Raw genomic sequence first — 57,298 nt, 5'->3', positions numbered from 1 at the left:
AGCCGGAGCGCCAGGACGCGTTCCCGGTACTTCTCCACCGCCCGCCGGATGCCGGCCAGGGTCTCGGTCCTGGTCTCCAGGTGCAGCAGACTGGGCGATTCGAGTACGGGCATGGCGAGCAGCCGGCGTCCGGTAGCCGCCTCCGCGGCGACGAGGGCCTCAAGGAACGGGACCCCGTGCTCCTCGGTGAACTTGGGCAGTACGAAACCGGACAGGGTTCGGACCGCCGGGCCGAGTCGGTCCACGAGGTCGGTGATCTGCTCCGGGCTGCGCACCCGGACGAACAGCAGGGGGCGTTCCTCCTCGCGCCGGTCGAGTTCGACCAGTTGCCGTACGAGGTTCTGCTCGGCCGCTGCCACCTCGGAGTCGTGGATGGAGTCCTCCAGGCAGAGGACCATGGAGACCAGGCCCCGTCCGGCCTGTTTGACGACGTCGTCGGCGAGTCCGGGCCGGGTGGCCGGACTGTAGAGGGTGGCTCCCAGCGCCGCTCCGAGCGTGCTGATCGGGGAGTTCTCGTCGAACTCGACCGGCTCCGAGTGGAAGAGGCTCTGTCGCACGGCCGCTGGCACGTGTCTGAAATGACGCATCCGGTTCCCCCGTGGCTCTCTTGGCCCCTACTCACTCGATCTGGCCGATAATCGTACGTGTGCGTGGGGGTGAAGGTTCCGCGAGGTCTTTCCCGGCCGGGCGGGCGTCCCCTGCGTTGTCCCGGCACCTACCTTGAGGGCAGGATTGCGGCCATGACGCACGCGATGTTGAAGGGGTCGAACATCCCGCTCGAAACCGGCGCCGTACGGGCCGTGTTGCACTGGACCCCCGGACCGGAGGTGCCGGATGTCGACGCCTCCGCCCTCCTGTTGGGGCAAGAGGGAGTCGTGCACTCCGACGAGGACTTCGTCTTCTACAACCAGCCGCGCCACCCTTCGGGACTGGTCCGCCACCTCCCCAAGATGAGCCTGGGGGAGTCGCTGACCGACACCGTCGAGGCTGACCTGGCCGGACTACCGCCCTCGGTGACCCAGGTGGTGCTCGCGGCATCAGCGGACGGAGACGCCTTCGGCGCCGTCTCGGACCTGCGTCTGGCGATCTACGACGCCGCCGTGGATGCCTCGGAGGAAGCCGACCCGATCGCGGTCTTCGAGGTCTCTCCGGAGACCGGTGAGGAGACGGCGCTGATCTGCGGTGAGCTGTACCGGCGCGGCGACGGCTGGAAGTTCCGCGCGCTGGGGCAGGGGTACACCACCGGACTGATCGGCCTGGCCACCGAGTTCGGCATCTCGGTGGACGAGGGCGAACCGCACCTGCCGGAGGCCGAGGAGACGGGCGGGGAGGCGGAGGACCCGGCCCCGCCCGAGCCGCAGCCGGTCACACCGTCCCACTTCCCGGAGCCGGAACCGGAGCCCGCCTCGCCGCCCCCCTCCTCGGAGGCCCCGACCCAGGTGCAGCAGCCGGGCTACGGCTATCCGCCGGTGCCCCCGCACATAGCCGGGCCGATACCCGCGCCGGCTACTCCGCCGGCACCGGCCCACCAACTCACCCAGCCGTCCTACGGGTACCCCCAGCACCCGGCGGCGGCCTACGGCTATCCGCAGCCGCCGGTCGGGCCGTCCCCCGCTCCCGTTCCGGAAGCGGCCTTCTCCCTTCCCCCGCAGGGGCCGCAGTTCCGGCGGAGCGGCTGAGCCGTCCGGCGGGGACCGGCCGCCACGGCGCCGGGCGCGGGGAGGGAGGACACGGAGCGGCTCAGATCTTCTCCTTGTAGCCCCTCCCCCACTGCAGCCCCCAGCCGTAGAGCCGGTCCAACTCCGCCTGGAAGCCGTAGACGTACTTCACCTCCCGGCGGACCGTCAGCTCACCCTTGACGTTCTCCAACATGACCACCGCGCAGGAGCGGGCCTGCGGGGCCCGCTCGTCGAGGCTGATCTCCACCCGGGGACCGTTGCTCGGGTAGAGCGTGACGACGGCGTGCGTCCGGTCGAAGGCCGGCGTGCCGTCGTAGATGTAGACGAAGACCAGCAGCCGTTTGAAGTCGTCCTTGTGGTCCATGTTGACGTAGATCGTCTCGCCGGACGGCGCACCGAACCGGTCGTCTCCGCTGAGCTGCATGTAGGGAGGTTCGTTGACGTCCCCCAGGAGGTTGCCGAGCGGTTGGACGACCCCCTTGCTGCCGTCCTGCAGCTCGTACATGCAGGCGAGATCGAGGTCGATCTTGACCACCGCGGGGCCCTGGGCCTGCACCACCTCCGGCTTGAACGCCTTCAACGGGTTGCGGAAGAGACCACCGCCGCCGGGCGGCCCCTGGCCGATGTCGGAGGTCCGCATCCGCCAGGAGAGGTTGACCCGCAGGTTCCCCGTGTCCGCACCCTGTTTGGTGAGCGACAGGGTCGGGCGACGCTTCGTCAGCTCGATCGCGTTCGATGCCGGACTGCCGCTGTCGAAACCATGCTGCCGCCCCTGCCGCCAGTTGTTCCAGAAAGACATACCCTGCACACCCCCAGTGTTCCATTCCGTCAGCACCGGCCACACCACGACGGGGCGGCAGGAGGACGGGCATCGCCCCGCCCCTGCCGCCCCGTTCAGAGCGTTCCGCAATCAGCGCGTGGTCACACTCCGGAGGTCACCTCGGCCTTCCGGTCGGAACCACCGCCGTCATCTTTTCCCTCTGCGTCCGCCTCGGCCTCGTCAACATGCCCCGCGCCCGCCAGGGCCCGGTTCCGACGCAGCGAGGACCAGAAGGAGAAGGCGATCAGAGCGACGCCGATGAGGCCGGTGATGACCTCCGAGACGTGGAACTTGATGGTGACGAGCAGCAGTACGGCCAGCGCGCCGATGGCGTAGTGCGCGCCGTGCTCCAGGTAGACGTAGTCGTCGAGGGTCCCCTCGCGGACCAGGTACACCGTGAGCGAGCGGACGTACATGGCGCCGATGCCGAGCCCGAGCGCCATCCAGAAGATGTGGTTGGTCACCGCGAAGGCGCCGATGACCCCGTCGAAGGAGAAGGAGGCGTCCAGCACCTCCAGGTAGAGGAACATGAAGAAGGCGGCCTTGCCGGCGAGACCGACCGCCGTGGGGCTCTTCCCGGCCTTCCTGGCGGCCTCCTCGGCCTCCTGCTCCCGCTCCTCCTCTTCCTCGAGCTTGTCCTCGAAGTGGCCGGAGAGCCCGCCGACGATCAGGTAGGTGATCAGGCCCGCGATGCCCGCGAGCATCACCGTGGCCGACTTGTCGACATAGGTGCCGCCGTGCTGCGCGGCGTCGGTGGCGATGGTGGTCGCCGTGACCAGCAGGGCGATCAGGGCCACGCAGACCGAGAGGCCGTCGACCCCGCCGAGCCGGGCCAGGGGACGCTCGATCCACTTGAGCCACTGGTGGTCACGCTCCTCGAACAGGAAGTCGAGGAAGATCATCAGCAGGAACATCCCGCCGAAGGCCGCGATCGCCGGATGGGCGTCGGTGACCAGCATCTCGTACCGGGTGGGGTCGTCCAGCGCGAGTTGCACGGCCTCGATCGGGCCGACCTTCGCCGTCAGCGCGACGATCACGACAGGGAAGACCAGCCGCATCCCGAAGACGGCGACCAGAATGCCGACGGTGAGGAAGATCTTCTGCCAGAAGGCGTTCATCTTCTTCAACACGCCGGCGTTCACGACCGCGTTGTCGAAGGAGAGCGAGATCTCCAGGACGGTCAGGATCGCCACCACGGCGAACCCCTGCCATCCCCAGAAGACAGCGGCGGCGGCCAGCCCGACGGCGGTGACGCCGAAGGACCAGCCGAAGGTTTTCAGGAGCACTGGCTACCCAATCGTTGGTAGGGGTCCCCCGCGCACCGTGCGCGGCTACGAAACGTTGACGCCGAAGTCTAGGGCGATTCCTCTCAGCCCTGATGCGTACCCCTGTCCAACTGCACGGAACTTCCACTCCCCGCCGCGGCGGTAGACCTCACCGAAGATCATCGCGGTCTCGGTGGAGGCGTCCTCGCTCAGGTCGTAGCGGGCCAGCTCCGATTCGTCGTCCTGGTTGACCACCCGGATGTAGGCGTTCTTGACCTGCCCGAAGGTCTGGTTCCTGAGGTCGGCCTCGTGGATCGAGACCGGGAAGACGATCTTGTCGACCTGGTCCGGGACCTTCGCCAGGTCGACCATGATGATCTCGTCGTCGCCGTCGCCGTCACCGGTGAGGTTGTCACCGGTGTGCTCGACGGAACCGTCCGGGCTCCTCAGATTGTTGTAGAAGACGAAGAACTCGTCGCCCAGCACCCGGCCCGACGCGCACAACAGGGCGCTGGCGTCGAGGTCGAAGGGGGCGCCGGTGGTCGACCTGGCGTCCCAGCCGAGTCCGACCATCACCCGCGTGAGGTTCGGAGCGGCCTTGGAGAGGGAGACGTTGCCTCCCTTGGCGAGCGTGACACTCATGATGCTTTCCTCCCCGACAGCGATCGCTGCTGCCCTGCTAGCGACCGGTGTCGCGGCCCACGCTCCGCGCGTGGACCGCGACACCGGTGAGTCCGCCAGGGGGGCGCCGGGGCCGGCCCCAGCGGCCCCGGCTCCACCCCGCACTTGTTCAGACGTTGACGCCGAAGTCCTGGGCGATGCCGCGCAGCCCGGAGGCGTAGCCCTGGCCGATGGCCCGGAACTTCCACTCCGCGCCGTTGCGGTACAGCTCACCGAAGACCATCGCGGTCTCGGTGGAGGCGTCCTCGCTCAGGTCGTAGCGCGCCAGCTCGTTGTCGTCGGCCTGGTTCACCACCCGGATGAAGGCGTTGCGCACCTGGCCGAAGCTCTGCTGCCGGGTCTCGGCCTCGTAGATCGAGACCGGGAAGACGATCCGGTCCACCTCGGCCGGGACGGTGGCCAGACTGACCTTGATGGCCTCGTCGTCGCCCTCTCCCTCACCGGTGAGGTTGTCACCGGTGTGCTCGACGGAGCCGTCCGGGCTCCTCAGATTGTTGAAGAAGACGAAGTGCTGGTCGGAGACGACCTTGCCACCCGCGTCCAGGAGCAGCGCGCTGGCGTCCAGGTCGAAGTCGGTACCGGTGGTGGTACGGGCGTCCCAGCCCAGTCCGACGACGACCGCGCTCAGGCCCGGCGCCTCCTTCGTCAGTGAGACGTTTCCGCCCTTGCTGAGGCTGACTCCCACGAGTCCTCCAGTGGTTCGAGAGGGGTGCCGCAGTATCCCGCGCCCCCGCCGTGCAATGACATCGGTTCCCGCGTCGATCCTAAGGGGACCCGCCGCGCCTGGAGGGGCGGCGGAGTCAGAGTTCGCCGAGGGCCTTGATGTACTCGTCCAGGTCGCGCGCGTCGGGCAGTCCGTTGACGACGCTCCAGCGGACCACACCCTCCTTGTCGATGATGAAGGTGCCGCGCAGCGCGCAACCCTTGTCCTCGTCGAAGACGCCGTAGGCCCGCGAGACGTTGCCGTGCGGCCAGAAATCGGACAGCAGCGGGTACTCGAAGCCCTCCTGCTCGGCGAAGACCCTCAGTGTGAAGGGCGAGTCGTTGGAGACGGCCAGCAGCTGCACGTCGTCGCCTACGAAGTTGGGCAGCGCGTCGCGGACGGCACAGAGTTCGCCGGTGCAGACCCCGGTGAAGGCGAAGGGGAAGAAGAGCAGCACCACGTTCTTCGAACCCCGGAAGTCGGAGAGCTTGACCAGCTCGCCGTGCTGGTTCTTCAGCTCGAAGTCCGGAGCTTTCGTGCCGATGTCGATCGCCATGGACGCGATTCCCTCTCTCGAAGACAAGCCGGCCGGCCCCCGGACGCACGGTCGCGGCAGATCGGGCCGCCGGCGCTTTCCCACTCAGTCTGTCACCAGCGTGGCGGAGTCGGACAGCCGCCTCGGGAAAGAGCGGCGGACCGGGCCGAGGGGCGGCCGACCGGCCCGGCGGGTCGCTCCGCCGCCCGGCGTGGAAGGGGACGCCACCATGCGGGGGTGGACACACCGCCGGGGCCCGGAGACGCGACCGCCCTCCCGGCCGAGCCGGGAGGGCGGTCGAACGCTTGCGGTCGGGGCGTGCTCCCGGCCGCGCGGCACCAGGGGTTTACCGCTTGCCCGTCCGGGCGGTCTTCGGCATGATCAGGCGGCTTCCGGACCAGTCCTTGCCGGCATTGACACTGCTGGTCTGGGAGAGGCCGGCGGTGGTGGCAGCCTCACCGATCTCACTCGGCTCGACGTAGCCCTCCCGGCCCGTCTTCGGCGTCATCAGCCAGACCGGCGCACCCGGGTCGATCATCGTGGTGGCGTCCACCAGCGCGTCCGTCAGGTCACCGTCGTCCTCACGGAACCACAGGACCACAGCGTCGGCGACATCGTCGTAATCCTCGTCGACGAGCTCCATGCCGATGAGTTCCTCGATGGCCTCACGCAGCTCCTGCTCGGTGTCCTCGTCGTAACCGAGCTCCTGGACCACCTGTCCGGGCTGGAAACCCAGCCTGGCGGCAGGGTTGGTCCGCTCCTCCGCGTGGTCCGCGGTCGCGCTCACGGATTGCCTCCTGTCATTTTTCGAAAAACGGTAGGACCTCGCGCGTGCGCGGGGTCTATGGCCGTAGTCCACACGGGCCGAGCGGATCTGGCAAGTACCCGACCTCCGATCCCGCCCAAACGTTGACGTCTCCTCCCAAGATGCCTCATGAGGGGTGGGGTGCGCCACATCCCCGGGCGAGTTCCGGGGGCGGCTCCGATGGTTCCGGGGGTGACCGTTTCCAGCCTCGGCACCGCCCGGCGTCCGCCCGCTTCGTCGGGCCGAGTGTGCCGCGGCGCCCCGGGGACGCGGTCGTGTCCGGGGCGCCGTTCCGCGGTCCGGCCGGGGGCTGGGCCCACCGGATCGACCGGAGCCGAACAGCCGTCCGCCGGTTCCTCCGGGAGGAGGCGTATGGTTGCGATTTGGCCGCCTGCGCCCCCGCGGTCGGCCTTCAGATCGCCTTCCCCGACAACGCGGCGGTTACCACCCAGTAGAGATGACGTATCCGCCTCAGCAGTCCACGATGGAGGCGGCGCGACACCAGTAGAGCACGAATCCAACGCGTGCACAGCACGACCGAAACAGCGAAGGAACAGCGTGGCTTCCGGATCCGATCGCAACCCGATCATCATTGGCGGCCTTCCCAGCCAGGTCCCGGACTTCGATCCCGAGGAGACCCGGGAATGGCTCGACTCGCTCGACGCGGCGGTCGACGAACGAGGCCGGGAACGTGCCCGCTACCTGATGCTCCGCCTCATCGAGCGGGCCCGCGAGAAGCGCGTGGCCGTGCCCGAGATGCGCAGCACGGACTACGTCAACACCATCGCGACCAAGGACGAGCCGTTCTTCCCGGGCAACGAGGAGATCGAGCGCAAGGTCCTGAACGCGACCCGGTGGAACGCGGCCGTCATGGTCTCCCGCGCCCAGCGCCCCGGGATCGGGGTGGGTGGCCACATCGCCACCTTCGCCTCCTCCGCCTCCCTCTATGACGTGGGCTTCAACCACTTCTTCCGGGGCAAGGACGAGGGCGACGGCGGCGACCAGGTCTTCTTCCAGGGGCACGCCTCCCCGGGCGTCTACGCTCGCGCCTACCTCCTGGACCGCCTCACCGAGGCCCAGCTGGACGGTTTCCGCCAGGAGAAGTCGAAGTTCCCCGACGGTCTGTCGAGCTACCCGCACCCGCGCTCCATGCCGGACTTCTGGGAGTTCCCCACCGTCTCCATGGGCCTGGGCCCGCTGGGAGCGATCTACCAGGCCCGGATGAACCGGTACATGGAGGCGCGCGGCATCGCGGACACCTCCAAGTCCCACGTCTGGGCCTACCTCGGCGACGGCGAGATGGACGAGCCGGAGTCGCTCGGGCAGCTGTCCATCGCCGCCCGGGAGGGGCTGGACAACCTCACCTTCGTCGTCAACTGCAACCTGCAGCGGCTGGACGGCCCGGTACGCGGCAACGGCAAGGTGATCCAGGAGCTGGAGTCGCAGTTCCGCGGTGCCGGCTGGAACGTGATCAAGCTGGTCTGGGACCGCACCTGGGACCCGCTGCTCGCCCAGGACCGCGACGGGGTCCTGGTCAACAAGCTGAACACGACACCGGACGGGCAGTTCCAGACGTACGCCACGGAGACCGGTGCCTACATCCGGGAGCACTTCTTCGGCGACGACCACCGGCTCCGCCGGATGGTCGAGGACATGACGGACGACCAGATCCTGCACCTGGGCCGCGGCGGCCACGACCACCGCAAGGTCTACGCGGCCTACGCCGCGGCGAAGGCGCACAAGGGCCAGCCGACCGTGATCCTGGCGCAGACCGTCAAGGGCTGGACCCTCGGGCCGAACTTCGAGGGCCGCAACGCGACCCACCAGATGAAGAAGCTGACGGTCGACGACCTCAAGGGCTTCCGGGACCGGCTCCACCTGCCGATCCCGGACAAGGAGCTGGAGTCCGGCGTCCCGCCCTACTACCACCCGGGCCGGGACTCCGAGGAGATCCAGTACATGCACGACCGCCGCCGGGCGCTGGGCGGCTACGTGCCCACCCGGGTCGTGCGGGCGAAGCCGCTGGAACTGCCCGAGGACAAGGTCTACGCGGCTGTGAAGAAGGGCTCCGGCCAGCAGTCCATCGCCACCACCATGGCCTTTGTCCGGCTGCTCAAGGACCTCATGCGGGACAAGGAGATCGGCCGGCGGTTCGTGCTGATCGCACCGGACGAGTACCGCACCTTCGGTATGGACTCCTTCTTCCCGTCCGCGAAGATCTACAACCCGCTCGGTCAGCAGTACGAGTCGGTCGACCGGGAGCTGCTCCTCTCCTACAAGGAGTCACCGACCGGCCAGATGCTGCACGACGGCATCTCGGAGGCGGGGTGCACGGCCTCGCTGATCGCGGCGGGCTCCGCGTACGCCACCCACGGCGAGCCGCTGATCCCGGTCTACGTCTTCTACTCGATGTTCGGCTTCCAGCGCACCGGTGACCAGTTCTGGCAGATGGCCGACCAGCTCGCGCGCGGATTCGTACTGGGCGCCACCGCCGGCCGTACGACGCTGACCGGTGAGGGGCTCCAGCACGCGGACGGTCACTCCCAGTTGCTCGCCTCCACCAACCCCGCCGCCGTCTCCTACGACCCGGCCTTCGGGTATGAGATCGCGCACATCGTCAAGGACGGTCTGCGCCGGATGTACGGCCCGGACAGTGAGGACGTCTTCTACTACCTCACCGTCTACAACGAGCCCATCCAGCACCCGGCGGAGCCGGAGAACGTGGACGCGGAGGGCATCCTCAAGGGGCTGTACCGCTACCGGGCCGGCGAGCAGGGCTCCCTCCCCGCGCAGATCCTCGCCTCCGGCGTGGCCGTCCCCTGGGCGGTCGAGGCCCAGCGGATCCTCGCCGAGGAGTGGAACGTCCGGGCCGACGTCTGGTCGGCGACCTCCTGGAACGAGCTGCGGCGCGACGCCGTGGAGGTGGAGGAGCACAACCTGCTGCACCCGGAGTCCGAGCAGCGGGTGCCGTACGTGACGACGAAGCTGGCCGACGCCGAGGGGCCGAAGGTGGCCGTCTCGGACTGGATGCGCGCGGTACCGGACCAGATCGCGCGCTGGGTGCCCGGCACCTACCAGTCGCTGGGCGCCGACGGTTTCGGTTTCGCCGACACCCGCGGTGCGGCCCGCCGCTACTTCCACATCGACGCTCAGTCGATCGTGGTCGCGGTCCTCACCGAACTCGCCCGGGAGGGGAAGATCGAGCGCTCGGTGCTGAAGCAGGCGATCGACCGCTACCAGCTGCTGGACGTCACCGCGGCCGACCCCGGCCCGGCGGGCGGCGACGCGTGACAGGGGACTTGTAGAAGGAGAGTCGCCATCGAGGAGGCCGGGGTCGAACCGTTCGGTTCGACCCCGGCCTCCTTCCGTCGAGCTCCCTGCGGAAGCGTCTTCCCCAGGGAGCTCCACCGCGCGGCGGTCAGTTCTCCCAGATCTTGAAGGCCCGGACCTGGTAAGGCGACCTGGGCACCCAGGTGCCGCCGCCCGGGTAGGTGTCGAACTCACCGGTCTCCGCGCAGTCGGCGCTCTGATAGGTGGTGACCGGGCGGCCGGTCCGGTTGGCCAGCGAGAGCGCCTTGCTTCCCTTGGGCAAGGGCTCGCAGCTCTCGATCGCGGTGCTGGACAGTTCGTGGACGGAGCGGGCACCCGAGTGATCCGCCCGCTCCCAGAGGCAGAGCTCACCGGCCGCGCAGCCGCCCTGCTGGGCGGCTGCGGCGGGCGAGACCGCCGGCAGCAGAGCGGCCGCGGCGACCATGACCAGGGCGGAAGTGGTGAGAGAAGCACGCATGTGAAAGACCCCCCGTAACGGACGAGACTGATGTCAGAGGTGAGTCTCCTGGGGCGCGCCGGCCGGGCCAAGCGGTCCCGGGCAACACCATCCGGATAGGCGACGCCTCCGCCCGAGGTACTCGGACGGAGGCGTCGTCTCCGTTTCGCGGCGCAGGGCTCTCCGCGCCGCCGGGGTCTGCTCAGATGTGCGCGGCGGAACCCTCGGCCGGGGTGTTGCTCCCCCGCTTGGTGAACACCGCGGCCAGGGCGGCGAGGACCGCGACACCGCCCGCGATGGTGAAGGCGAGACCCATGCCGCTCACGAAGGTGTCATGAGCGATGTTCGTGATCAGTTCGGCCATCTCCGGCGGCGTGCCCTTGGCCACCGGCGCGTATCCGACCTCCACCGCGGAGGAGACCTGGTCCATCTGGGCGGGCGGCAGTTGCGGGAGCCCGGCCCCGGTCCAGTTGTCCGGCAGGTCGTTGCGGACCTTGGCCGCCATCGCCGCACCGAGCACCGCGGTCCCCAGGCAGCCGCCGACCTGCATGGCCGACTGCTGGAGGCCGCCGGCGACACCGGAGAGCTCCAGCGGGGCGTTGCCCACGATGACGTCGGTGGCGCCCACCATCACCGGCGCCAGCCCGAGGCCGAGCAGGGCGAACCAGAAGGAGGTCACCAGGCTGCTGGTGTCCTGGTCGAGGCTGCTGGCCATACCGAACATGGCGGCCGCGGTGAACACCATGCCGCCGACCAGCGGAACCCGCGGCCCCACCTTGGTGATCAGCGCTCCGGCCAGCGGCGAGGAGATGATCATCATGCCGGTCAGGGGCAGCAGGTGGAGTCCACTGTCGACCGGCGACATCCCGTGGACGTTCTGCAGGTAGAAGGTGACGAAGAACAGCCCGCCCATGAAGGCGAAGGCCATCAGCACCATCACCACCGCACCGGCGGTCAGCGGTACGGAGCGGAACATCGTCAGCGGCACCAGCGGCTCGCGCACCCTGGTCTCCCAGAAGCCGAAGACCGCGAAGCTGACCACCGCCAGCGCCAGGAAGATGAGCGTCCGGCTGTCCCCCCAGCCCCAGGCGGGGGCCTTGATGAGCGCCCAGATGAGGAAGAACATCGCCCCGGAGAGCAGCACGATCCCCGGGATGTCGAAGGACTTCGGGGCGTTCTCCGCTCGGTGGTCCTTGAGGATCACCGCGCCGAGCACCAGCGCGGCGATGCCGACCGGCACGTTGATGAAGAACACCGACTGCCAGTTGACGTGCTCGACGAGCAGGCCGCCGACGATCGGACCGCCGGCGGTCGAGGCACCGATGACCATGCCCCAGATGCCGATGGCCATGTTCAGCTTCTCCGCCGGGAAGGTGGCCCGCAGCAGACCGAGCGCGGCCGGCATCAGCAGCGCCCCGAAGAGCCCCTGGAGCACCCGGAAGACGATGACCAGCGGCACCGTCTTCGACAGCCCGATGGCGCCGGAGGCCGCGGCGAAGCCGGCGATGCCTATGAGGAAGGTCTGCCGGTGTCCGAAGCGGTCACCCAGTTTGCCGGCGGTGATCAGGGTGACCGCGAGGGCGAGCAGGTAGCCGTTGGTGATCCACTGGACGTCGGCGAGCGAGGCCTTCAGGTCGTGCTGGATGGCGGGGTTGGCGATCGCCACGATCGTTCCGTCGAGCGCGACCATCATCACGCCGATGGCGACCGAGAAGAGGGTGAGCCAAGGATGGCCGCGCAGTCCCTTGCGGGGCTCCGGCGTGGAGGGCGGATACGGCGCCGGATCGGCGACGGTGCTCTGTGACGTCATGCCGGGAGATTAAAGTCAGCGACTGACATTTGACAAACGCATTCCTCAATCAGTAACTGTCATGTGGCTCACACCGCGCTGAGCTGCTGAATGACCAGGCGGACGGCGAGAGGAGAGCGGCAGGTGATCATCCGCCAACAGGCCCCCGAAGCCGCACGGACGGGTCTGCGGGAGAGGAAGAAGCAGCACACTCGGAACGCCCTGATCCGTACGGCTCTGCAACTCTTCACCACCCAGGGATACGAGCGCACCACCGTCGACGAGATCGCCGAGACGGTGGAGCTCTCGCAGCGCACCTTCTTCCGGTACTTCGCCAACAAGGAGGAGGTGGCCTTCGCCGTCCAGGCGATGGTGGAGGAGCACTTCCTGACGGCTCTCCGCAACCGGCCCCCGGACGAACCCCCGATGACCGCCCTGCGCCGGTCGGCCGCGGTCTGCTGGGCGAACATCGCCCAGGTGATCGGCGACACCGTCCCGGCCGAGCTGCACCTCCGCATGTACCGGCTGATCGAGTCGACGCCGGCGTTGCTCGCCGTCCACCTGCGACGCTGCACGGAGCTGGAGGAGCGGATCGCCCAGGAGATCGCCCGGCGTGAGGGGGTGGACCCGGAGACCGACCCCCGCCCCCGGGTGCTGGTGGCGGCCTTCGCCGGGGTGACCCGGGTGACCGGGAGGGTGTGGAACACGGCCGCCGACGGCGAGCACACCGTCGAAGCCCTCTGCGAGATCAGCGAGACCTACCTGGACCACCTCGCCCCGGCGCTCACCGAGCCCTGGCGGAGCAGCCGGAAGCAGACGACCGGCTGACATCGTGAAGTGATAAGCATCACCATCCCGTGACTGTCCGGGGACTTCTCCTAGGCTGTCCGGCAGTGTCTTCCGTCTCTGAGCTCGGCTCCTCCCCGACCCCTCCATGGCTGGGCGGCGGCTCGCCCGCCGCGCGCGCGGCGTTCGTCCTGGCCGTGGTGCTCGTCATGCTGGCCACCTCCGGCTGGACCGCGATCCAGGACCATGGGACCGGGCCCAGCCCGAGAGCCGCCGCGCTGAAGGCGTGGCGGCACGGCTCCATCGACGGCCGCCGCCTCCCGTCCGCCGAGGCCCCGCCGCAGGAAGTGAGCCGCTTCTTCCGCTCCCTCTCCGCCGACCAGCGCCACCGGCTCGCCGATCGCCACCCACTCGTGGTGGGCAACCTCGACGGCGCCCCGCTGACCCTCCGCTACGAGGCCAACCGAACCTCCCTGGAGCAGGCCCGCGCCCATGAACGCCAGCGCGCCCGCGACGACCGGCTCACCCAGCTGGGCCGGGAGGAGGCGGAGCGCCTGGTGCACCGGTACGACTCGCTTCTCGGCGAGGACCGGCAGATCCTCGCCTTCGACCCCACCGGCATCGGCCGGGCCGCCGAGGTCTTCGGCGACCTCGAGAAGGCGGACCGGGTGTCCGTCGTGGTCCCCGGGGTGGACACCAACCTGGTGAACTTCGAGCGCACCCACAAGAAGTACCGGGCGCCCGTCGGCATGGCACAGGCGCTCTACGACGCCGAGCGGACCGAGCGCCCCGAAGGCAGGACCGCCGTCATCGCCTGGGCCGACTACACCGCGCCGGCCGGGATCGGGGTGGACGCCGCGGCGGGCCGGCTCGCCGAGCGCGGCGCGGTGCGGTTGCGGGGCCTCGTCGAAGCCCTGCCCGGGTCCGCCCGATCCGTGGCGCTCTTCTGCCACAGCTACGGCTCCGTGGTCTGCGGGGTCGCGGCCTCCCAGCTGCCGGACCGGGTCACCGACATCGCGGTCGCCGGCAGTCCCGGTATGCGGGCCGCCAACACCGGCGATCTGGGCGGCAACTCCCGGATCTGGGCGATGCGGGACGCCGGGGACTGGATCGCCGACATCCCCTTCCTCGAGATCGGCCAGCTCGGGCACGGCCCCGATCCGGTCACCCCGGAGTTCGGCGCCCGGCGGCTGTCCGCCGCGGGGGCCGGCGGACACGGCGGCTACTTCGTGCCCGGCACAGTCAGTCTGGACAACTTCGCCAAGGTCGGCGTCGGTGCGCTGGCCAGCGTGAGCTGCGCCGGATCCGCCGGCGCGTGCCAGCGCTGAGCACCGCCCCCGGCGGGCGATTGACGCGCGTAGCGTCGAGTAGGGGGACGGGTCAGCCCCTGCCGCATACGATGAGTCGTATGGGTGATGTGCTGGCCGGTTTTCAGACCGTCTGGGAGTTCGACACGGACTCCGTGCTCATCCGCTTCGAACGGGGGATCCGCATACCGAAGCTTCTTCAGGTGCTCGGTGAGCGACGCATACCCTACGAGGCGCTGACCGCCGTGGAGCTCGCTCCCGGCAAGAAAGGAACGGTGGTACTGCGCATGGTGCCCCGCCGGGGCGCCGATCCGCTGATGGACGCGGCGGACGGACAGCTCAAGGACGGGAACGACCCCTACCGGCTGGTGCTCCCCGCCGAACGGGAGACCCTCGCCGCCTACTACGCCGACGAACTCCGCAGCGCGCTGGGGCCGGCCGCCACCGTTCCCTGCGAGCGCCATATGGTCGCCGCCCCATCGGCGCCACTGAGCTTCAAGGCCTACGACGGCAAAGCGTCCTTCGACGGCAGCACGGTCAGCTTCCGGTGGTTCTGGACGGGGGCGTCCTCACGGAAGTGGAAGGCCGGGGACCAGAGCTTTCCGGTCACCGAACTCGCCGACGTCGAGTGGCGCTCCCCCGAACTCTTCAACGGCTACCTGCGGCTGGTGCCGCGGACGGCCGGTTGCGGCGGACCGGAGCAGCCGGGTGAGGCCGACCAGGATCCGGCCGCGGTCGTCTTCGGCGTCGGCTACGGCCTGGTGCACGAGTCCCTGCCGCTCGCCGCGTGCGTGCTGGAGGCGATACGCGCCACCGAACCTCCGGCGGACCCCTCCCCCGCCGGCCTGGTGCCGGCCGCGCTCTCCAGCGAGGCCCGCCCCGCCCCCGCGGACATCGCGGACCGGATCCGCCACCTGGGGGCGCTGCACGACTCGGGGCTGCTCACCGATGACGAGTTCAGCGCGAAGAAGGCCCAACTGCTGGCCGAGCTTTAGACCCGTACGACGGGCCCGGTCCGGACCGACCGCCACGGCCCGGTCCGGAACCTCGGAGCAGTGGGGGCACCGCGTAGGCTCGGCCCCATGCAGAGCCTGCCGATGATCGAGAACTGGCCGGTCCCCACCGCGGCGGCCGCCGTCGTACGAGCCGACGGCACGGTCGCCGCCCACGGGCCCACCGACCGCCGCTTCCCCCTCGCCTCCGTCACCAAGCCCCTGGCCGCCTACGCCGCACTCGTGGCCTGTGAGGAAGGCGCGGTGGAGCTGGACGAGCCGGCCGGCCCCGCTGGCTCCACCATCCGCCACCTGCTCGCCCACTCCTCGGGGCTCGCCTTCGACGAGGACCGGCCGATGGCCGCGCCGGGCACCCGGCGGCTGTACTCCAACGCCGGATTCGAAGCGCTCGGCGACCACATCGCCAAGGCCGCCGAAATGCCCTTCCCGGAGTACCTCCGGCAGGCGGTGCTCGAACCGCTGGGCATGACCGCGACCGACCTCCCGGGCTCGCCCGCCAAGGACGCCGTCTCCAGCGTCGAGGACCTCGTCCGCTTCGCCGCCGAACTCCAGGCGCCACGGCTGCTGCACCCGGCGACTCTCGCCGAGGCCACCCGGCCGGTCCACCCCGGCCTCTCCGGAGTGCTGCCCGGATACGGCCAGCAGCGACCGAACGACTGGGGGCTGGGCTTCGAGATCCGCGACGGCAAGTCGCCGCACTGGACCGGCAGCATGTCCTCACCGCGCACCTTCGGCCACTTCGGACAGGCCGGCACCTTCCTCTGGATCGACCCGGACGCCGGCGCCGGATGCGTCGTGCTCACCGACCGGTCCTTCGGACCATGGGCGGTCGAAGCCTGGCCGGTGTTCACCGACGCGGTCCTGGCCGAACTACGCAACCAGCCCGCGAGCGCTAGCCGGCCCGTGACCATCTAAACTCCCGGGTGACGCCCTGTGGTCCCCGCGCATGCGGGGGTGGTCCGAGCCGGAGGACTACGCCTACCAAAATTGGGAGGCGGTCCCCGCGGCTACGGGGATGGCGACGCCGGTGCGCCCCCACTGAGGTGTTTCTGCCGCGCCCAGGAGCAGCCGGGTGCCGAGGTCCGACGCCCGGCGGGGTGACCGTGAGGCGACCGGCAGGGCCCTGTCACGGAGTCACGGAACCGGGAGTCACCAGGTCACCGAGTCACGAAGCTCTCGGTCGGCGCGGTGTGCGGGCCCCGACGCCCGCGATCGCCAGGCCGACGCCCCCCGAGGCCCGAACGACCGGCCCTACTCCTCCCCCAACTCCCAGACCAGCAACTCGCTGTCCTCCTCGGCGACCACCTCGCGCCGCCGCCCCCCGGAGAGCCGGGCGGCGTCGCCCGGGTGCAGGGTCTCACCGTCGAGGAGCGCCGTGCCGCGCACCAGGTGCAGGTAGCTGCTTGGCGCGGTGGGCAACGCGCTGCGTGCGCCGGCGCGGAGCCGCCGCGCGTGGAGGACGGCGCCGGCCCGGTCGACTTCGTACGGTGTGCCGTCGCCGAGGCCCCGTACCACCTCGTACTCCGGCTCGCCCCCGGGTCGCACCACCGGCTCCAACCACATCTGCACGAAGACCAGGGGCTGGTCCCCGTCGTTGCGCTCGGTGTGCCGCACTCCGCCGGCCGCGCTCAGCCGCTGCAGGTCGCCGGCGCGGAGCAGCGTGGTGGTTCCGGTGGAGTCGCGGTGGGTCAACTCGCCCTCCACCACCCAGGTCACGATCTCGGTGTCCCGATGCGGGTGTTCCGCGAACCCCGCCCCGAGTGCCAGCCGTTCCTCGTTGCAGGCGATGAGCGCGCCGAACCTCAGGTTGTCCGGCTCGTAGAACGATCCGAAGGAGAAGGCGTGGAACGTCTCGATCCCGGCCGCCGGGTCTCCGCCGCGGAACCGGTCCGCAGCGCGCCATACTTCACCCATCGCTCCACCGTAGTCCGAGACCGGTTCTCCATCGGCCCCAGCCGGCGGCGAGCCGGCCTGCGACCGGAGTGACCGGCCCGCTCCGCAGGGGTCCGGCGGGCGGGTTCACACCCCCGGCAACGCCCCTGGTTCCGATAAGGCAGGCTTGTCCCCGTGCCTGAATCCGATGCGAAAGACGCCCACGCTCACGCCGCGACCCTCCGCCGACTGGAGCAGTCAGCCGGTCATCTCGCCGCGAACGCCATCGCGCGCATGGACGAGACCCTCCCGTGGTACCGGGCCATGCCGCCGGAGAACCGCTCGTGGATCGGGCTGGTGGCGCAGGCGGGTATCGCGGCCTTCACCGAGTGGTTCAGGCATCCCGAGGCGTCCCAGGCCATCAGCACCGACGTGTTCGGCACCGCGCCGCGGGAACTGACCCGGGCGATCTCCCTGCGGCAGACCGTCGAGATGGTCCGCACGACCATCGAGGTCATGGAGTCGGCGATCAACGAGGTCGCCGCGCCGGGGGACGAGGCCACCCTCCGGGAGGCGTTGCTGGTCTACGCACGCGAGATCGCGTTCGCCACGGCCCAGGTGTACGCGCAGGCCGCCGAGGCCCGCGGCGCCTGGGACGCCAGGTTGGAGTCGTTGGTGGTCAACGCCGTGCTCTCGGGGGAAGCGGACGAGGGTGCGCTGTCCCGCGCCGCTGCGCTCGGTTGGAGTTCTCCGGAGCATGTCGCGGTGATCGTGGGCACCGCCCCCACCGGCGACAGCGAACTGACCGTGGAGGCGATCCGCCGGGCGGCGCGGCACGCCAAACTCCAGGTGCTCACCGGGGTGCTGGGCAAGCGGTTGGTGGTCATCGCCGGCGGCAGCGACGATCCGCTCCGGTCCGCGAAGGATCTGATCGGTCCGTTCGCCCCGGGCCCGGTCGTCGCCGGTCCGGTCGTCGGCGACCTGCTGTCGGCTACCCGTTCCGCGGCCGCCGCCAGTGCCGGGCTCAAGGCCTGCGCCGCTTGGCCGGACGCGCCTCGTCCGGTGCTCTCGGACGATCTCCTGCCGGAGCGGGCGATGGCCGGCGACTGCACGGCCCGCGACCAGCTGGTGGAGGAGATCTACAGACCGCTTGAGGAGGCCGGGTCCGCGCTGCTGGAGACCCTGAGCGTCTATCTGGAGCAGGCCAGCAGTCTGGAGGGGGCGGCGCGGATGCTCTTCGTGCACCCCAACACCGTCCGCTACCGGCTTCGACGTGTGACGGATGTCACCGGCTGGTCACCCTCCGATGTACGCTCCGCATTCACCCTGCGCATCGCGCTGATCCTCGGGCGTCTTCTCAACGGCGAGAGACAACCGTAGTTCTTTGTCGGACACCCACAATTCCCCAGACTGTTCTTGGTCCCTGTCCCCACCGGCGGCAACCGCCGTCCCCAAGAGAGAGTGTGAGAGTGCTCGTACTCGTCGCTCCCGGCCAAGGCGCTCAGACGCCTGGCTTCCTCAGCCCCTGGCTCGACCTGCCCGGCGTCCCGGAACTGCTGGCCCGCTGGTCGGCCGCCATCGACCTCGACCTGGTCCACTACGGGACCGAGGCCGACGCCGAGGCGATCCGCGACACCGCCGTCGCGCAGCCGCTGCTGGTGGCCGCCGGCCTGATCTCCGCCGGTGCTCTCTTCGACGAGCCGGACTCGGACATTCCGCGGCTGGTCGGTGCCGCCGCCGGCCACAGCGTCGGTGAGCTGACGGCCACCGCGCTGACCGGAGTGCTCTCGGAGGAGACCGCGCTCACGGTGGTGCGCCGCCGCGGGCTGGCGATGGCCGAGGCCGCCGCGGTGACCGAGACGGGCATGTCCGCCGTCCTCGGCGGTGACCCCGAGGAGGTCGTCGCCCATCTGGAGAAGCTGGGGCTGACCCCGGCGAACATGAACGGGTCGGGCCAGATCGTGGCCGCGGGCACCATGGAGCAGTTGGCCGCGCTCGCCGAGGACCGGCCGGAGAAGACCAAGGTGATGCCGCTGAAGGTGGCAGGCGCCTTCCACACCCACCACATGGCTCCGGCTGTCTCGAAGCTGGCGGAGCTGGTGCCGGGTCTCAAGGTGAGCGACCCACACACCCGTTATGTGTCGAACAAGGACGGCCAGCCCGTGGCCGACGGCGCGGAGATCGTCCGGCGCCTCGTCGACCAGGTCTCCAGCCCGGTCCGGTGGGACCTCTGCTCGGAGACGTTCCAACAGCTCGGCGTCACCGCCATGATCGAGGTCTGCCCGGCCGGCACGCTGACGGGGCTGGCGCGGCGCGGTATGCCGGGTGTGAAGAGGTTGGCGGTCAAGACGCCCGACGACATCGACGCCGCCCGCGAGCTCATCGCCGAACACGGCACCGGGCAGTCCCCGGTCACCGAGCCCGTCGACGGCTCCACAGCCGAATAGGAGCGGAGCATGACCGCGAAGATCAGGCCCAGCCAGGGTGCGCCGCACGCGCGCATCGTCGGCGTCGGCGGCTACCGCCCCAGCCGGGTGGTGCCGAACGAGGAGATCCTCAAGCACATCGACTCCTCCGACGAGTGGATCCGCTCCCGTTCCGGCATCACCACCCGGCACTGGGCGGGGCCGGACGAGACCGTGGCCGAGATGGCGCTCGACGCCGCCGGCAAGGCGATCGCGGACGCCGGGATCAGTGCGGAGCAGATCGGCGGCGTGATCGTCTCGACGGTCTCGCACTTCAAGCAGACCCCGGCGGTCGCCACCGAGATCGGCCACCGGATCGGCGCCGGCAGGCCGGCCGCCTTCGACATCTCCGCGGGCTGCGCCGGATTCACCTACGGCCTCACTCTCGCCAAGGGCCTGGTCGTCGCCGGTAGCGCGGAGTACGTGCTGGTCATCGGGGTGGAGCGGCTGTCCGACCTCACCGATCTCGAGGACCGCGCCACCGCCTTCCTGTTCGGCGACGGCGCGGGCGCCGTCGTGGTGGGCCCGGCGGCGGAGCCCGGGATCGGCCCCACTGTCTGGGGCTCGGAGGGCGACAAGTCCGAGACCATCAAGCAGACGGTTCCGTGGGACGCCTACCGCGACCGCACCGATGTGAGCGACATCCGCTACCCGGCCATCACCCAGGAGGGCCAGACGGTCTTCCGCTGGGCGGTGTTCGAGATGGCCAAGGTCGCCCAGCGGGCTCTCGACGAGGCCGGCGTCTCCCCGGAAGACCTGGACGTCTTCATCCCGCACCAGGCCAACATGCGGATCATCGACTCGATGGTGAAGACCCTCAAGCTGCCGGAGCAGGTGACCGTCGCCCGCGACGTGGAGACCACCGGCAACACCTCCGCCGCGTCGATTCCGCTCGCGATGGAGCGGCTGTTGGCGACCGGACAGGCGAAGAGCGGCGACACCGCGCTGCTCATCGGGTTCGGGGCGGGCCTCGCCTACGCCGCCACGGTCGTTAACCTCCCGTAGGCAGGATCCGCGCAGCTCCCGCAGGGCGCCGCGCGGCCGGCACAGCACAACTGCTACACCCGACAGAGCACCACCGAAACACACGAAGGAGCGCCACGATGGCCGCCACCCAGGAAGAGATCGTCGCGGGTCTCGCCGAGATCGTGAACGAGATCGCCGGTATCCCCGCCGAGGACGTCCAGTTGGAGAAGTCCTTCACCGACGACCTTGACGTCGACTCGCTGTCCATGGTCGAGGTCGTCGTCGCCGCCGAGGAGCGCTTCGACGTGAAGATCCCGGACGACGACGTCAAGAACCTCAAGACCGTCGGCGACGCCGCCAACTACATCCTCAAGCACCAGGCCTGAGCGAAGCGTTCGTCGCCACCCAACCGGTGGCGGCTCCAGCACCTCTGATACGTGGAGACAGAATTCCTGTGGACTCGACCAATCGCACCGTGGTCGTCACCGGTATCGGCGCGACCACACCGCTGGGTGGCGACAGCGCTTCGACCTGGAAGGGACTGATAGAGGGGCGTTCCGGGGTGAGCCTCCTGGAGGGGGAGCGCTTCGCGGAGCTCCCGGTACGGATCGCGGCCTCAGCGGCCGTCGACCCCTCCGAGGTCCTGCCCCGCCCGCTGGCCCGCAAGCTGGACCGCTCGGCGCAGTTCGCGCTGATCGCCGCGCGCGAGGCCTGGGCGGACGCGGGTTACACCGGCCCGGCCGGCACGGTGGCCGAGGATGCCTCGGACGCCGCGCCCGAGATCGACCCCGGGCGACTGGGCACCGTGATCGCCTCGGGGATCGGCGGTGTCACCACCCTGCTCGACCAGTACGACGTACTGAAGGAGAAGGGTGTCCGCAAGGTGTCCCCGCACACCGTGCCGATGCTCATGCCGAACAGCCCGTCGGCCAACGTCAGCCTGGAGGTGGGCGCCCAGGCCGGTGCCCACACCCCGGTCAGCGCCTGCGCCTCCGGCGCCGAGGCCATCGGCTACGCCATCGAGATGATCCGCTCCGGTCGGGCCGACGTGGTGGTGGCCGGCGGCACCGAGGCGGCCATCCACCCGCTGCCCATCGCCGCGTTCGGCAACATGATGGCGATGTCGAAGAACAACGACGACCCGCAGGGCGCCTCCCGTCCGTTCGACGTCGACCGGAACGGCTTCGTCCTGGGTGAGGGCGCCGGCGTGATCGTGCTGGAGTCCGCCGAGCACGCCGCCCGCCGGGGTGCCCGGGTCTACTGCGAGGCCCTCGGGCAGGGGATCTCCTCGGACAGCCACCACATCACCCAGCCGGAGCCGACCGGGCGCGGCATCGCCCAAGCGCTGCGGCACCTGGTGGCGACGGCCGACGTCAAGCCGGCGGAGATCGTGCACATCAACGCGCACGCCACCTCCACCCCGCAGGGGGACATCGGCGAGATCAAGGCGCTGCGCTCGGTGTTCGGCGACGACGTCGACCACATGGCGCTCTCCGCGACCAAGTCGATGACCGGCCACCTGCTCGGCGGAGCGGGCGGGGTGGAGACCGTGGCGACGGTGCTTGCGCTGCACCACCGGCTCGCCCCTCCGACGATCAACGTGGACAACCTCGACCCGGAGGCCGACGCCGACGTGGTGCGCGGTACCGCGCGAGAGCTGCCGGAGGGGGCCGCGGTGGCGGTGAACAACTCCTTCGGCTTCGGCGGCCACAACGTGGTGCTGGCCTTCGCCACCCGCTGACGCCCCCGCCGCTGACACCGGCTCGGCCCGGCCCTCCGTCTGGGGGGGGGCCGGGCCGAGCCGTCTTCGTGCTCCGCCGAGCCGGGGCCGGGCGGCTACCGCGCGCACGCGCCGGGGTGCCGGTGTCACCGGGTGGACGGGGGCTGTACGGGCCGCCGGCCGGGCGACGGAGGTCAGCTCCCGCCGAAGCTGGCGAAATAGGAGGCGGCCATGTCCTGTCCGCCGTGGCCCCGCTCGGTGGCCCGCCGGAAGCGCTCGGCACCGGCCTCGGCCAAACCCAGCCAGACCCCGGCGGCCTCGGCCGCCTCCACGATCAACCGGGCGTCCTTGGCCGCCGTGCGCACGGTGAAGTCCGGGGAGTACTCGCCGCCTCGGATGGTCGCCGCCTTGGCTCGGAGGTAGCCGCAGTCCAGCGGTCCGTCCGCGACCGCGTCGAGGAAGGCCCGCTGCTCCACGCCCAGCCCCTCGGCCAGCGCGAGCGCCTCGGCGGTGGCGTTGTTCAACGCCAGCACCCAGCTGTTGCAGACGAGTTTGAGCCGGCTGGCGGCGCCGCTCGCCCCGTCGTCCGAGGTCCAGACGGTACGGCTGCCGATGGTCTCCAGGACGGGGGCGACGGTGGGGCGGGCGCTCTGCGGTCCGGCGGCGAGGACGATCAGCTCACCGCTCTCCGCGGGCTGCCGGGTACCGAGGACCGGGGCGTCGAAGAAGGCGAGGCCCCGTTCGGCCGCGAAGCCGGCGAGTTGGCGCACCGCCTGCAGCCCGGCGGTGCTCGACTGGAGCCATGCCGCGCCGGGCCGCAGTGCGGGGGCGGCGGCGCGCATCGTCTCCAGGGTGACCGGACCGTCGAAGAGCATGGTCAGCACGACGTCGGCGTCCTCCACCGCCGTGGCGGGGGCGTCGGCGACCCGGGCGCCGTCGGCCGCCAGCGGTTCGGCTCTGGCGAGGGTCCGGTTCCACACGCGGACGTCCATCCCGGCCCGGCACAGGTTGCGGGCCATGGCCGCCCCCATGATGCCGGTGCCGAGGACTGCTACCGAGGTGTTGTTCTGCGTCATGTTGGGACGCTAGACGACTTGGTGAAGCCAGCGGACCGGAGCGCCCTCTCCGGCGTGGCGGAACGGCTCCAGCTCGTCGTCCCAGGGCTTGCCGAGGAGTTTGGCCAGCTCGCTCTCCAGCTCGCTCTCCCCCCGCCGGGAGCGGGCGAGGGCCGCGCGCAGGCGGTCTTCCGGGATCAGGATGTCCCCGTGGATTCCGGTGACGGCGTGGAAGATCCCCAGGTCGGGGGTAGAGCTGTAGCGCTCGCCCTCGGAGGTCGGGGAGGGCTCGGCGGTCACTTCGAAGCGCAGCAGGTGCCAGCCCCGCAGCGCTGACGCCATCTTGGAGGCCATGCCCGGTTCACCGCGCCAGGAGAGCTCGGTGCGCCAAGTGCCGGGAGAGGCGGGTTGTCTGATCCAGTCCAGGTTGACGCGTGCGCCGAGGACCCCGGCCACAGCCCATTCGACGTGCGGGCACAGCGCACGCGGTGCGGAGTGCACGTACAGAACTCCACATGTCGTCACCGGACCTCCAGATGTGGAACGAGGGTCACCTTCCCCAGCGGCCTCGTGCCCGTACCGGTCGTGCCCAGGACAGCATCACAGCACCCGACATTCTGCCCCAGAAAAGACTTTCCCACCAGATCCAGGAGATCCGGACCGGGCTGGTATCGGGAGTTCTTCGATGGACGGGCAGTATGGAGCGTGATGCGGTGAACCGGCACCCGGTCGGAATCCTGTGGACCGGGTCCGGGTCGACCGGCCTCCGGGCCGCCGCCCTCGCGGCGCGGCGATCCGAATGCCACGAAGGAGAAACTACCGCGCTCCGCCGCTCCCCGGGCGGCCTGGCGTCGCTCCGGAGTGGATATCACGGAAGCTTCACTCTCCGGGGCGTCCCGGGACCTCCGTACAGGGGAACTCCAGGGCGGTTCCACTCGTCAAAAACAAATGAAGCAGGGCATGCCGGACCAGTCGGATCAGGCGGGCCAGGCAGGACAGACGGACCAGCGGCGACAATGGACGCCGGAATACCACAGAACCCACATGAACCACGCCGCGAGGAAGTCGGCGAGCACAGAGCACGTTCCGGCCGGGAAGGCGGCGGCCGGGCCAACCGGAGGGAGAAGGGCGATGCGGCGGAACCTGGAGCGCTCGCGGACGGTCTCCCCACGCACCGGTTCCGACGCCGCTCCGGCCCGGGGCGGTCGCAGGCGCCGCACCGCCGCCCTGGCCCTGGTCACCGCGGTCACCGTGCTCACCGGCTGCGGCTCCGGGGGCAGCTCCGACGAGCACGGAGCGCAGCAGGCGCCGGCGGAGAAACCCCGCCACGAGCCCTCCGAGGCGCCGACGACCGAACCGCCCACCGAGGATCCCGAGCCGCAGAACCCCGCCCCGAGGGAACCGGCCCCCGAGCACTTCACCTCTCCGCCGACGGAGTGGGACCCAGAGCCGGAGTCGATCGCCGCCGTGGGGGACTCGATCACCCGCGGATTCGACGCCTGCGATGTGCTCGTCGACTGCCCGGAGGTCTCCTGGTCGACCGGTACGGACAAGAACGTCCGGTCGCTGGCCCAGCGGCTGCTCACCTCCCCCGAGGGGAGGAGCTGGAACTACGCGCGCTCGGGCGCCCTGATGAAGGAGCTCCCCGACCAACTGGAGAAGGTGGTCCCGCACCGGCCGCAGTTGGTGACGGTGACGATGGGCTCCAACGACGCCTGTCAGAAGAGCACCTCCAGGATGACCTCGGTCGACGACTTCCGCGCCTCCTTCTCCTCGGCCCTGAAGTCGCTGCGGAAGTCGCTGCCGGGCACGGAGGTGTACGTCGCCAGCGTGCCCGACCTCAAGCGGCTCTGGTCCGAGGGGCGAGCCGACCCCGTCGGCAAGCAGATCTGGCAGCTCGGCATCTGCCAGTCGATCCTCAAGGATCCGGACGCCACGGATCGCGCGTCCGCCGAGCGGCGGCAGGAGGTGTCCGACCGGGTGGTGGCGTACAACGAGGTGCTGGAGTCCGTCTGCGCGGAGGACCGGCTGTGCCGGTACGACGACGGCGCCGTCCACGCCTACCGCTTCACCGGCAGGCAGCTCAGCACCTGGGACTGGTTCCACCCGAACAAGGACGGTCAGCACCGACTGGCGGAGATCGCCTACCAGCGGATCACCGCCCCCTCCTGAGCTCCTCCTGGTCAACCTGGCGCCGCCGTTCCCGTCCTGTCGGCCGCCCCCGCGGGAAGTCGGCAGCGGTCACGGGCCGGCCCGGCCCGCGTCCCCTCCGGGCCGTCCGCCGTCCTACGCCGGGCCAGCGGGGCTGGGATGGCCGACTCCCGGCTTCCACCGCCTCATTGACACCTCTCGCGGCCGGTCACTACGTTCGCGGCAGCGTTTCGAACGGTTGCCGAAATGTCGAACGCAAGGGATGGCCGCTGTGCGCATCACCGGAATCAGCACCCATGTGGTGGGCACCCCCTGGCGCAACCTGACGTATGTGCGGGTCCACACCGACGAAGGGCTCTCCGGGGTCGGCGAGACCCGGATGCTGGGCCGCACCGACGCCCTGCTCGGCTACCTCCGGGAGGCGGAGGCCAACCACATCGCCGGCTCCGACCCGTTCGCGGTCGAGGACCTGGTGCGGCGGATGAAGTACGGCGACTACGGGCGCGCCGGCGAGATCGTGATGTCCGGCATCGCCTGTGTGGAGACGGCCTGCTGGGACATCAAGGGCAAGGCGCTCGGCGTGCCGGTGTGGCAGTTGCTGGGCGGCCGGGTGACGGAGCGCGTGAAGGCCTACGCGAACGGCTGGTACACCGTCGAGCGGACTCCGGAGGCGTTCCACGCCGCGGCCCGCCGGGTGGTCGAGCGCGGCTACCGGGCGCTCAAGCTCGACCCGTTCGGCACCGGGCGCTTCGAGCTGGACCGGGAGGAGACGCTGCGTTCGCTCTCGCTCGTCGAGGCGGTACGGGACGCCATCGGTCCGGATGCCGAGTTGATGGTCGAGATGCACGGCCGCTTCAACCCCGCTACGGCGGTCCGGCTCGCCGCGGAGCTGGAGCCGTTCCGGCCGTCCTGGCTGGAGGAGCCGGTACCGCCGGAGAACCTCAGGGCGCTCGCCAAGGTCGCCGAGCGGACCCGGCTGCCGATCGCCACCGGCGAACGGATCCACGACCGGATCGAGTTCCGTGAACTCTTCGAGTCGCAGGCGGCCGACATCATCCAGCCGGACGTCGGCCATCTCGGGGGCATCGGCGAGACCCGGAAGCTGGCGGCCACCGCCGAGACGCACTACGTCCTGGTCGCACCACACAACGTGGGCGGGGCCGTACTCACCGCCGCATCGCTCCAAGTGGCCGGTTGCACCCCCAACTTCAAGGTGCTTGAGCACTTCAACGACTTCGCCGACGCCGAGGTGAAGCAGCTGGTGCGAGGTGCTCCGGAGGTGGTCGACGGCTATTTCGAGCTGCCTCAGGGGCCGGGACTCGGCGTGGAGTTGGACGTGGCCGCCGCGGCCGAACTCCCGCAGCGCCGGGCCAGGTTCGATCTGTGGGCCGAGGGCTGGGAGAAGAGGGAGCAGCGGTGACGGGCCGGGGCCGAGCGGTGCTCCTGGAGGCTCCGGGGGAGCATCGGACGATCCCCTACGAGCCGCGGGCACCGGGGCCCGGCCAGGCGCTCGTCCGGGTCGCGGCGGCCGGTGTCTGCGGCAGCGACCGCGAGGTGTTCGAGGGCAGGCGGCCGTCGGCCTACGTCCGCTATCCGCTCGTACCCGGCCACGAGTGGTCCGGCACCGTGCTGGCCGTCGGGGACGGCGTCTGCCGGTCGCTGGTCGGCCGCCGGGTCGTCGGGGAGGGCTTCCACAACTGCGGGCAGTGCGAGCGCTGTCGGGCGGGGGCGACCTCGCTCTGCACGGGCGGCTACGCCGAGACCGGCTTCACCCTGCCCGGCGCCTTCGCCGACACCCTCACCCTGCCCGCCCGGCTGCTCCACCTCCTCGGGGAGGACGCCGACCTGCGGGCCGCCGCCCTCCTGGAGCCGGCCGCCGTCGTCGCCGCTGCCACGCTGGCGGCCCGGCCCCGGCCCGGGGAGCGGATCGCGGTGGTGGGCGCCGGCACCCTGGGGCTGCTGGCCGTGCAGTTCCTCGCCGCCTCCTCCCCCGCGGCGCTGCTGGTCGTCGACCCGCGGCTGGCGCGGGCCCGGCAGGCGGAGCGGTTCGGGGCCACGGAGACCTGCCCGGCCGCCGCCGAGGAGTCGGCGGGCGGCTACGACCTGGTGGTGGAGACCGCCGGCGCGGGCGGCAGCGCCGCCGCTGCCGCCCGGCTGGCCCGCCGGGGCGGAAGGCTGGTGCTCACCGGCATCCCGGGCCCCGGCGCCGAGGGGCTCGATCCGGCGCTGCTGGCGGTGAACCAGCTCGCGGTGCACGGGGTGTTCGGTGCTTCCTCCCGAGCCTGGTCCCACGCGGTGCGGATGTTCACCTCGGGCCTGCTCTCCCCCGCAGCGCTGATCACCCATGAACTCCGGTTGGAACAGTACGCGGAGGCCGTCGCCCTGGTGGGCGGCGGCGACGAGGAGGTGGGAAAGGTACTGCTGCTTCCCTGAGCCCCGGCTGCGTCGGCCCGGCCGGGCCCGCCGTGGGGCATCCGGAAACCGGGCGCCGCGCAGCACCCGATCCACGGGTCGACCCGGCCGGGCTCCACTCTCCCTGCTCCGTGCCCCGGCGGGGTCCCGCCGCCGACCAGACACCGAACCGTACGACACGCTCGCTCGACCAGCCCCCGAGAGCCCACAGTCCAGGCCGGAGGAGTCCTGTGTCCGATCGTTTCGAGCCCCCCGATCCACAGCGCCGAACCCACCGCTCCCCACAGCGGCGTCCGGGCGCGGCCGGCCTCGCCCTGCTCGGTCTCCCCGTGCCGGTGGACGACCCCGCCGAAGCCTCCCGGCACACGTTCCCGGACGGCGGCCGTTGGCGTACCGAAGTTCCGTCCGTGGAGGGGCCCGAGGTGCTCGCGGCCGTGCTCGACGAGGCTGCCCGACTGTCCGTCCCGGTCCATCGGGTCAGTCAGGGCAGCGGAGTGTGGATGCTGACCGACCAGGAGGTCAGCGAGATGGTGGCGGGCTGCGCGGAGCACGGTGTGGAGCTGTGCCTGTTCACGGGCCCGCGCGGCAGTTGGGACATCGGAGCCGCCACCCGTACCACCTCGGGTGGCGCGGGCCTCCGCGCGCGCGGGCAGGCCGCGCTGGCCGGCTGCGTGGAGGACGCGCTGCGGGCCGCGGAGCTCGGCGTGCGCTGCCTTCTCGTCGCGGACGAAGGGGTGCTGTGGGTGCTGCACCGGCTGCGGGAGCGGGGCGGGCTGCCGCCCGACCTCACCTTCAAGGTGTCCGCGCTGGTCGGACCGGTCAACGCGGTCTCCTACACGCTCTGGGAGCAGCTCGGCGCGGACTCGATCAACATCCCCTCCGACCTGACCCTGGAGCACCTCACCGAGATCCGCCGGCTCAGCCGGGCGCCGATGGACTTCTACCTCGAGGCCCCGGACGACCTCGGGGGCTATGTGCGGATGTACGACGCGGCCGAGCTGATCCGGCGCGGTGCGCCGATCTACCTCAAGTTCGGGCTGAGCAGAGCGCCCGGCCTCTACCCGTACGGCGAGCAGCTGCGCGAGGTGGCGCTGCGATCGGCCCGGGAGCGGGTGCGCCGGGGGCGGCTCGTCCTCGACCTGCTCGCCCGGCACGGCGCGGAGGCCGGTATGTCGCCGCTCGGCTCCCGGCTTCCGGGGACGCTGCGGCGCTTTCCGGTCCCCCAGAACCCCTGATCTTGCGATGTGAAGGAGGGAAAGGTTGACCATGCACCCGATGCGAACCCTGGGCGCGGTGGCGGTCGCCGCACTGCTGGTGTTGCCCCTGACCGCTTGCGGGCAGAACGCCAACGGTGTCGGGCGGGACAGTCGGCGCGCCGCGGAGGGGTCCCACGGCGGCACCATCGGACTGGCGATGCCCACCAAGTCCTCCGAACGGTGGATAGCCGACGGCAGGAACATGGCCAAGCAGTTCGAGGCCAAGGGCTACCGAACGGATCTGCAGTTCGGCAACGACGACGTCGACGAGCAGGTCTCCCAGATCGAGAACATGATCGCCAAAGGGCACCGGCTGATCGTGATCGCCGCGATCGACAGCGGTGCGCTCACCAACGTGCTCGACCGGGCCGCGGACGCCGACATCCCGGTCATCGCCTACGACCGGCTGCTGATGGGCAGCGAGCACGTCGACTACTACGCGACCTTCGACAACTTCAAAGTCGGACAGATCCAGGGCCGCTACATCGTCGACAAGCTGGGCCTGACGAAGAAGAAGGACGACGACGGCCGGAAGGAGCCGCTCAGCATCGAGCTGTTCGCCGGGTCACCGGACGACAACAACACCCGCTTCTTCTTCGACGGCGCGATGAGCGTGCTGAAGCCTTACCTGGACAGCGGCCGCCTGGTGGTCCGGAGCCGGCAGACCCAGCTCAACCAGATCACCACCCTCCGCTGGAGCGGCGGAGCCGCCCAGAAACGCATGGACGACCTGCTGAGCAAGTCGTACACCTCGGCCAAGGTGGACGCCGTCCTCTCCCCCTACGACGGCATATCCATCGGTGTGCTGTCCGCGCTCAAGAGCGTCGGCTACGGCACCGCGCAGCAGCCCTACCCGGTCGTGACCGGTCAGGACGCCGAACTGGCCTCGGTGAAGTCCATCATCGCCGGCGAGCAGACCCAGACCGTCTACAAGGACACCCGGAAGCTCGCGGGAGCGACCGTGCAGATGGCCGACGCCCTGCTGACCGGCGGCAGGCCCGAGGTCAACGACACCACCTCCTACGACAACAACAAGAAGGTGGTGCCCGCGTACCTGCTGCAGCCGGTGAGCATCGACCGCTCCAACACCGACCTGCTGGTGAAGGACGGCTACTACACATCCGCTCAGCTGAGCCGGTAGGGAGGCGGGGCCATGAGCGAGACGGACGGCGGCGCAGGTCCGGGGCCGGCGGTCGAGCCGGTGCTCGAGATGCGCGCGATCACCAAGAGCTTCCCCAGTGTGCGGGCGCTCAGCGAAGTGGACCTGACGGTGCTGCAGGGCGAGGTGCACGCGGTCTGCGGGGAGAACGGCGCCGGCAAGTCGACGCTGATGAAGGTGGTCAGCGGCGTCCACCCGCACGGCAGCTACCAGGGGGAGATGTTCTTCCGCGGTCGGCCGTGCGCGTTCAGGAACATCCGGGACAGCGAGCGGCGGGGCATCGTCATCATCCACCAGGAGCTGGCGCTCGTCCCCTACCTCTCCGTCGCGGAGAACATCTTCCTCGGCAACGAGCACGCCACCCGAGGGATCATCAGGTGGAACGACACCCTGGGCCACGCGGCCGAACTGTTGGGCCGGGTCGGGCTCAGCGACCCGCCGCAGACCAGGGTGGCCGATCTCGGGGTCGGCAAACAGCAGTTGGTGGAGATCGCGAAGGCGCTCGCCAAGGAGGTCGAGCTGCTCATCCTGGACGAGCCGACCGCCGCCCTGAACGACGAGGACAGCGCGAAACTCCTCGAACTCATCCTGGAGTTCAAGCGGCAGGGCATCTCCTCCATCCTCATCTCGCACAAGCTGAACGAGATCCGGAAGGTCGCCGACCGGGTGACCGTGCTCCGTGACGGCCGGGCGATCGAGACCCTCACCGTCCGGCAGCGCGCCGATTCGGATCCCTCGGTCTCGGAGGACCGGATCATCCGCGCCATGGTCGGCCGCGACCTCGACCACCGCTTCCCGCCCCGCACCCCCTACGGCGGAGCCGACTCCTCCGAGACCGCCTTCGCGATCTCCGACTGGAGCGTGCGACACCCCATCGACCAGCGCCGCAAGGTCGTCGACGGGGTTTCCCTGGAGGTCCGCCCGGGAGAGATCGTCGGCCTCGCGGGGCTCATCGGCGCCGGCCGCACCGAGCTGGCGATGAGCGTCTTCGGCCGTTCCTACGGGCGCTACTCGGGTGGCCGGGTGCTGCTGCACGGCCGTGAGGTATCCACCCGCACCGTCTCCGAGGCGGTCGGCCACGGCCTCGCCTACGTCACCGAGGACCGCAAGCGCTACGGGCTGGACCTCGGCGCGCTGGTGAGCCGCAACGTCTCACTGGCGGCGCTGCCGAAGGTGGCCGGCCACGGCGTCGTCGACGAGCACGAGGAGACCCGGGTCGCCGAGCGGTTCCGGCGGACCATGAACATCAAGACGCCGAGCGTCTTCGAGCGGACCGGCCGGCTCAGCGGTGGCAACCAGCAGAAGGTCGTCCTCAGCAAGTGGATCTTCGCAGGTCCGGAGGTGCTCATCCTCGACGAGCCGACGCGCGGCATCGACGTCGGGGCGAAGTACGAGATCTACACGGTCATCGCCGAACTCGCCGCCGCCGGCAAGGCCGTGCTCCTCATCTCCTCCGAACTGCCGGAGCTGCTCGGCCTGTGCGACCGGATCTACGCGATGGCCGCGGGCCGGCTGACGGGCGAGGTGTCCGCTGCGGAAGCGACCCAGGAGAGCCTGATGCGGCTGATGACCATGGACAGGAGTTCCCGATGAGCCCGCTCACCGGCCGGCAGCACCCGACGAAGGCCCTCACCGGCCTGCTGCTGCACGGCATACGCCGCAACATGCGCCAGTACGGGATGCTGCTGGCGCTCATAGTGATCGCCGTGCTGTTCCAGATATGGACCGACGGCATCCTGTTGAAGCCGCAGAACGTCACCAACCTCATCCAGCAGAACAGCTACATCCTGATCATGGCGATCGGGATGATGATCGTGATCGTCGCGGGCCATATCGATCTGTCCGTGGGCTCGCTGGCCGCCTTCGTCGGCGCGGCCGCGGGCGTGATGATGATCGAGCACGGTATGTCCTGGCCACTGGGGCTCACCCTCTCCCTGCTGATCGGGGCGGCGGCCGGGGCCTGGCAGGGCTTCTGGATCGCCTACGTCGGCATCCCCTCCTTCATCGTCACCCTCGCCGGGATGCTCCTCTTCCGCGGCGGCACCCAGATCCTGCTGGAGGGCCAGACCCTGCGGCCGTTCCCGGACGGCTTCCAGGCCATCGGCAACGGTTTCATCCCCGAGATCGGCCCCTACACCGACTACCACAACCCGACTCTGCTCATCGGGCTCAGCGTGATCGTGCTGGTGCTCTGGCAGGAGTGGCGGGGCCGCAAGCGGCAGGCGCGCTACGAGTTGGAGGTGCTGCCGTTCGGTCTCTTCCTCGCCAAGTGCCTGGCGATGGTCGCGGCCGTGGTGGCGCTCACCCTCACCCTGGCCAGCTACCACGGGGCCCCGATCGTCCTGCTCATCCTCTGCGGCCTGCTGGTGGCCCTGGGGTTCGTGATGCGCAACGCGGTCATCGGCCGTCATGTGTACGCGCTCGGCGGCAACCGGGACGCGGCGAAGCTCTCCGGCGTCAAGGACAAGCGCGTCACCTTCCTGGTCTTCGTCAACATGGGGGTGCTGGCCGCCCTGGCGGGCGTGGTGTACGCGGCCCGGCTCACCGCCGCCACCCCGAACGCCGGCCTCAACTTCGAGCTGGAGGCGATCGCCGCGGCCTTCATCGGCGGCGCGTCGGCCAGTGGCGGGGTCGGCACGGTGCTGGGCGCGCTCATCGGTGGTCTGGTTCTCGGGGTGCTCAACAACGGCATGTCGCTGGTCGGTATCGGGACCGACTACCAACAGGTCATCAAGGGGCTGGTGTTGCTGGCGGCGGTCGGCTTCGACGTCTGGAACAAGCGCCGGGTCGGCGCCTGACCGGGGCGGGGGCTGCCCGACCGCTCCGGGGCGCGGGCGGCCCCCGCTGTCGAGGACGGTCCGGCCGGCCGCTGCCCTACCGCCCGGTCACCCCTCCTTGGTGAAGACCGGGCCCGGCGGGGCGGGCGCGGACGGCCGCGCCGGGAGCTCCTCCGCATCCTGGTCCGGCTCGCACTCCTCCGGGGGCAGGAGGTCCCGGGCGAGCAGGGTGGCTCCGGCGACCGCTCCGGGCATCAGGAAGACCGCCGCCAGCGGAACCAGGAAGAGCAGCGCCAGGGGAACCCCGAAACCGATGCTGAGCATCCGCCTGCCGCGCAGCAGGGCCAGCCGGCCGGCCAGGTCGACGCCCCGGCGTTGGAGTGCGACGGCGGTCAACTCGGCCGTGAGGAAGTAGCCGGAGACACAGAAACCGATCACGGGGATGACGGTCTGGCCGACGAAGGGCAGGAAGCCGAGGAGAAAGAGGACCGCACCGTAGAGGGCGACCCGGCCGAGCACCAGGACGCTGTCCCACGCGGCGATCCACAGCTCCCGCCAGAGCGACACCTCCGGCGCCGGCGGGGCCCCGCCTTCCGTCTCGTCGACCTGCTCCGCCAGGGCGTCGTAGAAGAACTGGCCGACCAGGAGCGTCACGGCCGCGAAGGAGACCACGGCGAACAGCAGCCCGCCGAGGAAGACCAGCGCGGTGACCACTCCACGCAGCAGACCGGGCCAAGGAGCGTCCCAGTCGTTTGCGAAGGGGGTCATCCAGACGGCGATGTCGTCGGCCCAGAAACCGAGGAGGACCAGCACCGCGACGTAGAGGACCAGGGTGATGAGGGCGGGCAGCAACCCGGAGACCCACCAGCGGGTGTTCCGGGAGACCCAGCGCTGTCCCTTTACCAGATAGCCGAAGCCGGCCGCGAGATCTCGCACGCGGGTCACCGTAGCAGCCGGCCCCCGGGGCCCGGCGGGCGTCTGGGCGGACCGCTGCGGCCCGCCCGAACGGCCGCCGTGGCAGTGGAGTTGGTGCCCGGCGTCTGGTGCCGTGACCGGAACGGTCCACCGGCTCGCGGCGCCCGGCACCGGGCTAGCTTTCGAGCGCGACGACCATCTTTCCGGCGTTCTCCCCGCGCAGCATGCCGAGGAACGCCTGCACGGCCTGGTCGATGCCGTTGGCGACGGTTTCCCGGTAGGTCAGTTCCCCCGAGCGCAGCCAGCCCGCGACGTCCTCCACGAACCGCGGCCGGAGTCCCGCGTGATCGGTGACGAGCATCCCCTCGATCCGCAGCCGCTTGCCGATGACCAGTGGGAGGTTCCGGGGCGCCGGGGTCGGCTCGACGGCGTTGTACTGCGAGATCATGCCGCAGACGGTGACCCGCCCGTGCCGGTTGAGGGCGCCGATGGCCGCTTCGAGGTGTTCGCCGCCGACGTTGTCGAAGTAGACGTCGATACCGTCCGGGGCCGCCGCCCGCAGCTGCCCCGACACGTCACCGTCCTTGTAGTTGAAGGCGGCGTGGAACCCGTACTCGTTGACGAGCGACTCGACCTTCTCCGCCGAGCCGGCGCTGCCGATCACCCGGGAGGCGCCCTTGAGCCTGGCGATCTGCCCGACCATGCTGCCGACGGCTCCGGCGGCCGCGAAGACGAAGACCGCGTCGCCCTCCCGGAATGAGGCGACCTCCAGCAGTCCCGCGTAGGCGGTCAGTCCGGGCATGCCGAGTACCCCGAGGTAGGTGGAGAGCGGCGCGACGTCCGGATCGACCTTGGTCGCCCCCTGTCCGCTGAGGGTGGCGTACTCGCGCCAGCCGTACTGGTGCAGCACGTGGTCGCCCACCTCGATGCCCTCGGCCTCGGAGGCGATGACCCGGCCCACCGCTCCCCCGTCCATGGGCTCGTCCAGGTTGAACGGCGGCACGTACGACTTCACGTCGTCCATCCGGCCGCGCATGTACGGGTCGACCGAGAGGTAGCTGTTCCGGACGACGATCCGTCCGGGGCCGGGGGCGGCGACCGGCACCTCACGCAGCGCGAAGTGATCCGGCTCGGGCCAGCCGTGCGGCCTGGCGACCAGATGCCACTCACGGCTGGTGGTGGGCAGTTCGACCATGTTTCGCATGCCTCCTGTGATCGCTTTCCCCGAGGGAAACTTCATGTCTGAAATGATCCAAATCTTTATGTTTCATGCTGTCAAGCAAGCGGTAGCCTGGGGGCATGCCCGCATCCAGCGACCCCCTGACCGCCGAGGTCGTCGAGCTCATCGGCGATGTGGTGGCGCGCTACCACGACGAGTACGAGGACGCGGCCGCCGAACACGCCCTGACCGGAGCTCAGGCAAGGGTGCTGGGACTGCTGTCGGTGGAACCGCTGCCGATGCGCCGGATCGCCCACCGCCTGCGGTGCGAGCCCTCCAACGTCACCGGCATCATCGACCGGCTGGAGGCGCGGGGGCTCGCGGAGCGGCGGGCCGACCCGGACGATCGGCGGGTGAAACTGGCCGCCGCCACCGACAAGGGTCGGGCCACCGCGGCGCGGCTGCGCGGCTCGCTCGACTTCGCCCGGGAGCCGCTGGGCGAACTGTCGGAGGAGGAGCGGACCATGCTCCGGGACCTGCTGCGGCGCGTGCTCGGCATCCGCCCCTGATACGGCATCCCGCTCCGCTGTCACCGGGCCGGAGAAGGCCGCGGACGAGCTGCTGCCGGGGCCGTCCGGCCGGCGGCCTCGGGTGCTCACCCCTCAACCCGCGAAGGTCGGCTGCGGCAGGCCCCGGCCGATTCCGGGGAGGACCAGGACGGAGCCGGCCAGCGGATGCGGCGGGTGGCCGACGCGGGCGCTGGTGACGTACAGGTCGGTGAGGTCGGCCCCGCCGAAGGCGCAGGCGGTCGGTCGCCGCACCGGCAGTTCGATCACCCGGTCGAGGCGGCCGTCCGGTGTGTAGCGGCGGACGGCCTTACCGTCCCAGAGCGCCACCCAGACGCAGCCGTCGGCGTCGACACAGAGCCCGTCGGGGTAGCCGGCGCCCTCCTCGATCTCGGCCAGGGGACGCCGGTGGCGCACCGCCACCCCGTCCGTGTCGAAGACGTCGATACGCCGGGTGGGGGTGTCCACGTAGTAGAGGGACCGGCCGTCCGGGCTCCAGCCGGTGCCGTTGCTGACCGTGACCTCGGACAGCACTTCGAGCGCGGCACCGTCGGGGGCGATCCGGCTGAGCGTCCCGCCGCCGGGCGCCTCGTCGTACCGCATGGTGCCGGCCCACAGTGCCCCGTCGGGGGCCACCGCGGCGTCGTTGCCGCGCCTTCCGGGCACCGGGTGGCGCAGCAGCCAGGTGAAGTGGACCGGGCGGGCCGGCCCCGGGCCTGACGATGCGCCGAAGGGGTCGTCGAGGAGGCCGACGCCGTCGCGCAGGTTGAGCACCAGACCGCCTCCGGCCCGCGGTTTCGCCGCTCCCACGTGCTGCTCCACGGCGAGGAGCGTCCGCCGCCCGGTCGCCGGCTGGTAGGCGTGCACCCTCGAGGAGAGGATGTCGACCCAGATCAGCCGTTCCGCCACCGGGTCCCAGGTCGGGCCCTCCCCCAGCGCCGCGTCGGCCCGGACCGCGACCTCCGGGCGGACGCCCCGCACCCCGCTGCTCATGCCGGCCCCCGGTGCCCGAGCCGACTCTCCAACTCGCCGGCCCCACTGGCGGCCAACTCGGCCAGCTCCGCACACCGCCGCCGGCTCCAGCGGACCACCGGCACGGAGACGCTGAGCGCCGCGACCACCGTGCCCCGGCGATCCCGTACCGGGGCGGCCACGCAGCTCACGTCGGGGTTGGCCTCCCGTTCCTCGATCGCCACGCCGCGCTGCCGCACGGCGGTCAGTTGGCGGCGCAGTCGGGAGACGGAGGTGATGCTCTCGTCGGTCATCGCCGCGAGCCGCCGCCCGGCGGGGAGGCGCTCGTCGAGGTCCTGTTCCGGCAGGGCGGCCAGCAGCGCCTTGCCCACGGCCGTGCAGTGCGCGGGCAGCCGGCGGCCTACCGCCGAGACCATACGTACGGCGTGGGTGCTGTCCACCTTGGCGATGTAGATGACGTCGGTGCCCTCCAGGATCGCCACGTGCACCGTCTCGCCGCACCTCTCCGCGATGCCCCTGGCCACTCGTTCCCCTTCGACGGCGACGTCTAGCTGCTCCGCGTACCGGCTGCCGAGCTGGTAGGAGCGGACGCCGAGCCGGTAGCGCCCCGGCTGTTCGGGGATCGCCACCAGGTAGCGGCGGGTGGCGAGGGTGTTCACCAACTCGTGGACGGTGGTCCGGGGAAGTCGCAGCCTGCGGGTGATCTCTGGTGCGGAGAGCGTGCCGTCGCCGTCCAGGAAGAGCTCCAGTATGTCCAGGGCCCGGGTCACCGCCGGCACCAGACGCCCCATGGCCGCCCTTCCGTCCGAGATCACGGCCGTCGGCCGGTATCACGGACGAGCGTATCCACGGGGTCGTCGCCGGGCAACGGACCACTGTGGGCCGACCGGGTGCGGACCGCTGCCGGGGCCGGCGTGCGGAGGGCTCTCAAAGCCTGCCCCTGCGCCGCTCCCGGAGCAGGAGGTGGCCGAGGTAGGCGCCGCCGAGGGCCATCGTCCAGATGCCGACGGGCAGGTCGTCGAAGACCGGCGAGTTCTGCGCGGCGAGATCGGCGAGAACCAGCAGCAGGGCTCCCATCAGGGCCGACAGCACCAGGTGCGGCCCCGTCCCCCGGGTGACGCGTTTTGCGATCTGGGGAGCCGTCAGCGCGATGAAGGAGATCGGCCCGGCGGAGGTGACGGCTCCGGCGGACAGGACGATCGAGAGCAGGACGGCGTAGGTGAACGTGCGGCCGGGCCGCGCCCCGAGGGCCGCGGCCGTCGTCTCGCTCATCTCGCTGATCGCCAGTGGCCGCGACAGCAGGACGGCCAGCGGCAGGCAGACCGCCAGCACGGTCCCGATGGCGGCCGCGTCGCCCCAGGAACGCGCCGTCAGGCTGCCGTTGAGGTAGGAGCTGAGGACGGTGGCCTGGTCGCGTTCGATGGCGTACACGATGTACTGGATGAAGGCCGTGGCCATCGCCGAGACGCCGATGCCCGCGATGACCAGCCGCTGCGGGTTGCGGAAGCCCGAGCCGGTCGAGACGTAGACGATTCCCATGGCGGCTACCGCGCCGACCAGTGCGCCCAGCGCCACCGGCAGCTGCGGGAAGAGCAGCGCGACGAGCGCTGCGCCGGCGCCTGCCCCGGGGCCCAGGCCGACGATGTCCGGGCTGCCCAGGGGGTTTCGGGTGACGCACTGGAAGAGTGCCCCGGAGAGGCCGAAGGCGGCTCCGGCGGCGACGGCCACGGTCAGCCGCGGTCCGCGGAGCCGTTCCAGGGTGAAGGCCTGCACTCCGGTGGCGTCACCGGAGAGCGCGGACGGCAGGTCGGGCAGGGCGATGCCGAGGCGGCCCGATACGAGGGTCAGGACGCAGGCGCCGAGCACGGCCACGGCGATCGCCACACCGGCCCAGACCACGCGGGCCTGCATGCGCAGGGTGACGGCCGGACCGACGTTGAGGACGAACTTCTGGTTGCGCCGGCCGAGAACGGCCGATCGGCCAGCTGTCATGAGGTGGCTCGCATCCTGCGGACGGCGATCAGAAGGGCGGGGGCACCGGCGAACGCGGTGACCACCCCCACCATGAGTTCCTGGGGGCGGACCACGAGACGGCCGATGACGTCGGCCGCGAGCAGCAGCGTCGGCCCGAACAGCGCGCTCAGCGCGAGCTGCCGCCGCACGTTCGGCCCGACCAGGGTGCGTGCCAGATGCGGAACGGCGAGACCGACGAAGGCGATCGGCCCGGCCGCGGACGTGGCCGCGGCGCTCAGTAGGACCGCGGTGAGCAGCGCCGCGGCCTTCACCCGTTCCGGCCGAGCGCCGAGGGCGGCGGCGGAATCGTCCCCCAGCGCGACGGCGTTGAGACTCCGTCCGGCGAGCAGCGCCACCCCCAGCCCCGCGGCGACCAGGGGCAGGGTGCTCCAGACGGCGTCGTAGCCCCGGCCCGCGAGCGCACCGACCACCCAGTAGCGGTAGCTGTCGAAGACCTGCGGCCGGCTGAGCGTCACGGCCTGGATGAAGGCACCCAGCAGCGCGGTCATCACCGCGCCGCCCAGTACCAGGCGGACCGGGCTCAGCCCCCTGCCGGCGGTGCCGATGACGTACACGACCGCCCCCGTCGCCAGTGCGCCGGGCAGCGACCACAGCAGGGTCGGCGTCTGGCCGGAGACCCCGAGGAAGGCGGTGGCGGCGACGACGCTCGCCGCCGCCCCGGTGTTGATCCCGAGGAGTCCCGGTTCGGCCAGGGGGTTGCGGGTGACCGCCTGCATCAGGACCCCGGCGACGGCCAGCCCCAACCCGACCACGATGCCGAGGACGGTGCGCGGGTAGCGGCTCTCGACGACCGTGGCGGTGTAGGCGTCGCCATGGCCGGTGAGGGCGTCCCACACCTGCTCCAGCGGCAGACTCTTGCTCCCGAACGCGATGCTCGCGAAACACACCGCGACCAGGGCGGCGAGCCCCACGACCGCGAGCAGCGCGGTATGCCGTGCCCCGGTGCGCTCCGGCGCACGGGTCGGCGAGGTCTGCGACGGGCCGGTCCGCGCCATGGTGGTCATACGAGAACCCCCGAGCCGGTGCCTACTTGCCGGCCTTCTCGACGGCCTCGTCGATCAGCGGCAGGTAGCGCTTGACGCTGTACGGCACCGTCAGCGGGTTGATCATGGATGAGGCGGTCACGAAGGAGGTGTCGTCGCTGGCCACGACGGCGCCCTTCCGCACGGCCGGCATCGCGGCGTACAGCGGCTGCTTCTCCACATCGCGGCGGGTCTTGTCGTCCGTGTAGAAGGTGAACAGCACATCGCTGTCGTTGAGCTTGTCGGCGTTCTCCAAGCCGATGAGGGACGAGTCGGTCCCCTCGGTCTCCTTGAAGGTGTCGATGACCGGGTCGACCTTGAGCCCGAGGGAGCTGACCATCTCGACGCGCTGCTCGGTGGGTTTGAACACCCCGAGGGTGCCGGGTCCGGAGGTGTAGATGTACGAGAACTGGACGTCCTTGTACTCCGGCCGGGTGGCGGCGGCCTGCTTGAGCTGCTTCTTGATGTCGTCGACCAACTCGCCGCCCTTCTCGGGCTGGCCGAGCGCCTTGGCGACGATGTCGATCTGCTCGTCCCAGTCGGTGCTCCACGCCTTGTCCGGGTAGGCGACCGTGGGAGCGATGTCCTTCAGGATGTCGTACTGCTTCGGGGTGATGCCCGACCAGGGGGCGAGGATCACGTCCGGGGCCAGCTCCGCGATCGCCTCGATGTCGAGTCGGTCCCCGCCCGTGAACTGCTCGGGCAGCGGGTCGCCGGCCTTCTTCACCGCCTCGTGGATCCACGGCAGATAGCCCGAGTCGTCGCTGCCCCAGGCGTACTCCTCGACGCCCACCGGGGTGTGCCCCAGGGCGATGGCCGTCTCTGCCGAGCCCTGGCCCAGGGTGACTATCCGCTTCGGTTCCTTCTCGATCTTTGCGGTTCCCAGGGCGCTCTTGATGGACACCGGGAAGGCCCCGTCGGCGCGACCTGAGTCGGCGGAGTCGTCCTGCTCACCGGAGCCGCAACCGGTGGCGAGCAGCATCAGGGAGGCGACCGCCGCGGCAGCGAGGGTTCTGCGGGTCTTCGGGCGACCGGCGATGAGCATGAGTGGGCCTTCCCCCCCGGGACACGGCACCGGACAGCGCCGGGGCCCCGGTGTGTGTTCGGTTCGTCAGGGCGCGCGGCAGGGCCGCCGCACAGAACTTAGGGCAGCCTAACCTATCGAGGTGAGATGCTCGCGCGCACCTCTTCCGCCGAGGAGACTCCTCGGACTCGCCGGTCGGCAGTCCCCGGACGGCCCGGGCACGCCCCGGCCCCTGGACACCGGGACGGTCGGACCCGCTGCGGGCTGCGGACGCGGGGGAACCGCGAAGTACCCGGCCCGGAGCGGATGTCGGCGGAATGCTTCGCCCACCCTGGTGGAGGGGGCGGCGTGTACCCGCCGGAGTTCCTGTGACATCCGCCGGCTCCGGTGCGGCCGCTTGGGCGCCGGAATCTTGGGCTGAACGCATGAACGTGGGTCGCCACCCTGGAGTGGCGGAGCCGTTCTCGCCGATCCGCGGATAGAACGGTCCCGCGGGAGAACCTGGTGGGGCGGGTGGGACTCGAACCCACGGCCGACGGATTATGAGTCCGTTGCTCTAACCGGCTGAGCTACCGCCCCGTGTCGGCGTGTCACGCACATCTGTGCGCGCCGTCTGCCGCAGCATAGCCGCTCATACGATCTGCCGCCCGTACGGGTCGCTACGCCTCGCACTGACGACGCACTGCGCTGTGGCTCCGGTTCCCAAGATCCACCGGACGGGTCCGAGTGACGCTCGGGGCATGAAAAAGGCCCCTGGCGGGGCCTTGATCTGCTGCTCCCCCGACTGGACTCGAACCAGTAACCTGCCGGTTAACAGCCGGCTGCTCTGCCGATTGAGCTACAGGGGACTGCCTGCTCGGACCCGCCGACCGGCTTCCCGGGGGCGTTCCCTCGCTGCGGGCAATACATTAGCGCATGCCAGCGCGCGTCTCGAAATCGGTATTCGCAACAGCGGCCGGAGGGCTGTGGCGCGCGCCCGTACGGGCACGAGGAGAGGATGGCAGCCATGCGGCATCGGCTCACTTTCATCACCGGACTGGCCGTGGGATACGTCCTCGGCACCCGGGCCGGCAAGGAGCGCTACGAGCAGCTCCGCAACGCCGCGCGACAGATCATGCAGAACCCCGCGGTCCGTAACGCCGCGGAGTCGGCGGCGCAGAACAGCCGCCAGGTCGCCTCCAAGGCGGCCGACAGCGTCGACTCGAGGTTCGGCGACCGGCTGCCCGAGGCGGTCGCCGAGCGGGTTCGGGCGCTACGTGACCAGCAGGCGCCGGCCGCCGCCGACGGCTGGGGGTCGAGCGCCACCTGAGGGTCCGCGGTCCGCCCGCCCCCGGCGGGACGGACCGCCCGGTAGGGCATGATCTGTGCCATGGGGATAGTCGCCGGGCTGGACTCTTCGTCCGCGTACACACGCATCGTCGTCTGCGACACCGAGACCGGTGCCGTGCTCAGACAGGGGTTCGCGGCCCATCCGGAGGGCGAGACGGGCGGCGGCAAGCCGACCGAGGTCGATCCGCAGAGCTGGCTGGTCTCGCTGGGAGAGGCCGCCGGCGGCGGCCTGCTGGAAGGGGTCCAGGCCATCGGGGTGTCCGCGCAGCAGCACGGTCTGCTGGCGCTCGACTCCGAAGGCCGTCCGGTCCGGCCGGCACTGCTCGGCAACGACAAGCGGGCCCAACTGGCGGCGGCCGACCTGATCGAGGAACTCGGCGGACGCAAGGCGTGGGTGGAGGCGGTCGGTTCGGTGCCGCAGCCGGCCCAGCCGGTCGCCAAGCTGCGCTGGCTCGCCAGGACCGAACCGGAGGCGGCCCGCCGGACCGCCGCGGTGCTGCAACCGGGCGACTGGCTGGCCTGGCAGTTGCTGGGCCGCCCGGCCCGCTGGACCAGCGACCGCGGCGCCGCCTCCGGCACCGGCTACTGGTCGCCGGCGGCGGGGGCGTACCGGCCGGACCTCGTCGAGTTGGCGCTGGGCCGGCAGGTGGCACTGCCGGAGGTGCTCGGCCCGGCCGAGCCGGCCGGTATGACGCCCGAGGGGCTGCTGATCTCCGCGGGCACCGGGGAGACGATGGCCGCCTCGCTCGGCCTCGGTGTCGGTCTGGGCGACGCGGTGGTCTCCCTGGGGGCCTCCGGTTCCACCTTCGCCGTGCACCAGGAGGCGTTGGCCGACGCCTCCGGTCTGATCACCTCTTTCGCGGACGCGACCGGGGTGCACTTGCCGGCGGTCCACACACAGAACGCCGTGCGGGTGCTCCGCGGTGCGGCCGAGCTGCTCGGCACCGATCTCGACGGCCTGTCCCGGCTGGCCCTGGAATCGACGCCGGGCGCGCACGGCCTGGTCCTGCTGCCCTATCTGGCGGGCGAGCGGACCCCGCACCTGCCGCACACCGCTGGCAGCCTGTTCGGGCTGCGCCGGGAGAGCATGCGGCCGGAGCACCTGGCGCGGGCGGCGTTCGAAGGCATGCTGTGCGGGCTCGCGGACGCGTTGGACGTGCTCCGCGGGCGCGGGGTGGTGGTGAACCGGGTGTTCCTGCTGGGAGCGGCGGCGGAGCTGCCTGCGGTCCAGAGCATGGCCCCGATGCTGCTCGGGGCCCGGCTGGTGGTTCCCGAGCCCGCCGACTACACCGCGCTGGGCGCGGCGCGGCAGGCTGCCTGGGCGCTCGGCGTCCACCAGGGGACGCTCTCCGACCGCCAGCCGCCGGCCTGGCGGGAGGCGGCCGTCCAGACCTTCGAGCCGGGTGGGGATCTGGCGGTCGGGCAGGCGGTGCGGCAGCAGTACACGACGGTCCGCGAGCAGGCCCATCCGCAGGCCTTCGAGAGCGCGGCCTCGGTCGGCTGAGCGGCCCCCTGCCGGCCGGGCGGTTCTCGGGGGCGCACGGTCACGCCCCCTCCGCGGCCCCGGTTCGCACGGCGGGCGGGTCGGCCTTGTGGGCGTCGGGCAGGGCAGCGGGAGGCAGCCGCCACTCGCTGAGCAGCACACCGAGCGCGGCGACGGTCAGCAGGCCGCCGAGCAGGAAGGTGCCGCGGACGTGCACTGCGGGCAGCGCGGCGCCGCCGAGCAGCGCGCCGGCCGCGATCCCCGCGTTGAACGCCGCCGAGTTGGCCGCCAGCGCCATCTCCGTCCGTCCCGGGGCGACCCGGAGCACACGGTTCTGGGTGGCCATGAACACCGGGCCCACCGCGGAGCCCAGGAGCGCCAGCATCGCGACGGTGACGGCCTGTCGCGTGCCCGCACCGGACATCACCAGAAGCGCGACCGCCTGGGCCGCCACCGGCACCGTCAGGGTCGCCCGGGGGAACCGGTCCAGCAGCGGCCCGGTGACGGTCACGCCCACCACTCCGGCGGCCCCGAAGACCGCCAGCAGGCCACCGGTCCACTCGCGGGAGAACCCGGACACCTCGTCCAGGAACTCGACCACGTAGGTGAATCCCGCGAACGCGCCGGTGACCGAGAGGGCCGTGGTGGCCAGCACGATGCCGAAGCGCCGCCTGTCGGGTGCCGCGCCGAACGCGGCGTGCCCCTCCTCGGGGCGCGAGGTCGGCAGCAGACCGGCGATCAGCACGAGCGAGACGACGCCGAGGACGCCGAGCAGCAGGAAGGGCGCCTGCCAGCTCTCGTGCTGCCCCAGCCAGGTGCCGGCGGGGACGCCCGCCACCGTCGCCAGGGAGCCGCCGAACGACAGCGCACCGATCACCCGGCCACGCACCTCGGGCGGGAACAGCCCCACCGCCACCGGCCCCATGACCGCCCAGAACAGCGCCTGGGCGACCGCCGTGACGATGCGCGCTCCCAGCAGCAGCCCGTACGACGGGCCCAGCGCGGAGACCCAGCTCGCCAGCGCCAGCGCGGCGAGCAGCACCGTCAGCAGGTGGCGGCGCGGCAGCGACCGGGTCAGGTGGGCGAGCGGTAGTGACACCACGGCGACGGTGACGCCGTATCCGGTGACGAGGTAGCCGACGCCGGAGGGGGAGACGCCGAGATCGGCGGAGATGAGCCGGAGCAGCCCGATGGGGAGGTTTTCGGTGGTGTTGAAGCTGAACGCGGCCAGCATGAGCGCCGCGACCACGGCGACCCTGCGCCATGTCGCCGGAGGTGCCGTCGCCATCACTGCCCCTTCTTCGGTGGGCCGGTCTCCCGCGGATGAGCGGTTCCGGAACTCCGGGCGGTCCGTCCCTCGCAACGGGCGGTCCGCCCCGGTGTGCAGGCGCGTCCGGCCGTACCGTGCCCCTCCGAGGCCGTCCCGGTCCGGCACGGTCGTTAAATCGTCGTGCTTCGGGCAGGTCCAGCCTTTAGGGTTAAGCGCTGTCTTCTTCCGGGTGACGGTGTTCCGCCGAGCGCGAAAACACTTTTACCGCGCCTTGAGGAAGCCGCCGAGCCCTTGCCGGAAGATGGACAGCCGTTCGATCGCGCCGCTCGCGGCTCCGCCTTCCCCGCTGCATCGAGAGACTCCCGTGCTGATCAGACTGCTCCGCTCCCATCTGCCGCCCTACCGCAGACCCATCTCGTTGATCCTGCTGCTCCAGCTCGTGCAGACGCTGGCCGCCCTCTACCTGCCCACGCTCAACGCCGACATCATCGACCGGGGTGTCGTCACCGGCGACACCAAGGTCATCCTCCAGCTGGGCGGCGTCATGATCACGGTGACGCTGGCGCAGATCTGCTGCTCGGTGGGGGCGGTCTACTTCGGCGCCCGCACCGCGATGGCGCTGGGCAGGGACGTCCGCGCCTCCGTATTCGACCGGGTGCAGACCTTCTCCGCCCGCGAGCTGGGGCACTTCGGAGCACCCTCGCTGATCACCCGGACCACCAACGACGTCCAGCAGGTCCAGATGCTGGTGCTGCTGTCGTTCACCCTCATGGTGATGGCGCCGATCATGTGCGTCGGCGGGATCGTGATGGCGCTCGGCCAGGACGTGCCGCTCTCCTCCCTGCTGCTCGCGGTGGTGCCGGTGCTGGGCGTCCTGGTGATGCTGCTGGCCCGCCGGATGCGACCGCTCTTCCGCACCCAGCAGCAGCGGCTGGACACCGTCAACCGGGTGCTGCGGGAGCAGATCACCGGCATCCGGGTCATCCGGGCCTTCGTCAAGGACGACTACGAGCGGGAGCGCTTCGACCGGGCCAACGCCGAACTGACCGAGGTCTCACTGAGCACCGGCCGGCTGATGGCGATGATGTTCCCCGCCGTGATGACGGTGGTGAACGTCGCCGGGGTGGCGGTGCTGTGGTTCGGCGCCCAGCGCATCGACAGCGGCGGCATGCAGATCGGCGCGCTCACCGCCTTCCTCGCCTACCTGATGCAGATCCTGATGTCCGTGATGATGGCGACCTTCATGTTCATGATGGTGCCGAGGGCCGAGGTCGCCGCCGAGCGCATCCAGGAGGTGCTGACCACCGAGACCAGCGTGGAGCCGCCGACCGCCCCGGTGCGGAAGCTGGAGCGCCACGGCCACCTCGAACTCCGCGGCGCCGGATTCCGCTACCCCGGGGCGGAGGAGGACGTGCTGCGGGACGTCGACCTCGTCGCCCGGCCCGGCGAGACCACCGCGATCATCGGCTCCACCGGCAGCGGCAAGACGACCCTGCTCGACTTGGTGCCACGGCTGATGGACGTGACCGCCGGGCAGGTGCTGGTGGGCGGGGTGGACGTCCGGCGGCTGGATCCGGCGCTGCTCGCCCGCACCATAGGCCTGGTGCCGCAGAAGCCCTACCTCTTCTCCGGAACCGTCGCCTCCAACCTGCGCTACGGCAACCCCGACGCCACCGACGAGGATCTCTGGCACGCCCTGGAGATCGCGCAGGCCAAGGGGTTCGTCGAGCGGCTCGGTGTGGAGGGCGAGGTCGGTTCCGGACTCGACGCGCCGATCGCGCAGGGCGGTGGCAACGTCTCAGGCGGCCAGCGGCAGCGGCTCGCCATCGCCCGGGCGCTGGTGCGGCGGCCGGAGATCTACCTCTTCGACGACTCCTTCTCGGCCCTGGACTACTCGACGGACGCGGCGCTGCGAGCCGCGCTGGCCCGGGAGACCGCCGAGGCGACGGTGGTCATCGTCGCCCAGCGGGTGAGCACCATCCGGGGTGCCGACCGCATCGTGGTCCTCGACGAGGGCCGGGTGGTGGGCACCGGAACCCATCAGGAACTGATGTTGGACAACGACACCTACCGCGAGATCGTGCTCTCGCAGCTGACCGAGCGGGAGGCCGCCGCATGAGCACTCCGCAGAAGACCGCTCCGGCGGCCCCGCGCCGGGGCCCCGCGCCGCAGGGCGGCCCCGGCCGGCTCATGGGCGGCCCGGCCGAGCAGTCCATGGACTTCCGCCAGTCCGGGCTCCGGCTGCTGGGCCGGCTGCGCCCCGAACGGCTGCTGCTGTACGCGGTGCTGGCGCTCACCACGGTGAGCGTCGCGCTCTCCGTGCTGGGCCCGAAGATCCTGGGACACGCCACCGACCTGATCTTCGCCGGCGTCGTCGGGCGGCAGCTGCCCGCGGGCGTCAGCAAGGAGCAGGCCGTCGAGAACGCCCGCGACTCCGGCCACGGCGACATCGCGGACATGCTCGCGGCGATGGACTTCACCCCCGGCCACGGCATCGACTTCGGGGCCGTGGGCACGGTGCTGCTGACGGCGCTGGCGCTCTACGCGGTCGCCGGCGCGGCCGGCGTCGCCCAGGGCCGGCTCGCCGCGCTCGCCATCAACCGCACCGTCTACCGGCTGCGTGAGGACATCGAGGCGAAGCTGTCCCGGCTGCCGCTCTCCTACTTCGACCGGCAGCCCCGCGGCGAGGTGCTGAGCAGGGCGACGAACGACATCGACAACCTCACCCAGACGCTGCAGCAGACCATGGGGCAGGTGATCAACTCACTGCTCATGATCGTCGGCGTGCTGGCGATGATGTTCTGGATATCGCCGCTGCTGGCGCTGGTCGCGCTGGTCACCGTGCCGGTCTCGGTGGTCGTCGCGACCAGGATCGGGAAGCGGTCCCAGCCGCAGTTCGTCGAACAGTGGAGGACCACCGGCACGCTCAACGCCCACGTGGAGGAGATGTACACCGGCCACAGCCTGGTGAAGGTCTTCGGCCGCCAGGAGGAGTCCGCGGCGGTCTTCCGCGAGGAGAACGAGGCGCTCTACCGGTCGAGCTTCCGAGCGCAGTTCCTCAGCGGGATCATCCAGCCGGCGATGATGTTCATCGGCAACCTCAACTACGTGCTGGTGGCGGTCATCGGCGGACTGCGGGTGGCCAGCGGATCGCTGTCGATCGGCGACGTACAGGCCTTCATCCAGTACTCGCGGCAGTTCAGCCAGCCGCTCTCGCAGGTGGCGAGCATGGCCAACCTGGTGCAGTCCGGGGTCGCCTCGGCGGAGCGGGTGTTCGAGCTGCTGGACGCCGAGGAGCAGGAGCCGGACGCGCCCTCGGGGGTCAGCACCGAACCGACCGGGCGGGTCACCATCGAGAAGCTGTCGTTCCGCTACGAGCCGGAGAAGCCGCTGATCGAGGACCTCTCGCTCGCCGTCGAGCCGGGTCAGACGGTGGCGATCGTCGGACCCACCGGCGCCGGTAAGACCACCCTGGTCAACCTGCTGATGCGGTTCTACGAACCGACCGGCGGGCGGCTCCTGCTGGACGGCACGGACATCGCCTCGATACCGCGGGAGCAGCTGCGCTCCCGCATCGGCATGGTGCTCCAGGACACCTGGTTGTTCGGCGGCACCATCGCGGAGAACATCGCCTACGGCGCCCGGAACGCGACCCGGGAGCAGGTGGAGGAGGCGGCCCGCGCCGCGCACGCGGACCGCTTCGTCCGCACCCTGCCCGACGGCTACGACACGGTGCTCGACGACGAGGGCACCGGGGTGAGCGCCGGCGAGAAACAGCTGATCACCATCGCTCGGGCGTTCCTCTCCGACCCGGTGATCCTGGTCCTGGACGAGGCGACCAGCTCGGTCGACACCCGCACCGAGGTCCTCATCCAGCGGGCGATGGCCCAACTGAGCCACGGTCGGACGAGCTTCGTCATCGCCCACCGGCTGTCGACCATCCGGGACGCCGACGTGATCCTGGTGATGGAGTCGGGCTCGATCGTGGAGCAGGGCGACCACGAGTCGCTGCTGGCCGCGGGCGGACCGTACGCGCGTCTGTACGCCGCACAGTTCGCGGAGGCGGTCGCCGAGGTCGACTGAGCGCGTCCGGGCCGGTCGCCGAGGTCGGCCGACCGGCCCGCCGCGCCCCGACGCCTTGGGACACCGGCCCGGCGTCCCGGGGGCGGGTTCAGTCGAGGTAGCCCCGGAGCTGTTCGGCGAAGGCGTGGCCGCGCAACTTGCTGAGCGTCTTCGACTCGATCTGGCGGATGCGCTCCCTGGTGACCCCGAAGAGGCTGCCGATCTCCTCCAGGGTGCGGGGACGGCCGTCGACGAGGCCGTAGCGGAGCCGGATGACCTCGCGCTCCCGCTCGCCGAGCGTGCACAGCACGGCGTCGAGATGGCCGCGGAGCAGCGAGAAGGCCGCGCACTCGGCGGGCGCGGGCGCGTCGTCGTCCTGGATGAGGTCGCCGAGGGCGGCGTCCTCCTCCTCCCCTATCGGGGTGTGCAGGGAGATCGGTTCCCGGGCGAGGGAGAGCACCTCACTGACCCGCTCGCCGGTCAGGCCGAGCTGACCGGCGACCTCCTCGGGCCCCGGCTGGTATCCGCGCTCCTGGAGCAGCCGGCGCTGGACCCGCAGCACCCGGTTGATCTGCTCCACCACATGGACCGGCACCCGGATGGTCCGGGCCTGGTCGGCCAGCGCCCGCGACATGGCCTGGCGGATCCACCAGGTGGCGTACGTGGAGAACTTGTAGCCGCGGGTGTAGTCGAACTTCTCGACCGCGCGGATCAGGCCGAGGTTTCCCTCCTGGACCAGGTCGAGCATGGTGAGCCCGCGTCCGGTGTAGCGCTTGGCGACGGAGATGACCAGCCGCAGGTTGGCCTCGATGAGAAGGCGTTTGGCCTGCCGGCCGAGGGCGGCCAACCGCTGGAGGTCGACGGCGAGTTGCGGGTCCGCCACGGTGGAGCGGAGCAGTCTCTCCTCGGCGAACAGGCCGGCCTCGATACGTCGGGCGAACTCCACCTCCTCGGCGGCGCTCAGCAGCCGGATCCGGCCGATCTCGCGCAGGTACTGGCGGAACAGGTCCGCGGTGGGACCGTTCCCGTCCCGCTGCCCCGGGCGCCTGGGGTCGTCCTCCGCGGCGCTCTCCTCGGCGGGAGGCGAAGGAAGCACCGACGGTTCGGCGGAGAGCTGCACGGCGGTCGGTGCCTCGGCCCGTTGGGCGGACGCCGGCCGAGCCTCGGGGGTGGTCGGCAGCGCCGCCTGCCGGGGAACGGCCACGGCGGTGGGGGACGGTCCCCGCCTCTCTGGCTGGTGGTGGACGGGCCGGGAGCGGGGTGCCGGCACGGTCACGGCGCCGGTCGGATCGGGGCTGGTGGCCTGGGTCTGCACGGGGCGACCTCCTGGTGATCGCTGCCGGGCGAGGGACGGGAGGTGTCGGCGCGGCGGCTGCGGCTGGTGGACGGCCACCGCGCCGCGACCGCGCGCGAGCGGTGAGGGTTACGGCCGGTTTCGCCCGGCTCCGCCGGGCGTGTGCGGAATCGGGCACCGCAGACCAGTGTGGGCCACGACACGCCCCGCCCACGAGAGGTGTGCGTCCGGTTTCTACGAACGCCACCGTTGCTGCCTCTCCCGCCCGCGGGCCCCAAGAGGAGGGACGACGAGCCGGGACGGCCGACCTCAGCAACTGAACGGGCGCCCAGTGACTTCGACTCCGGAAGCGTTGTCAGAGGTCGTTCCTACGCTCAGCGCATGAGCGTGTCCCTCTACTACTGCGCGTCCCGGGCGACGCACCTGACAACCACCGAGGCAGCCGACATCGATCGCATCGCCGCCGACCGCCAGGCAACCTTCCCGTACGAGGACGAGGACGAGGACGAGGAGAACCTCTACCTCTACGAGGACGGCGGCAGCAACCCCGACGGGATACTGGCCGGGTCCACCAGGATGCCCAGTACGTACGACCGGCTCATGCCGGTGATCGGTCATCTACTCGACTCCGTGACGCGGCTGCGCCGAGTCCTGCCGAACGCCGAGTGGCGGGTGCGCATGGACGACATCGACATCCCTTGGGACGAGGAGAGGGGTTACGCCCTGCCCGATGGGGCGCCGGTCTCATAACGGAACCTTCCCCGGTGTCGTCTCCGCCCCCGCCAAAAGGTCCAGGACACGTGCCGCGTCCTCGCCTCCACCGTCCCTCCGCGGGTTACGTTGCGCGACCGAGTTCGTTGAGCGCGCCACCGGCTGCCTCGCGCACGGCCTTCAGCCGGGCCGGCATCTCGCGCCAGGTAATCCTCGCCCAGGACCGACGACGCATGGAACTCGCCGATGCCCACTGCCAGATCACAGGATGTTCCACCGAAGATTCTCGTCGCTACACAGACCCCAACTGCGCACGCCCCTACGGCATCCCCTGCAACCACGAACACGCCTGCATCCGCTGCCCGATACTCCAGGTCAACCCCAAGTTGCTGCCCCGCCTCGCGGAGATCGAAAAGAACCTGCTCCTGCGCCGCAAGCGGGCCCAGGTGAGCACTGGATCGGCGAGGTCGAGGGCATCGACTCGACCCTGACCTTCCTCCGCGCCAAACAGGCCGAAGCCGCCCGCCTCACCAAGAGACCAACCACCGACCTCGGCATCCCACGCCCACGACCAGAGCAGATCCAGTGATCCCCAACGAACCACGGTCGAGTGAGCGCAGACAAGGAAGAAGCAGGTCAGGTGCGCCAGCGATGCGCATACCCTTCTCTCAGCGGTCCGCCGAGCAGGTCGAGTACCCCCTCAACCGCAGTCGCCAGTGGAACGGGATCGGCCTGTTCCGCCAAGGCCAGCTGGCCGTCCAACAGCGTCTTTCCCCGGACCGGGTCCGCGCTCAGCAGCCTCCGAGGCAACCACTTGCCGATGCCCGTCCAGGCACCGTGGTAGGCAGTGAGCAGGTGTGCCGCCTCTCGCAGAGTGAAGTCGGCGAGGGAAAGCTGTTCGTACCGGTTGGCGGGCGGAGTATCGACCAGGTCGTCCATGAAGCAGGTCAGGCCGTAGCGGCTTCGTTCCCACTCCGCCGGCGTGAGCGGCGGCGGACCAGCCGCGAGGACCGCTTGGGCCTGTTTACGCACACGGGAGAGATCGCCGCGCGGGTCCAACAACGGCAGGCCCTGGTCATAGATGAACAGGACCGTGCCGCGGCGGCGAGCTCTGTCCCACTCGAAGAATTCCGGTATGTCGGCAACGGTATTCAGGAACAGCTCGGCCAGGCGGCCCTCATGGCGTACTACCTCACGGCGGCTGATATCCGAGTCCGGCAGGAGGACGGCCACATCCAAGTCGCTGGTCTCAGTGGCACGGCCCTGGGCAACCGATCCCCCCAGAACCGCCCCCAGCGCATCCGGGAAACGGGTCGTGACCAAACGCAGAGCCTGAGCAGCCAGAGTTCCTTGATCATCCATTGGCGTTCATCGTGCCACCCGCGAGAAACGCATGCCAGGGGCCAAGCCGGACGCTCTCCCGTCGCTCAGGTCCCCAGCGACCTTCGATCGAGTGAAGTGCAGAGAAGGAGCATGTTTGTAACGGGGTCATCCTCTTCGACGACATGGGTGAAGTGCTGCCTGATGGGCGGGTGATCGCCCCGCGTCGGCCAGTCAGCGCCGGTGCGGCGTGAGCGCTTGATCCGTTCTGCCCCTTGTGACCAGCCGCCCGTCAGGCGCGACCCCCTACGTGGGGGTACGGGCGGTACAGCCGGGCTCGGCGGTCCGCCTCGGCTCAGACGGGCGTATTTCGGTGTGTCCGTGGTGGTCGGTGCCCGACGACGAACTCGAGCTGCCCGAGGCCTCCGCGGCTTTTCGCGAGACGCTGGTGGAGGCGGTCGGCGTTCGTACGCGGGGAGAGCGGCATGTGGCGTGCGAGTTGTCCGGGGGTGCTGACAGCACCACCCTGTCCGCGATCGACTACCGGCAGGTCGGGAGTCGGCTCGTCAACCTGACCCGGGTTCCTGCCGATCCGGGCAACGACGATGCGGGGTGGGCCCGGTCCGCCGTCGCTGCTCAGGCGGGTGCCCGGCACCTGCTGGTTGAGCTGGGACAGTTTCCGTCACAATTCGCCGGGCTGGAGAAAGGCGCATCGGCTTTTCTCGATGCTCCCAGCCCGGCGGCCGCCAGCCCGGATCGGCAGACCGCCTGGTGGCGGCATACCGCGGGCACGGGCGCCAGAGTGCTCCTGTCAGGCAAGGGCGCGGACGAGTTGCTGATGTCTCCGCTGTCGTATCTGGCGCACGCTCGCCGGCGCGACCCCCAGATCGCCCGGAAGCATCTGGCGGGATGGGCCGCGCTCTGGGGTGTCTCCCGCAAGGACATTCGACACCAGGCAGCCCATCCGGGCCCGTACCGGCAGTGGCTGACGGCCCTGTGCTCTCAGGGTCTCCCAGCGGTCGGGTGGGAATCCGGCCCGCACGTGCCACCCTGGCTCACCGCACCGGTTCGCGATGCACTCGCCGAGGAACTCGCCGCCGCTGCGGCGGCGGCCGGCTCCCCGCTACACGAGCGAGCGCACCAGCACACCACCATGGTCAGCCTACGGGCGATCGCCCGCTGCAACCGGATCCAGGCCGACCTCGCCGCCTGGTCCGGCCTAAAACTCGGCTACCCCTACACCGACTTCCAGGTGATCGAGGCCGCGCTGCGCTGCCGTGCCGAGCAGCGGATCAGCCCCTACCGGCTCAAGCCCCTGCTGAGCGAAGCGATGCGCGGCATCGTGCCGGACGGCAATCTCAACCGCCGTACCAAAGGCGGCTACAACGCGGATACCGATCGGGCCCTCGAGCGCCACCGGCCCGTCCTCGCCCAGTTGCTGGGGGAGGAGAGCGTGACTGGTCGATCCCCTCGCGATAGCCGTCGCGGTAGCACGGTGGGACCAGCGGATCGATGCGCGCACGGATCTGATGCTGCACCTGACCGTCATGTGCGAAATCTTCGCCCGCACCATCCACCACCGCCCTGCCCCAATCCGTTGAATTGACGGAGCTCAACGCTGACGGAGGCACCATGCTGACCCTGACCCCCGGCGCCCGCGTCCTGACCGACCGATCGACCGGATGGGGCACCCTGATCACGGCGGACGGCCGCGTCGTGACGCTGAACCCGTCAGCCGCCATCGCTCTGAGCGTCGTAGCTGATGGCGGCACCGCCGCGGACGCGGAAGACGCCCTCGTCCGGGCCTGTCCCGAAGTGCCGATCGAGAGGATCCGCGTCGACCTCGACGCGCTGCTGGCCAGCCTTCAAAAGAAGGAATGGTGACCGGGTGAGCTTCACGGTCGCGCTGCCGCCCCGTACCTCGCTCACCCGCCGCGAACACGCGCTGGCCCGGGCCTGCAGTCTTGTCGCCACTCGACTCCCGCCCAGTGCCCGGCGGGTCGAGCACGCGGTGCACTGGGCGCAGCGCTCCGCAGACCGACCCTCCACCCTGGCCGAGACGGAGGCCGCGGTCCTCGCGGTCTGTACCGCATCGATCCGGCTGGCCGGGATCACCGCCTGCCTGGCCGCACTGCTGTACTGCCGTGCCCACGGCCACTCCCCCAGTCTGGTGCTCGAAATGCGGCCCGGCACCGCACAGGTGCACGCCTGGCTGGAAGCGGACCGGCAGCCCGCAGCCGAACCGACCGATCCCCGTCTTCTCTACGTCCCCATCACCCGTTACCAGTTCCAGGAGGCCGACCCGCTGTGAATCACCATTCCCACCGACTGGGCACCACTCGCCCAGAGGCTCGCCCAGACGCTCCGCGAGAAGGGAGCGCTGCACTCGGAGAGTGTGGCGGAAGCCATCGCGAGTGTGCCGCGGCACCTGTTCCTCTCCGGGCACTACGCCACTGGACGGCACACAGCCGTCGACCCCCGTGCGGCCAGACGCCGATCTCCTCCAACTCGCCTACGCCGACCGGGGCATCATGACGCGCACCCCACCGGCCCGGCCGGCGGCTACTCCAGCACCTCCCAGCCGTCCATCGTCGCCAAAATGCTCGAAGCCGCCGGACTGACGCCCGGCATGCAGGTCCTGGAAATCGGGGCCGGCACCGGCTGGCACGCGGCCCTGATCGCCCACATCACCGGAGCCGAGGTCACCACGGTCGACGCATCGCCTGTCGTAGCCGGCGAAGCCCGCGCCGCGCTGAACCGCGCCCAGGTCGACAACGTGCAGGTCGCAGTGATCTGTCTCGGACAGCGCTCCCTGAGCGACTGGCCGGACGAGTCGGAGTGGCGACCGCCCCGAAGGCACGCTGGGAACCGCCGGCCGAAGCCTGCGGGGCCCGGGGTGGGCAGCGCTCGGTCAGCCAGCCGGCGGGAGCTGTGCGCGCACCCAGGCGGGGTCGGGGTTGGCGTGCGGTTGCCCGGCCATCAGCACGGTCGGCACGGTCTCGTCGCCGTTGTTGGCCGCCCGCACCGCCGCCGCCCCGTCCGGGTCGCGCCAGATGTCGACCCAGTGCAGCCGACGGGCGCTCCGCCCCAACCGGAGACGCAGCCGCAGGCAGTACTTGCAGCCCGCCCGCCAGTAGACGATCGGCCGGCCGTCGTCGGCGCTGCGTCGTTCTGCCTCCGCCGCCCCGATCGATCGCGGGAACACCAGCGGCGAGTGGACCACACCGAGCAGGAGGAAGCCCAGCAGCAGGGGAACGGCGCCGCCGAGGTCTCCCCCGGCGGCCAGTACGGCCGCGAGGAGGGCACCGCAAGCCGCGAACGATATCGGCAGGGTCCAAGCACGCATCTCGATGTACTCCTCGCTGAGGCCGACTGTCCCGTGTCCCGTTGTGCCGCCCCGTCTCCTACAGCGCGTCCGGACCGTGCTGGCGGAGCGACTGGCCGTACTGCTGGAGCTCCCACAGCTCCTGCTGGACAGCGGCCAGCTGGCCGGGGTCGCCCTGGGTACCCAGCCGGTGGAGGGTGCCCCGCACCTCGGTGATACGGCGGTCGACGGCCCGCAGCCGGACCTGCACCAGTTGCATACCGGCGTAGACCGCGTCGACGGTGCGGCTGTGGATCGCCTCGACGGCGAGTTCGGTGATCAACGCCCGGACGGTGTCGTCCGGGGCCTCGTCCCGGACCCGGGCGAGGTACTCATCGTCGGCCCGCTCCACCCCGCCGGCCGCTTCGATGGTGCGCCGCACCCCCGCGTACGGGGTGGCGGTGAACTCGTCCGCCCCGTAGGCGTCGAAGGCGGGGGCGACGAGTTCGGGGTGTTGCAGCGCGAGCTTGAGCAGCTCGCGCTCGGTGCGGTGCGCCGGGCTCCGCAGGTCGATCCGCGGCCCGCCCGGGGCCTGCGGTGCGGCGACGGCCGGGCTGGCGGCCGGCTGACCCGCCAGCCGGCCGGGGACCGCTCGCCCGGGCCGGGCTCCGCCGCGCTCCCGGGCCCAGCGGGCGAGCTGGCCGACCCTGCGCACCACGAACTGGCTGTCGAGGATGCCGAGCATCCCGGCCAGCTGTACCGCGTACTCGTGCTGGATGGCGCTGTTCTTGATCCCGGCGACGATCGGAGCGGCAGCTTCCAGCGCGGCGGCCCGGCCCTCCGCGGTGTCCAGGTTGTGCCGCTGCACGACCTGGCGGATGGCGAAGGCGAACAGCGGGGTACGGCTCTCGACCAGTGCCGAGACGGCCTCGTCGCCTTCGGCCAGCCGCAGTTCGCAGGGGTCCATCCCGCCCGGGGTAATGGCGATGGAGGTCTCCGCCGCGAACTTCTGGTCGTCCTCGAAGGCCCGCAGGGCGGCCTTCTGCCCGGCGGCGTCCCCGTCGAAGGTGAAGATCACTTCGGCGCCGGAGTTGTCCATCAGCAGCCGGCGGAGGATCTTGATGTGGTCGCCGCCGAAGGCCGTGCCGCAGGTGGCGATGGCGGTGGTGACCCCGGCGAGGTGGCAGGCCATTACGTCGGTGTAGCCCTCGACGACCACCGCCCGGCTGCTCCGGGCGATGTCCCGCTTGGCCAGGTCGATGCCGTAGAGCACCTGGGACTTCCGGTAGAGCGGGGTCTCCGGGGTGTTGAGGTACTTCGGCCCGTTGTCGTCCTCCCGCAGCTTCCGGGCGCCGAAGCCGACGACTTCGCCGGTGATGTCGCGGATCGGCCACATCAGCCGGCCGCGGAAGCGGTCGATGGGGCCGCGGCGGCCTTCCTGGGCCAGACCGGAGAGGACCAGCTCCTGGTCGGTGAAGCCCCGGCCGCGCAGGAACCGCACCAGGTGGTCCCAGCCCGCCGGGGCGTATCCGACACCGAAGTGCTCCGCGGCGGCCTGGTCGAAGCCCCGCTCGGCGAGGAACTTCCGGCCGATCTCGGCCTCGGCGCCGTCCAGTTGCTCGACGTAGAACTGGGCGGCGATCCGGTGCGCCTCCACCAGCCGGGTCCGCTCGCCCTGCTGCCGTCCAGGTGTGTAGCCGCCCTGTTCGTAGCGGAGGGTGATGCCGGCCTGGGCGGCCAGCCGCTCGACCGACTCCGAGAAGGAGAGGTGGTCGACCTTCATCACGAAGTCGAGGGTGTCTCCGCCTTCCTGGCAGCCGAAGCAGTAGAACAGGCCCTTGCTCGGGCTCA

The 57,298-nt window shown here is 70.8% G+C and carries 51 protein-coding genes, 2 tRNA genes and 2 pseudogenes (2 of these 55 cut by a window edge); 29 read left to right on the top strand and 26 right to left on the bottom strand.

What is annotated here, in order from left to right:
* Positions 1-587, bottom strand: the 5' portion of a protein-coding gene (locus BGP73_RS02090; protein ID WP_069811620.1) for an HpcH/HpaI aldolase/citrate lyase family protein. The gene continues 574 nt to the left of window position 1, outside the view; only the first 587 of its 1,161 coding nucleotides appear in the window; the start codon lies at positions 585-587; its stop codon lies beyond the left edge, outside the window.
* A 153-nt stretch (positions 588-740) separates the two neighbouring features.
* Here BGP73_RS02090 and BGP73_RS02085 point away from each other — a divergent pair, with 153 nt between their 5' ends.
* On the top strand, positions 741-1,679 hold the full coding sequence (locus BGP73_RS02085) for a TerD family protein (protein WP_069811618.1): 939 nt from the start codon (positions 741-743) through the stop codon (positions 1,677-1,679).
* A gap of 61 nt (positions 1,680-1,740) precedes the next feature.
* Here the strand turns inward: BGP73_RS02085 and BGP73_RS02080 are convergent, their stop codons facing one another.
* The 6 genes from BGP73_RS02080 to BGP73_RS02055 form a co-directional block, all read right to left on the bottom strand.
* Positions 1,741-2,478: a TerD family protein gene (locus BGP73_RS02080; protein WP_069811616.1), complete on the bottom strand. Its 738-nt coding sequence runs from the start codon at positions 2,476-2,478 to the stop codon at positions 1,741-1,743.
* A gap of 122 nt (positions 2,479-2,600) precedes the next feature.
* Entirely contained in the window at positions 2,601-3,785 is a 1,185-nt protein-coding gene (locus BGP73_RS02075; protein WP_069811614.1) for a DUF475 domain-containing protein, read from the bottom strand.
* A 45-nt stretch (positions 3,786-3,830) separates the two neighbouring features.
* Entirely contained in the window at positions 3,831-4,406 is a 576-nt protein-coding gene (locus BGP73_RS02070; protein WP_069811612.1) for a TerD family protein, read from the bottom strand.
* Positions 4,407-4,554: 148 nt separating this feature from the next.
* Complete coding sequence (locus BGP73_RS02065) at positions 4,555-5,130, bottom strand: TerD family protein (RefSeq protein ID WP_069811610.1); 576 nt, start codon at positions 5,128-5,130, stop codon at positions 4,555-4,557.
* 115 nt (positions 5,131-5,245) lie between these two features.
* Positions 5,246-5,704 carry a peroxiredoxin gene (locus BGP73_RS02060; RefSeq protein WP_069811609.1) on the bottom strand — a complete coding sequence of 153 codons (459 nt, stop codon included), beginning with the start codon at positions 5,702-5,704 and terminating at the stop codon, positions 5,246-5,248.
* Positions 5,705-6,029: 325 nt separating this feature from the next.
* Positions 6,030-6,470, bottom strand: a complete 441-nt coding sequence (locus BGP73_RS02055) for a DUF3052 domain-containing protein (RefSeq protein WP_069811607.1) — start codon at positions 6,468-6,470, stop codon at positions 6,030-6,032.
* A 576-nt stretch (positions 6,471-7,046) separates the two neighbouring features.
* On the opposite strand from BGP73_RS02055, the gene aceE reads away from it, so the two are divergent.
* Positions 7,047-9,779 carry a pyruvate dehydrogenase (acetyl-transferring), homodimeric type gene (gene aceE / locus BGP73_RS02045; RefSeq protein WP_069811603.1) on the top strand — a complete coding sequence of 911 codons (2,733 nt, stop codon included), beginning with the start codon at positions 7,047-7,049 and terminating at the stop codon, positions 9,777-9,779.
* A 127-nt stretch (positions 9,780-9,906) separates the two neighbouring features.
* Here the strand turns inward: aceE and BGP73_RS02040 are convergent, their stop codons facing one another.
* A complete protein-coding gene (locus BGP73_RS02040; protein WP_079127125.1) occupies positions 9,907-10,275 on the bottom strand; it encodes a peptidase inhibitor family I36 protein in 369 nt (122 codons plus the stop codon).
* 181 nt (positions 10,276-10,456) lie between these two features.
* Entirely contained in the window at positions 10,457-12,064 is a 1,608-nt protein-coding gene (locus BGP73_RS02035; RefSeq protein ID WP_069811602.1) for an MFS transporter, read from the bottom strand.
* A 129-nt stretch (positions 12,065-12,193) separates the two neighbouring features.
* Between BGP73_RS02035 and BGP73_RS02030 the strand changes: the two genes are divergently transcribed.
* The 4 genes from BGP73_RS02030 to BGP73_RS02015 all read left to right on the top strand — a co-directional run bounded on the left by BGP73_RS02030 (position 12,194) and on the right by BGP73_RS02015 (position 16,064).
* Positions 12,194-12,871: a TetR family transcriptional regulator gene (locus BGP73_RS02030; protein WP_069812061.1), complete on the top strand. Its 678-nt coding sequence runs from the start codon at positions 12,194-12,196 to the stop codon at positions 12,869-12,871.
* Between the two features lie 65 nt (positions 12,872-12,936).
* Positions 12,937-14,157: an alpha/beta hydrolase gene (locus tag BGP73_RS02025; protein ID WP_244501050.1), complete on the top strand. Its 1,221-nt coding sequence runs from the start codon at positions 12,937-12,939 to the stop codon at positions 14,155-14,157.
* Positions 14,158-14,237: 80 nt separating this feature from the next.
* Complete coding sequence (locus BGP73_RS02020; protein WP_069811600.1) at positions 14,238-15,131, top strand: DUF4429 domain-containing protein; 894 nt, start codon at positions 14,238-14,240, stop codon at positions 15,129-15,131.
* A gap of 87 nt (positions 15,132-15,218) precedes the next feature.
* A complete protein-coding gene (locus BGP73_RS02015; RefSeq protein ID WP_069811599.1) occupies positions 15,219-16,064 on the top strand; it encodes a serine hydrolase domain-containing protein in 846 nt (281 codons plus the stop codon).
* Between the two features lie 336 nt (positions 16,065-16,400).
* Here BGP73_RS02015 and BGP73_RS02010 read toward each other — a convergent pair whose 3' ends face one another.
* On the bottom strand, positions 16,401-17,063 hold the full coding sequence (locus tag BGP73_RS02010; RefSeq protein WP_069811597.1) for a pirin family protein: 663 nt from the start codon (positions 17,061-17,063) through the stop codon (positions 16,401-16,403).
* A 153-nt stretch (positions 17,064-17,216) separates the two neighbouring features.
* Here BGP73_RS02010 and BGP73_RS02005 point away from each other — a divergent pair, with 153 nt between their 5' ends.
* The 5 genes from BGP73_RS02005 to BGP73_RS01985 all read left to right on the top strand — a co-directional run bounded on the left by BGP73_RS02005 (position 17,217) and on the right by BGP73_RS01985 (position 22,193).
* Positions 17,217-18,401: a PucR family transcriptional regulator gene (locus BGP73_RS02005; RefSeq protein ID WP_069811596.1), complete on the top strand. Its 1,185-nt coding sequence runs from the start codon at positions 17,217-17,219 to the stop codon at positions 18,399-18,401.
* A gap of 89 nt (positions 18,402-18,490) precedes the next feature.
* Positions 18,491-19,468, top strand: a complete 978-nt coding sequence (locus BGP73_RS02000; RefSeq protein ID WP_069811594.1) for an ACP S-malonyltransferase — start codon at positions 18,491-18,493, stop codon at positions 19,466-19,468.
* 9 nt (positions 19,469-19,477) lie between these two features.
* Positions 19,478-20,491 (top strand): ketoacyl-ACP synthase III, encoded by a 1,014-nt coding sequence (locus tag BGP73_RS01995; RefSeq protein ID WP_069811593.1) that lies wholly within the window; start codon positions 19,478-19,480, stop codon positions 20,489-20,491.
* 98 nt (positions 20,492-20,589) lie between these two features.
* Complete coding sequence (locus tag BGP73_RS01990) at positions 20,590-20,838, top strand: acyl carrier protein (RefSeq protein ID WP_069811591.1); 249 nt, start codon at positions 20,590-20,592, stop codon at positions 20,836-20,838.
* A gap of 68 nt (positions 20,839-20,906) precedes the next feature.
* Positions 20,907-22,193 carry a beta-ketoacyl-[acyl-carrier-protein] synthase family protein gene (locus BGP73_RS01985; protein WP_069811589.1) on the top strand — a complete coding sequence of 429 codons (1,287 nt, stop codon included), beginning with the start codon at positions 20,907-20,909 and terminating at the stop codon, positions 22,191-22,193.
* A 173-nt stretch (positions 22,194-22,366) separates the two neighbouring features.
* Here BGP73_RS01985 and BGP73_RS01980 read toward each other — a convergent pair whose 3' ends face one another.
* On the bottom strand, positions 22,367-23,248 hold the full coding sequence (locus BGP73_RS01980; RefSeq protein ID WP_069811587.1) for an NAD(P)-dependent oxidoreductase: 882 nt from the start codon (positions 23,246-23,248) through the stop codon (positions 22,367-22,369).
* A gap of 9 nt (positions 23,249-23,257) precedes the next feature.
* Positions 23,258-23,752, bottom strand: coding sequence for a DUF3145 domain-containing protein (locus tag BGP73_RS01975; protein WP_069811586.1), 495 nt, complete (start codon positions 23,750-23,752; stop codon positions 23,258-23,260).
* Positions 23,753-24,358: 606 nt separating this feature from the next.
* On the opposite strand from BGP73_RS01975, the gene BGP73_RS01970 reads away from it, so the two are divergent.
* From BGP73_RS01970 to mmsB, 7 genes are all read left to right on the top strand, one after another.
* The gene (locus tag BGP73_RS01970) at positions 24,359-25,399 is read left to right on the top strand and encodes an SGNH/GDSL hydrolase family protein (RefSeq protein WP_069811584.1); all 1,041 of its coding nucleotides are present in this window, start codon (positions 24,359-24,361) and stop codon (positions 25,397-25,399) included.
* 250 nt (positions 25,400-25,649) lie between these two features.
* Positions 25,650-26,798 carry a mandelate racemase/muconate lactonizing enzyme family protein gene (locus BGP73_RS01965; RefSeq protein ID WP_069812059.1) on the top strand — a complete coding sequence of 383 codons (1,149 nt, stop codon included), beginning with the start codon at positions 25,650-25,652 and terminating at the stop codon, positions 26,796-26,798.
* Positions 26,795-27,811: a zinc-dependent alcohol dehydrogenase gene (locus tag BGP73_RS01960; protein WP_069811582.1), complete on the top strand. Its 1,017-nt coding sequence runs from the start codon at positions 26,795-26,797 to the stop codon at positions 27,809-27,811. The genes BGP73_RS01965 and BGP73_RS01960 overlap by 4 nt, the downstream gene beginning before the upstream one ends.
* 209 nt (positions 27,812-28,020) lie before the next feature.
* The gene (locus tag BGP73_RS01955) at positions 28,021-29,025 is read left to right on the top strand and encodes a hypothetical protein (RefSeq protein ID WP_069811581.1); all 1,005 of its coding nucleotides are present in this window, start codon (positions 28,021-28,023) and stop codon (positions 29,023-29,025) included.
* A 31-nt stretch (positions 29,026-29,056) separates the two neighbouring features.
* Complete coding sequence (chvE, locus tag BGP73_RS01950) at positions 29,057-30,187, top strand: multiple monosaccharide ABC transporter substrate-binding protein (RefSeq protein ID WP_069811579.1); 1,131 nt, start codon at positions 29,057-29,059, stop codon at positions 30,185-30,187.
* Between the two features lie 12 nt (positions 30,188-30,199).
* A complete protein-coding gene (gene mmsA, locus BGP73_RS01945; RefSeq protein ID WP_069811577.1) occupies positions 30,200-31,798 on the top strand; it encodes a multiple monosaccharide ABC transporter ATP-binding protein in 1,599 nt (532 codons plus the stop codon).
* Positions 31,795-33,003 carry a multiple monosaccharide ABC transporter permease gene (mmsB, locus tag BGP73_RS01940; RefSeq protein WP_069811575.1) on the top strand — a complete coding sequence of 403 codons (1,209 nt, stop codon included), beginning with the start codon at positions 31,795-31,797 and terminating at the stop codon, positions 33,001-33,003. Before mmsA ends, mmsB begins: the two co-directional genes overlap by 4 nt.
* An 87-nt stretch (positions 33,004-33,090) precedes the next feature.
* Here the strand turns inward: mmsB and BGP73_RS01935 are convergent, their stop codons facing one another.
* Both BGP73_RS01935 and BGP73_RS01930 read right to left on the bottom strand, forming a co-directional pair.
* Entirely contained in the window at positions 33,091-33,918 is an 828-nt protein-coding gene (locus tag BGP73_RS01935) for an EI24 domain-containing protein (RefSeq protein WP_079127123.1), read from the bottom strand.
* Positions 33,919-34,072: 154 nt separating this feature from the next.
* Positions 34,073-35,092 (bottom strand): NADP-dependent oxidoreductase, encoded by a 1,020-nt coding sequence (locus BGP73_RS01930; RefSeq protein WP_069811571.1) that lies wholly within the window; start codon positions 35,090-35,092, stop codon positions 34,073-34,075.
* Positions 35,093-35,196: 104 nt separating this feature from the next.
* On the opposite strand from BGP73_RS01930, the gene BGP73_RS01925 reads away from it, so the two are divergent.
* Positions 35,197-35,625 carry a MarR family winged helix-turn-helix transcriptional regulator gene (locus BGP73_RS01925; protein WP_069811570.1) on the top strand — a complete coding sequence of 143 codons (429 nt, stop codon included), beginning with the start codon at positions 35,197-35,199 and terminating at the stop codon, positions 35,623-35,625.
* A 93-nt stretch (positions 35,626-35,718) separates the two neighbouring features.
* On the opposite strand, the gene BGP73_RS01920 is transcribed toward BGP73_RS01925, so the two are convergent.
* The 7 genes from BGP73_RS01920 to BGP73_RS01890 form a co-directional block, all read right to left on the bottom strand.
* A complete protein-coding gene (locus BGP73_RS01920; RefSeq protein WP_069811568.1) occupies positions 35,719-36,615 on the bottom strand; it encodes an SMP-30/gluconolactonase/LRE family protein in 897 nt (298 codons plus the stop codon).
* Positions 36,612-37,385 (bottom strand): IclR family transcriptional regulator, encoded by a 774-nt coding sequence (locus tag BGP73_RS01915; RefSeq protein ID WP_069811566.1) that lies wholly within the window; start codon positions 37,383-37,385, stop codon positions 36,612-36,614. Before BGP73_RS01915 ends, BGP73_RS01920 begins: the two co-directional genes overlap by 4 nt.
* A gap of 136 nt (positions 37,386-37,521) precedes the next feature.
* Positions 37,522-38,586, bottom strand: a complete 1,065-nt coding sequence (locus tag BGP73_RS01910; protein ID WP_069811564.1) for a FecCD family ABC transporter permease — start codon at positions 38,584-38,586, stop codon at positions 37,522-37,524.
* Positions 38,583-39,623, bottom strand: a complete 1,041-nt coding sequence (locus BGP73_RS01905) for a FecCD family ABC transporter permease (protein WP_244501079.1) — start codon at positions 39,621-39,623, stop codon at positions 38,583-38,585. Before BGP73_RS01905 ends, BGP73_RS01910 begins: the two co-directional genes overlap by 4 nt.
* Before the next feature lie 31 nt (positions 39,624-39,654).
* Positions 39,655-40,695, bottom strand: a complete 1,041-nt coding sequence (locus BGP73_RS01900; protein ID WP_069811560.1) for an iron-siderophore ABC transporter substrate-binding protein — start codon at positions 40,693-40,695, stop codon at positions 39,655-39,657.
* Positions 40,696-41,176: 481 nt separating this feature from the next.
* A tRNA-Ile gene (locus BGP73_RS01895) sits at positions 41,177-41,253 on the bottom strand.
* Between the two features lie 196 nt (positions 41,254-41,449).
* A tRNA-Asn gene (locus BGP73_RS01890) sits at positions 41,450-41,522 on the bottom strand.
* A gap of 158 nt (positions 41,523-41,680) precedes the next feature.
* On the opposite strand from BGP73_RS01890, the gene BGP73_RS01885 reads away from it, so the two are divergent.
* On the top strand, positions 41,681-41,983 hold the full coding sequence (locus BGP73_RS01885; RefSeq protein WP_069811558.1) for a hypothetical protein: 303 nt from the start codon (positions 41,681-41,683) through the stop codon (positions 41,981-41,983).
* Positions 41,984-42,043: 60 nt separating this feature from the next.
* The gene (locus BGP73_RS01880; protein ID WP_069811556.1) at positions 42,044-43,507 is read left to right on the top strand and encodes an FGGY family carbohydrate kinase; all 1,464 of its coding nucleotides are present in this window, start codon (positions 42,044-42,046) and stop codon (positions 43,505-43,507) included.
* A gap of 40 nt (positions 43,508-43,547) precedes the next feature.
* On the opposite strand, the gene BGP73_RS01875 is transcribed toward BGP73_RS01880, so the two are convergent.
* Positions 43,548-44,774 (bottom strand): MFS transporter, encoded by a 1,227-nt coding sequence (locus tag BGP73_RS01875; RefSeq protein WP_069811555.1) that lies wholly within the window; start codon positions 44,772-44,774, stop codon positions 43,548-43,550.
* Positions 44,775-45,120: 346 nt separating this feature from the next.
* Here BGP73_RS01875 and BGP73_RS01870 point away from each other — a divergent pair, with 346 nt between their 5' ends.
* The gene (locus BGP73_RS01870) at positions 45,121-46,875 is read left to right on the top strand and encodes an ABC transporter ATP-binding protein (protein ID WP_069812057.1); all 1,755 of its coding nucleotides are present in this window, start codon (positions 45,121-45,123) and stop codon (positions 46,873-46,875) included.
* A gap of 95 nt (positions 46,876-46,970) precedes the next feature.
* The gene (locus BGP73_RS01865; protein ID WP_069812058.1) at positions 46,971-48,839 is read left to right on the top strand and encodes an ABC transporter ATP-binding protein; all 1,869 of its coding nucleotides are present in this window, start codon (positions 46,971-46,973) and stop codon (positions 48,837-48,839) included.
* Positions 48,840-48,927: 88 nt separating this feature from the next.
* On the opposite strand, the gene BGP73_RS01860 is transcribed toward BGP73_RS01865, so the two are convergent.
* Complete coding sequence (locus BGP73_RS01860; protein ID WP_069811553.1) at positions 48,928-50,133, bottom strand: RNA polymerase sigma factor; 1,206 nt, start codon at positions 50,131-50,133, stop codon at positions 48,928-48,930.
* A gap of 360 nt (positions 50,134-50,493) precedes the next feature.
* On the opposite strand from BGP73_RS01860, the gene BGP73_RS01855 reads away from it, so the two are divergent.
* Positions 50,494-50,862 (top strand): hypothetical protein, encoded by a 369-nt coding sequence (locus BGP73_RS01855; RefSeq protein ID WP_069811552.1) that lies wholly within the window; start codon positions 50,494-50,496, stop codon positions 50,860-50,862.
* A gap of 597 nt (positions 50,863-51,459) precedes the next feature.
* Here BGP73_RS01855 and BGP73_RS01850 read toward each other — a convergent pair.
* On the bottom strand, positions 51,460-52,185 hold the full coding sequence (locus BGP73_RS01850) for a nucleotidyltransferase domain-containing protein (protein WP_069811550.1): 726 nt from the start codon (positions 52,183-52,185) through the stop codon (positions 51,460-51,462).
* Positions 52,186-52,298: 113 nt separating this feature from the next.
* Here BGP73_RS01850 and BGP73_RS23390 point away from each other — a divergent pair.
* From BGP73_RS23390 to BGP73_RS23725, 5 genes and pseudogenes are all read left to right on the top strand, one after another.
* Positions 52,299-52,397, top strand: a pseudogene (locus tag BGP73_RS23390) (DUF5999 family protein); the annotation flags it as partial.
* 137 nt (positions 52,398-52,534) lie between these two features.
* Positions 52,535-53,749, top strand: coding sequence for an asparagine synthase (locus BGP73_RS21720; RefSeq protein WP_170837727.1), 1,215 nt, complete (start codon positions 52,535-52,537; stop codon positions 53,747-53,749).
* A 26-nt stretch (positions 53,750-53,775) separates the two neighbouring features.
* Positions 53,776-54,027: a PqqD family peptide modification chaperone gene (locus BGP73_RS22450; protein WP_069811546.1), complete on the top strand. Its 252-nt coding sequence runs from the start codon at positions 53,776-53,778 to the stop codon at positions 54,025-54,027.
* A gap of 4 nt (positions 54,028-54,031) precedes the next feature.
* On the top strand, positions 54,032-54,454 hold the full coding sequence (locus tag BGP73_RS01835; RefSeq protein ID WP_069811545.1) for a lasso peptide biosynthesis B2 protein: 423 nt from the start codon (positions 54,032-54,034) through the stop codon (positions 54,452-54,454).
* 84 nt (positions 54,455-54,538) lie between these two features.
* A pseudogene (locus BGP73_RS23725) lies at positions 54,539-54,922 on the top strand (protein-L-isoaspartate O-methyltransferase family protein); the annotation flags it as partial.
* A 132-nt stretch (positions 54,923-55,054) separates the two neighbouring features.
* Here the strand turns inward: BGP73_RS23725 and BGP73_RS01830 are convergent.
* Positions 55,055-55,489, bottom strand: a complete 435-nt coding sequence (locus BGP73_RS01830; protein WP_069811543.1) for a hypothetical protein — start codon at positions 55,487-55,489, stop codon at positions 55,055-55,057.
* 58 nt (positions 55,490-55,547) lie between these two features.
* Positions 55,548-57,298: the 3' portion of a DNA primase gene (dnaG, locus tag BGP73_RS01825; protein ID WP_069811541.1), read on the bottom strand. The gene runs 157 nt beyond the window's last position; 1,751 of the gene's 1,908 nt are visible here — the last part of the coding sequence; the start codon falls outside the window, past its right edge; its stop codon occupies positions 55,548-55,550.

Source organism: Streptomyces sp. TP-A0874, assembly GCF_001748085.1.
GTDB lineage: Bacteria > Actinomycetota > Actinomycetes > Streptomycetales > Streptomycetaceae > Streptomyces.
This window is presented reverse-complemented; position numbering and strand designations above follow the sequence as displayed.

Coding starts and splice junctions, on each gene's coding strand:
- BGP73_RS02040 (WP_079127125.1), bottom strand. CDS start 10,275: ATGCGTGCTTCTCTCACCACTTCCGCCCTGGTCATGGTCGCCGCGGCC.
- mmsA (WP_069811577.1), top strand. CDS start 30,200: ATGAGCGAGACGGACGGCGGCGCAGGTCCGGGGCCGGCGGTCGAGCCG.
- BGP73_RS01855 (WP_069811552.1), top strand. CDS start 50,494: ATGAGCGTGTCCCTCTACTACTGCGCGTCCCGGGCGACGCACCTGACA.
- BGP73_RS01910 (WP_069811564.1), bottom strand. CDS start 38,586: ATGACAGCTGGCCGATCGGCCGTTCTCGGCCGGCGCAACCAGAAGTTC.
- BGP73_RS01925 (WP_069811570.1), top strand. CDS start 35,197: ATGCCCGCATCCAGCGACCCCCTGACCGCCGAGGTCGTCGAGCTCATC.
- BGP73_RS01885 (WP_069811558.1), top strand. CDS start 41,681: ATGCGGCATCGGCTCACTTTCATCACCGGACTGGCCGTGGGATACGTC.
- BGP73_RS02085 (WP_069811618.1), top strand. CDS start 741: ATGACGCACGCGATGTTGAAGGGGTCGAACATCCCGCTCGAAACCGGC.
- BGP73_RS01850 (WP_069811550.1), bottom strand. CDS start 52,185: ATGGATGATCAAGGAACTCTGGCTGCTCAGGCTCTGCGTTTGGTCACG.
- BGP73_RS01905 (WP_244501079.1), bottom strand. CDS start 39,623: ATGGCGCGGACCGGCCCGTCGCAGACCTCGCCGACCCGTGCGCCGGAG.
- BGP73_RS01875 (WP_069811555.1), bottom strand. CDS start 44,774: ATGGCGACGGCACCTCCGGCGACATGGCGCAGGGTCGCCGTGGTCGCG.
- BGP73_RS02070 (WP_069811612.1), bottom strand. CDS start 4,406: ATGAGTGTCACGCTCGCCAAGGGAGGCAACGTCTCCCTCTCCAAGGCC.
- BGP73_RS01900 (WP_069811560.1), bottom strand. CDS start 40,695: ATGCTCATCGCCGGTCGCCCGAAGACCCGCAGAACCCTCGCTGCCGCG.
- BGP73_RS01880 (WP_069811556.1), top strand. CDS start 42,044: ATGGGGATAGTCGCCGGGCTGGACTCTTCGTCCGCGTACACACGCATC.
- BGP73_RS22450 (WP_069811546.1), top strand. CDS start 53,776: ATGCTGACCCTGACCCCCGGCGCCCGCGTCCTGACCGACCGATCGACC.
- BGP73_RS02010 (WP_069811597.1), bottom strand. CDS start 17,063: ATGGGTGAAGTATGGCGCGCTGCGGACCGGTTCCGCGGCGGAGACCCG.
- BGP73_RS02020 (WP_069811600.1), top strand. CDS start 14,238: ATGGGTGATGTGCTGGCCGGTTTTCAGACCGTCTGGGAGTTCGACACG.
- BGP73_RS02060 (WP_069811609.1), bottom strand. CDS start 5,704: ATGGCGATCGACATCGGCACGAAAGCTCCGGACTTCGAGCTGAAGAAC.
- BGP73_RS01980 (WP_069811587.1), bottom strand. CDS start 23,248: ATGACGCAGAACAACACCTCGGTAGCAGTCCTCGGCACCGGCATCATG.
- BGP73_RS01970 (WP_069811584.1), top strand. CDS start 24,359: ATGCGGCGGAACCTGGAGCGCTCGCGGACGGTCTCCCCACGCACCGGT.
- BGP73_RS01930 (WP_069811571.1), bottom strand. CDS start 35,092: ATGGTCGAACTGCCCACCACCAGCCGTGAGTGGCATCTGGTCGCCAGG.
- BGP73_RS01830 (WP_069811543.1), bottom strand. CDS start 55,489: ATGCGTGCTTGGACCCTGCCGATATCGTTCGCGGCTTGCGGTGCCCTC.
- mmsB (WP_069811575.1), top strand. CDS start 31,795: ATGAGCCCGCTCACCGGCCGGCAGCACCCGACGAAGGCCCTCACCGGC.
- BGP73_RS01995 (WP_069811593.1), top strand. CDS start 19,478: ATGACCGCGAAGATCAGGCCCAGCCAGGGTGCGCCGCACGCGCGCATC.
- BGP73_RS02080 (WP_069811616.1), bottom strand. CDS start 2,478: ATGTCTTTCTGGAACAACTGGCGGCAGGGGCGGCAGCATGGTTTCGAC.
- BGP73_RS01990 (WP_069811591.1), top strand. CDS start 20,590: ATGGCCGCCACCCAGGAAGAGATCGTCGCGGGTCTCGCCGAGATCGTG.
- BGP73_RS01920 (WP_069811568.1), bottom strand. CDS start 36,615: ATGAGCAGCGGGGTGCGGGGCGTCCGCCCGGAGGTCGCGGTCCGGGCC.
- chvE (WP_069811579.1), top strand. CDS start 29,057: ATGCACCCGATGCGAACCCTGGGCGCGGTGGCGGTCGCCGCACTGCTG.
- BGP73_RS01915 (WP_069811566.1), bottom strand. CDS start 37,385: ATGGGGCGTCTGGTGCCGGCGGTGACCCGGGCCCTGGACATACTGGAG.
- BGP73_RS01865 (WP_069812058.1), top strand. CDS start 46,971: ATGGACTTCCGCCAGTCCGGGCTCCGGCTGCTGGGCCGGCTGCGCCCC.
- BGP73_RS02015 (WP_069811599.1), top strand. CDS start 15,219: ATGCAGAGCCTGCCGATGATCGAGAACTGGCCGGTCCCCACCGCGGCG.
- BGP73_RS02035 (WP_069811602.1), bottom strand. CDS start 12,064: ATGACGTCACAGAGCACCGTCGCCGATCCGGCGCCGTATCCGCCCTCC.